Origin of the sequence: Streptomyces flavovariabilis, from assembly GCF_000725785.1 — a bacterium.
Taxonomy (GTDB): domain Bacteria; phylum Actinomycetota; class Actinomycetes; order Streptomycetales; family Streptomycetaceae; genus Streptomyces; species Streptomyces hawaiiensis.
Genome location: NZ_JNXD01000035.1, coordinates 1 through 40618, shown reverse-complemented (window position 1 = coordinate 40618; position 40618 = coordinate 1). Strand labels below are relative to the sequence as shown.

At 68.4% G+C, this 40618-nt stretch carries 30 protein-coding genes and 6 pseudogenes; 24 read left to right on the top strand and 12 right to left on the bottom strand.

Translation table 11 applies throughout. The features are described 5' to 3' along the window. Positions 1–96: 96 nt before the first annotated feature. The gene (locus IO24_RS42310) at positions 97–747 is read right to left on the bottom strand and encodes a DUF3159 domain-containing protein (protein ID WP_167551659.1); all 651 of its coding nucleotides are present in this window, start codon (positions 745–747) and stop codon (positions 97–99) included. A 303-nt stretch (positions 748–1050) separates the two neighbouring features. Here IO24_RS42310 and IO24_RS43880 point away from each other — a divergent pair, with 303 nt between their 5' ends. Beyond that, complete coding sequence (locus IO24_RS43880) at positions 1051–3222, top strand: NACHT domain-containing protein (RefSeq protein ID WP_157851331.1); 2172 nt, start codon at positions 1051–1053, stop codon at positions 3220–3222. A gap of 189 nt (positions 3223–3411) precedes the next feature. Here IO24_RS43880 and IO24_RS0137845 read toward each other — a convergent pair. Continuing rightward, positions 3412–3747 (bottom strand): annotated as a pseudogene (locus tag IO24_RS0137845) (response regulator transcription factor); the annotation flags it as partial. On the opposite strand from IO24_RS0137845, the gene IO24_RS0137840 reads away from it, so the two are divergent. Both IO24_RS0137840 and IO24_RS0137835 read left to right on the top strand, forming a co-directional pair. Next, complete coding sequence (locus tag IO24_RS0137840; RefSeq protein WP_244310231.1) at positions 3692–4435, top strand: SMP-30/gluconolactonase/LRE family protein; 744 nt, start codon at positions 3692–3694, stop codon at positions 4433–4435. The pseudogene IO24_RS0137845 and the gene IO24_RS0137840 sit on opposite strands and share 56 nt — an antisense overlap. A gap of 302 nt (positions 4436–4737) precedes the next feature. Further along, positions 4738–5106: pseudogene (locus IO24_RS0137835) on the top strand (MmyB family transcriptional regulator); the annotation flags it as partial. A gap of 53 nt (positions 5107–5159) precedes the next feature. Here the strand turns inward: IO24_RS0137835 and IO24_RS0137830 are convergent. Beyond that, on the bottom strand, positions 5160–5975 hold the full coding sequence (locus IO24_RS0137830; protein ID WP_031144048.1) for an oxidoreductase: 816 nt from the start codon (positions 5973–5975) through the stop codon (positions 5160–5162). 1044 nt (positions 5976–7019) lie between these two features. On the opposite strand from IO24_RS0137830, the gene IO24_RS0137825 reads away from it, so the two are divergent. Then, a complete protein-coding gene (locus tag IO24_RS0137825; RefSeq protein ID WP_031144046.1) occupies positions 7020–7352 on the top strand; it encodes a MerR family transcriptional regulator in 333 nt (110 codons plus the stop codon). 146 nt (positions 7353–7498) lie between these two features. On the opposite strand, the gene IO24_RS42305 is transcribed toward IO24_RS0137825, so the two are convergent. Next, the gene (locus IO24_RS42305) at positions 7499–9079 is read right to left on the bottom strand and encodes a PP2C family protein-serine/threonine phosphatase (protein ID WP_107063105.1); all 1581 of its coding nucleotides are present in this window, start codon (positions 9077–9079) and stop codon (positions 7499–7501) included. Continuing rightward, the gene (locus IO24_RS0137815) at positions 9076–9606 is read right to left on the bottom strand and encodes a methanogen output domain 1-containing protein (protein WP_031144041.1); all 531 of its coding nucleotides are present in this window, start codon (positions 9604–9606) and stop codon (positions 9076–9078) included. The genes IO24_RS42305 and IO24_RS0137815 overlap by 4 nt, the downstream gene beginning before the upstream one ends. 259 nt (positions 9607–9865) lie before the next feature. Here IO24_RS0137815 and IO24_RS42300 point away from each other — a divergent pair, with 259 nt between their 5' ends. The 5 genes and pseudogenes from IO24_RS42300 to IO24_RS43870 form a co-directional block, all read left to right on the top strand. After that, entirely contained in the window at positions 9866–10270 is a 405-nt protein-coding gene (locus tag IO24_RS42300) for an ATP-binding protein (protein WP_051906012.1), read from the top strand. A gap of 362 nt (positions 10271–10632) precedes the next feature. Beyond that, entirely contained in the window at positions 10633–10875 is a 243-nt protein-coding gene (locus IO24_RS41405; RefSeq protein ID WP_107063107.1) for an STAS domain-containing protein, read from the top strand. Then, positions 10875–11807 carry an anti-sigma factor RsbA family regulatory protein gene (locus IO24_RS0137800; RefSeq protein ID WP_031144037.1) on the top strand — a complete coding sequence of 311 codons (933 nt, stop codon included), beginning with the start codon at positions 10875–10877 and terminating at the stop codon, positions 11805–11807. The genes IO24_RS41405 and IO24_RS0137800 overlap by 1 nt, the downstream gene beginning before the upstream one ends. 236 nt (positions 11808–12043) lie before the next feature. Next, on the top strand, positions 12044–12892 hold the full coding sequence (locus tag IO24_RS0137795; RefSeq protein WP_031144035.1) for an RNA polymerase sigma factor SigF: 849 nt from the start codon (positions 12044–12046) through the stop codon (positions 12890–12892). A gap of 112 nt (positions 12893–13004) precedes the next feature. Beyond that, positions 13005–13892: pseudogene (locus IO24_RS43870) on the top strand (serine hydrolase domain-containing protein); the annotation flags it as partial. Between the two features lie 137 nt (positions 13893–14029). Here IO24_RS43870 and IO24_RS0137780 read toward each other — a convergent pair. Further along, positions 14030–15034 carry a ketopantoate reductase family protein gene (locus IO24_RS0137780; protein ID WP_031144029.1) on the bottom strand — a complete coding sequence of 335 codons (1005 nt, stop codon included), beginning with the start codon at positions 15032–15034 and terminating at the stop codon, positions 14030–14032. Between the two features lie 980 nt (positions 15035–16014). Here IO24_RS0137780 and IO24_RS0137775 point away from each other — a divergent pair. Continuing rightward, the gene (locus tag IO24_RS0137775) at positions 16015–17640 is read left to right on the top strand and encodes an MFS transporter (RefSeq protein ID WP_031144027.1); all 1626 of its coding nucleotides are present in this window, start codon (positions 16015–16017) and stop codon (positions 17638–17640) included. Positions 17641–17706: 66 nt separating this feature from the next. Here the strand turns inward: IO24_RS0137775 and IO24_RS0137770 are convergent, their stop codons facing one another. Together IO24_RS0137770 and IO24_RS0137765 are read right to left on the bottom strand one after the other, a co-directional pair. Further along, positions 17707–17976: a hypothetical protein gene (locus IO24_RS0137770; protein WP_234335369.1), complete on the bottom strand. Its 270-nt coding sequence runs from the start codon at positions 17974–17976 to the stop codon at positions 17707–17709. A gap of 223 nt (positions 17977–18199) precedes the next feature. Beyond that, positions 18200–18823, bottom strand: a complete 624-nt coding sequence (locus tag IO24_RS0137765) for a TetR/AcrR family transcriptional regulator (protein WP_031144025.1) — start codon at positions 18821–18823, stop codon at positions 18200–18202. Positions 18824–19010: 187 nt separating this feature from the next. On the opposite strand from IO24_RS0137765, the gene IO24_RS45405 reads away from it, so the two are divergent. The 5 genes from IO24_RS45405 (at position 19011) to IO24_RS0137745 (ending at position 26103) form a co-directional block, all read left to right on the top strand. Further along, a complete protein-coding gene (locus IO24_RS45405) occupies positions 19011–19472 on the top strand; it encodes a hypothetical protein (protein WP_157851329.1) in 462 nt (153 codons plus the stop codon). Between the two features lie 144 nt (positions 19473–19616). Then, positions 19617–21149 carry an MFS transporter gene (locus IO24_RS0137760; protein WP_031144023.1) on the top strand — a complete coding sequence of 511 codons (1533 nt, stop codon included), beginning with the start codon at positions 19617–19619 and terminating at the stop codon, positions 21147–21149. Between the two features lie 148 nt (positions 21150–21297). Next, entirely contained in the window at positions 21298–21699 is a 402-nt protein-coding gene (locus tag IO24_RS0137755; RefSeq protein ID WP_045297161.1) for a winged helix-turn-helix transcriptional regulator, read from the top strand. A gap of 390 nt (positions 21700–22089) precedes the next feature. Then, entirely contained in the window at positions 22090–22815 is a 726-nt protein-coding gene (locus IO24_RS0137750) for a siderophore-interacting protein (RefSeq protein ID WP_031144019.1), read from the top strand. A gap of 258 nt (positions 22816–23073) precedes the next feature. Continuing rightward, complete coding sequence (locus IO24_RS0137745) at positions 23074–26103, top strand: AfsR/SARP family transcriptional regulator (RefSeq protein ID WP_031144017.1); 3030 nt, start codon at positions 23074–23076, stop codon at positions 26101–26103. Between the two features lie 214 nt (positions 26104–26317). On the opposite strand, the gene IO24_RS0137740 is transcribed toward IO24_RS0137745, so the two are convergent. Further along, positions 26318–26530 (bottom strand): hypothetical protein, encoded by a 213-nt coding sequence (locus IO24_RS0137740; protein ID WP_234335368.1) that lies wholly within the window; start codon positions 26528–26530, stop codon positions 26318–26320. Between the two features lie 673 nt (positions 26531–27203). Between IO24_RS0137740 and IO24_RS0137735 the strand changes: the two genes are divergently transcribed. The 4 genes from IO24_RS0137735 (at position 27204) to IO24_RS0137720 (ending at position 33490) form a co-directional block, all read left to right on the top strand. Beyond that, on the top strand, positions 27204–30413 hold the full coding sequence (locus IO24_RS0137735) for an RHS repeat-associated core domain-containing protein (RefSeq protein WP_234335367.1): 3210 nt from the start codon (positions 27204–27206) through the stop codon (positions 30411–30413). Between the two features lie 621 nt (positions 30414–31034). Then, positions 31035–31475: a VOC family protein gene (locus tag IO24_RS0137730; RefSeq protein WP_031144011.1), complete on the top strand. Its 441-nt coding sequence runs from the start codon at positions 31035–31037 to the stop codon at positions 31473–31475. A gap of 97 nt (positions 31476–31572) precedes the next feature. Continuing rightward, positions 31573–32043, top strand: a complete 471-nt coding sequence (locus tag IO24_RS0137725; RefSeq protein WP_234335366.1) for a hypothetical protein — start codon at positions 31573–31575, stop codon at positions 32041–32043. Between the two features lie 280 nt (positions 32044–32323). Then, positions 32324–33490: a Cmx/CmrA family chloramphenicol efflux MFS transporter gene (locus IO24_RS0137720; RefSeq protein ID WP_031144007.1), complete on the top strand. Its 1167-nt coding sequence runs from the start codon at positions 32324–32326 to the stop codon at positions 33488–33490. 183 nt (positions 33491–33673) lie between these two features. Here the strand turns inward: IO24_RS0137720 and IO24_RS0137715 are convergent, their stop codons facing one another. Then, a complete protein-coding gene (locus IO24_RS0137715) occupies positions 33674–34717 on the bottom strand; it encodes a saccharopine dehydrogenase family protein (protein WP_031144005.1) in 1044 nt (347 codons plus the stop codon). 128 nt (positions 34718–34845) lie between these two features. On the opposite strand from IO24_RS0137715, the gene IO24_RS0137710 reads away from it, so the two are divergent. Continuing rightward, a complete protein-coding gene (locus IO24_RS0137710; protein WP_031144003.1) occupies positions 34846–35781 on the top strand; it encodes a helix-turn-helix domain-containing protein in 936 nt (311 codons plus the stop codon). A gap of 125 nt (positions 35782–35906) precedes the next feature. Here IO24_RS0137710 and IO24_RS0137705 read toward each other — a convergent pair. Beyond that, a pseudogene (locus IO24_RS0137705) lies at positions 35907–36674 on the bottom strand (LysR substrate-binding domain-containing protein); the annotation flags it as partial. Positions 36675–36676: 2 nt separating this feature from the next. On the opposite strand from IO24_RS0137705, the pseudogene IO24_RS47745 reads away from it, so the two are divergent. From IO24_RS47745 to IO24_RS45855, 3 genes and pseudogenes are all read left to right on the top strand, one after another. After that, positions 36677–36786, top strand: a pseudogene (locus IO24_RS47745) (LysR family transcriptional regulator); the annotation flags it as partial. A 16-nt stretch (positions 36787–36802) separates the two neighbouring features. After that, the gene (locus tag IO24_RS0137695) at positions 36803–37474 is read left to right on the top strand and encodes a phosphotransferase family protein (RefSeq protein WP_031143998.1); all 672 of its coding nucleotides are present in this window, start codon (positions 36803–36805) and stop codon (positions 37472–37474) included. Positions 37475–37654: 180 nt separating this feature from the next. Then, entirely contained in the window at positions 37655–38035 is a 381-nt protein-coding gene (locus tag IO24_RS45855; protein ID WP_158872527.1) for a hypothetical protein, read from the top strand. Between the two features lie 1089 nt (positions 38036–39124). Here IO24_RS45855 and IO24_RS42295 read toward each other — a convergent pair. After that, entirely contained in the window at positions 39125–39613 is a 489-nt protein-coding gene (locus IO24_RS42295; RefSeq protein WP_051906011.1) for a hypothetical protein, read from the bottom strand. Positions 39614–39784: 171 nt separating this feature from the next. Between IO24_RS42295 and IO24_RS41400 the strand changes: the two are divergent. After that, positions 39785–40466 (top strand): annotated as a pseudogene (locus tag IO24_RS41400) (transposase). The last annotated feature ends 152 nt before the right edge of the window (positions 40467–40618 follow it).

Sequence of the window (40618 nt, the reverse complement as noted above, 5' to 3'; positions counted from 1 at the left end):
CGCCGGAACAGTGTCCACAACTCGTCCGGCACCAACCGCTCCAGCAGATCCGTCATGCACGGCACAACGAGCGATCACGCCATCAGAAACGACGTCTTAAGCCCCCGCGTCCTCGGGCAGGTCGGCCTCCGCCCGATTCCGCCGGGCAGCGCCGTGTGCCAGGACGGCGAGCGTCACCGCGGCACAGGCGATCTGCAACGGCGCGCGCAGCAGGAAGCGCGCCACGATCAGGACGTCGGCGTCACCACGCAGGTACAGCACGGACATCACGACGGCTTCCACGGCGAACCGCGCCGCCCACAGCAAGGTGAGCAGCGTGTGCACCCGCTTCGAACCCGGAACCCGGAACCGCCACCGCCCGGCGGCCGCCCGCAACACCACGCCGATGAGGGGCCGTCCCAGCAGAACACTTCCCGACAGCACCACCGCATAGACCGCGTCGATCAGAATGCCCGGAAGGAAGTAGTCCTGGGCCCGGCCCGTCAGGGCCGCGAGAGCAACAGAAAGGGCCAGCAGCCCCAGTGCCACCAGCATCTTCCGCGCATGCCCCAGGGGACGGGCGATCAGCAGGGCAGCGCAGCCGACTCCCAGCGCGAGGTACGCCGCCACGGCGAGGGACACGGACGCGAAGCGCCAGGCGCCGTACCACACGAGGGTCGGCGTGCCGATCAGAGCCACCAGGCAGGCGTCACTGGCCATCACCGAACGACGCGACTGCACCGGCTCCGTCGAATCCGGGGATGTCACGGCAGAGTTACCCCTTCTCCGTCGAGTGTCGGGCGGCCCACCGAAGGGACCTGTTACCCGAAGAGAAGCATGCCGAGGATCAACACGCCCACGATTCCGGTCAGTGTGGAGGCCGCAATCGCCAACAGTCCCGATATTGGAGGCATGTTGCCCCATTCGTGACCGAAGGACGCCTGGCGCTGCGGCGGGGAGCGGCTCAGCGAGGCTTCCGTGCCGGGGCGCCGGGCGTCGCCGGCCGGGGAACGGCACGGCTCGGCCGCTGCGATGCTTGTTCCTGCCGGAGGTCGGGCATGCTTGACGACCATGGCCAAGCGACGCCGCCCACTCGCAGCGACAGTGTTGAGTTCGGTCGTGTGCCTTTCTGGGCTGTGGTGGACGGTGCGAGCACTGGGACAGCGCGGCATGGAGTCCTCGGAAGTGGCCGGGGTGCTGTCCTTCTATCCCGGCTTGGTGGGCGCCGTACTGGGCGCTTGGGGGCTGTGGGCGACGTTGCGCGGCATGCGGGAGCAACGGACGGCTGAAGCGATATCTCTCGATCTCGCGCGCACAGTGCTGCGTGAAGAGGGTGCCCAGTACCGTCAGTTACTGGGCGGCGGAGACGGAACCCCGGAGGGGCCCATCGATGTGGCCTTCACTGTTTCCGCTCCGGGTGCGGGGGAGGGGCAAGTCGCTCAGGGCACCCTGGCTGACATCGTGGCGCACTACCTGACTCCAACGAACAGACGCATGCTGATCACCGGGGAGTCCCCTGCACATGCTTCAGGGGCAGGTGATGCAGGCACCGGTAAAACGGTTCTTGCCTTGGCGCTCGTCCTGGGACTGGCCTCTGAGCGAATCAAGGGAAACCACGTTCCGGTTCCGGTCCGGTTGACCGCGGCATCCTGGCCGCACAATGAGATCGACCAGTGGCTGTGTTCTCGCCTCACCGAGGTCTACCACCTGAGCAGCAGCGACGCGGAACAAGTCGTGGACGCGGGAATGGTACTGCCGGTGATCGACGGACTCGACGAAATGGATCGTGGCCCACTCCTGGGCTACTCATCGCGTGCCGCCGCTCTGCTCCGCGCTGTGCAGCGCTCGGGAAACGGCGGCTCGCCGGGTCCCATTGTTCTTACATGTCGCGCCGCTTCTTTCCTGGACATGATCGATTCCGACACCTATCCACAGTCCATGGTTCATGTCACCATTTCTCGCGTCGATCCCCCACGAGCCAAGAAATACCTGGAGCAACAGGTGGCCGCCACACCCCGCGGACGCGTCCGCTGGCAGGCGGTTCTGGACGCATTGGAAGCTGCCACGAGCAACTCGCCCTCGATGGTCGCCTCGGCAGTCGCCCACGCCTTGGACACTCCCTGGCGACTGAACCTGGCCGTCACCGTCTACCAAGAACGAAGGCCGGACGGCACCTATCTGCGTGACCCCGCCGATCTGATCGGGCTCGCCCGCACCGGACACCTGCGGGAATTCCTTCTGGATCACTACATCAGCGCTGCACTGGCCGCTGCTCACCGCAGCACCAGGACCAGGCGTCCCGGCCGGTCACAGGGCGGAAGGCCGGCTCAAGCCGAAGCCGAGGCGACCTGGCGCGCTCTTGCCGCTCTCGCGCACTACCTGAACGGGAACAGTACTCCACAAGGCCCCAGAGTCATTGAGGGACGTCGTCTGAGCAGCACTGACATCACGCTCCATGAATTGTGGCCGTTGGCAGGCCCAAGGCGCGCTTTGAGGACAGACCGTGCGATTACGTGCGCGATCGCCTTGCCGACGATCTCCGCTCTGCTGTGCCAGCTGTATCACGCATTCGGTTTCGGTGTGTGGCAAACAGCTCTCGGCGCGACAGCGGTGCTAGCGGGTGCGACTCAATTAAGAGGACCGGTCTGGCCACATCCACAGCGATTCGGCCTCAACCGCTTACGTACCCGAACCGGCAGAAGAGACGCGATTCTGTGGCTGACCGTGGGAACCTTTCTCGGCATCCCCGGAGCGCTGGTGGGCGACATGGCCGGCCTCGCGGGGGGTGCCGTCGGCGGCGCTCTCGTCTCCCTCACCTTGGCCGTGACAAGAACGGATTCCGATCCGGTCATGAAGCCGCAAGGCCCGGTGAACGGAGACGCACTGGGAGGAGCTCTTTACGCGGCAGCTTTCGGCATCATGTCCTTTCTCGCCCTGAACGGCGCGGGAAGACTGTCCGAGATAGTCACCATCGCAGTTCTCGCCGGATTGGCAGTCGGCTCCGCGGCTCGATTCGCCAACGGATTCCTTGTCACCCCGAAAAACGAGGCAGGGCGGGCCACGCTTCGGTACTTCGCCTTTCTCCTCTGCTCGCGCAGGCAACTCCCCTGGCGGCTGGGAAGGTTCCTCGACGACTGCTATCGGCTGGGTTTGCTACGTACGGCCGGCACTGCTTGGCAGTTCAGGCACATCGAGTTACAGGAACACCTTGCCGTTCGAGCCGACCCGCCCTCGTCACCCTGATTCCTGCGAAACGCCCACCCCGCACCTACCGCTCCCCACGTGATGCGTCTGCCGGCAGCGCTGTACAGGTGGCGCCATCTCGCCCTTGCGCGGCAGCAGGCCCTGCGCGATCGCCGTCACCAGGCTTCGGCGCCCAGGGGGAACGGCCGCGGCGACGGTGAGGTGCATCTCGACCGACGTACGTTCTGGTCAGATGGTGAGACCTGCGTCGCGGGCCACGAGGGCGGCTTGGACGCGGTTGGTGACCTCCAGCGCGGCCAGGATGCGGCTCACGTGGGCCTTGACGGTGCTCTCGCGCATGGCGAGACGGGTGGCGATGTCGGCGTTGGTGTCGCCCTGGGCGAGCAGGGCGAGTACGTCGCGTTCGCGGGGAGTGAGCCGCTCCACGCGGGCCTGAGCCGCGGTGGCCTGGGGCTGGTTGGCGGCGTGGTAGCGGTCGATGAGACGGCGGGCCGCGGTGGGGTGGAGCATGGCCGAGCCGGTGGCCACGAGGTGGACGGCGCGCAGTATTTCAGCGGGGTCGGTGGACGACCAGCCGGGCGCATGGATCGCCGCCGCGGGCACCGGCATCGCTCTGCTCACCCCCGACGGCGCCCTGGAATGGCTGGAACGCCCCGAGGACCGCACCCCGGTCCCCAGCCGGATGAACGACGGCGTCGCCGACCCCGCCGGTCGCTTCTGGGCGGGCAGCATGGCCTACGACGGGACCCCTGGCGCGGGCTCGCTGTACCGAACGGACCCTGACGGCACAGTGACACGCGTCCTTGACGGACTCACCATCGCCAACGGCCCGGCGTTCACCGCCGACGGCACCACCATGTACCTGGCCGACACGGCCGTCGGCACCATCCTGCGCTGCCGGGTCGACCCCGTCTCGGGCGACCTCTGCGGTCTCCCGGAAACGTTCGCTCGACTGCGCGACGGCGAAGGCAGCCCCGACGGGATGACCGTCGACGAGGAGGGCTGCCTGTGGGTCGCGCTCTGGGGCGCGGGTACGGTCCGCTGTTACCACCCCGACGGCCGCCTCCTCCGCACCGTGACCGTCCCCGCCCCACACCCCACCTCGGTGTGCCTGCATCCGGACGGCCACCGCCTCTTCGTCACCACAGCCCGGTACGGGGTGAAGAGTCCGACCGCCGCCTCCGGCGCGGTGCTCAGCATCGCCGTCCCGGCCAGGGGAGTGGCGGCCCGCGCCTGGCGCGGACGCCCCTGACGCACCCGCTGTCGCCCTGCCCGGCCGCGCCCGGTCCTGGCTACCGGTGCCGCCCTGCCGTCGAGCCGTTCACGAGGCCTCTCGCGCAAGCGTCGGAGTACGAAGGTCATGGCCAGGGCCTGCGCTTTCCGCTTGCTTGCGTGAGCCGGTCTTCGGCGGTCCTTCCGCAAGAGGTTCCGGTCCGTGTTTCGGGCGGACAAGGGACGCGGCACCCGCAAGGCCGGGCGCACCGCAGGCCGTTGCCGCGCAGCCTCTGTCGCGGATGCCGCTCAGGGCTTGAGCAGGACCTTGATGGCGCGGCGGACTGGGACCTCATCGCCGACATGACCGTGGACGTGCTGCGCACCGAGGCCGGCCGCAACCCGCACGACAAGGACCTGCACGACCTGGTGGGGGAGCTGTCCACCCGCAGTGACGCCTTCCGTACGCGCTGGGGGTCCCGCAACGTGCGCCGTCACGGCACCGGCGTCAAACGCTTCCACCACCCGGTGGTCGGAGGCCTCACCCTCGCCTGGCACGGCTCGGCCGTGGACGACGAACCCGGCCTCACTCTCCTCATCTACACCGCCGAACCCGGCTCGCCCTCCGAAGAGGCCCTGCGCCTCCTCGCCTCCTGGGCCGCTTCCCAGGACGGTGACACCCCTGCCGACCGACTTCAGCGGGGTAGCTGATCTCTCACCGGACGGGTCGGGCACTGGGGTGGATGCGCTGGCAGCGAGCCAGGTCAGCCGGCCATGCGGTTGTTCTTGCGAATCTGCTTGTCGAACGCTCCGGCGGGGACGAGGCGGCGCGCCGTGGTGACGCGTGAGGCCAGCGGGCCGGCGGTGTAGCGCAGCTTCGGCTTCTTGTCGGTGGCCGCAGTGACGATCACCTCGGCCACTACGGCGGGGTCGTCGCCGCCCTTCATCGCATCCGCCATCACCTCGTCGAAGACGCGCCGTCGCTCCGCGTACAGAGGCAGCGGGGTGTCGGGCTGTGCGGCGTTGGTCTCGAAGCTGGTCCTGGTATAGGCGGGTTGGACGAGGATGACCCGGACGCCGTGCTCGCGGACCTCGTGGTCCAGCGACTCGGAGTAGCCCTCGACGGCGTGCTTCGACGCGACGTAGACGGCCATGAAGGGCTGGGGAGCGACCCCGAGGACGGACGAGATGTTGATGACGCGCCCGCCACCCTGAGCGCGCATGTGCGGCAGGACGGCCTTCGTCATACGGATGACACCGAGGACGTTGACGTTCAGGACACTCTGGGCCCGGGCGACGGAGTTCTCCTCGACGGCGCCCGCCGAGCCGACGCCCGCGTTGTTGACCAGGACGTCGATGCGTCCGAACCGGTCGATCACCTCTGCGACCGCGGCGGTGGCCGAGTCGTCACTGGCCACGTCGAGATCGAGGTACGTCACACCGGCGGGCGGGGTGAGGCCGGAGGTGTTGCGGCTGGTTCCTACCACCTCGAAACCAGCCGCGACGAAAGCGCGGGCCGTCTCCTTGCCGATCCCTGACGAGGCGCCTGTCACGAGCACCACCGGCCGAGTTGCCGTCATCATGAACTCCCTTTCACGATTATGATCGTATGCCTTACGTTCGTACGACCATATGGGGGTAACCCGATCGATGGCAAGTGCTCGCGTCCGGCGGCCCGAGGAGACCTGTGGGTGTTCGGCTGTCGACGCCTCCATCGTCGCTACGAGCGCAAGCCGGACTGGTCATTGGGGATCAAAAGCACGCCGGCAATCTGCTCAGGGTGCTCGATGGCGAGCCAGTCGTCGCCCGTGAGGTCACCGTCCCGGCCCGAACGCCTCGGGCGGCACTCGCGTCACGTGTGCGCCCCTCTCCTGAGGGGCCCTCTCTGGCGCGGCCCCTCCATCGCCGCTTGAGATGCACCACACCGCCCGCAGGCGAAAATCTACTCTGGCGAGAGTAGACATTGCCGAGTGGTGTGGTTATGGTTTCTCTCGTAGCCCAGAAAGAGAGCAGGGCCTGGCAGACACGAACTGCCGGGCAGCAGTGCAGTATTTGCAGTCCGCAGGGCGGTGCGGTGGTGGAGTTTCGGAGCCAGGGTTGTTGCAGGACGGCGACGGGGCTGACGGCCGCACCAGGTGGCCCGCAGTGATCAGGGGCCACCGCGAGCAGTACCCGCAGTGAGAGCCAGTGAGCAGTACCTCGGTGAAGGCGTCGGCTGCGGGCGCGCGCACCGGGAGGTTCGGCAGTGGGGTTCCAAGCCAGAGCAGACGCATGACGGGCGACGGGGCTGGCTGCCGAAGAGTGGCGCTGTGACAGGCCATTGAGCAGTTCGCATCACCAGCAGTACGAAGTAGAGCAGTACCAGCAGTGAGGGAAGAACGGAGGAATGGGACGCCATCAGGATCGCCCGGGCGGCTTTTCGAGCCCGGGTACCGCAGGACATCGATAGTGAGGTGGTCTCCGGTCAAGCAACCCCGATCCCCGTATCCCCGGCAGTATCTCCATCGGGTATGCGGAGACAGAAGGCCGGCGCAGTAGCAGGGCCGGCAGATGGTGTAACAGTTCCTCCGGGCCCTGGCGCCGTACGGCGCCAGGGCCCTCAACGCGTTCCGCAAAGAGGTGAGATGACAGCAGACACTTCGTACGACCGTCTGGACGACGAAAACTATCCCGCCTACACCATGGGCCGGGCCGCCGAGATGCTCGGCACCACGCAGGGTTTCCTCCGCGCCATCGGAGAAGCCCGCCTCATCACCCCGCTCCGCTCTGCAGGCGGACACCGCCGCTACTCTCGCTACCAGCTGCGGATCGCCGCCCGCGCCCGCGAACTGGTAGACCGTGGCACCCCCGTTGAGGCCGCCTGCCGCATCATCATCCTCGAAGACCAGCTCGAGGAAGCTCAGCGGATCAACGCCGAATACCGCCGCACCGCATCCCTGCACACGCCCGGCACTTGAGTCGGGGTCCGCGGCGGTGCGGCAAGCCGCAATTGTCTTGTCGATTCCAGAGCTGTGTTCGCCCTGGCGCTGGTCGCCGGCATCCTCCTCTCGGCCTCGTCGACCAGGGCGACCGCGTAGTCCTCAAAGCTGAGGCCGTCTTCCGGTCAGACCGACGAGGGGAAGCGGACGGCGAGCAGGGCCCGGTCGTCGGGGAACGCCGCCTCAGGCTGGTGGTGCAGGAACCGGCCGCACAACTGGGCGATGTCCAGGCCCCTGGTGGTGCGGGCGAACTCGGTCAGTCGCCGCATCCCGATGGCGAGGTCTTCGCGACGGCGCTCGATCAACCCGTCGGTGTACAGCAGCAGCGTGTCGTTCTCGGCCACAGTGATGTCGGCCTGTCGGTAGCAGACGTTCCGGACGGGGCCGAGAGGCGGAGAGGTGGCCCGGTCGAGGTAGGCGCTGCTGCCGTCGGCATGGATGAGCAGCGGCGGTGGGTGGCCGGCAGTGGCGTAGGTCAGGGTGCGGGTGCGGCGATCGAAGACCAGATAGCAGGCGGTGGCCATCCGCTCCGGGTGGTAGCGGCCCAGGAAGGAGTTGACTTCGTGAAGGACAGCGGCAGGGTCGGTCCCACAGCGCGGCACGATGTTGCGCAGGGCCGCGGTGACCTGTGACATGACGGTCGCTTCGTGCAGTCCGTGACCGGCGACGTCGCCGATGCTCATGCCGATGTGATCGGCGTCCACGTCGTAGACGTCGTACCAGTCGCCGCCGACCGAGAGCAGGTCACTGCCGGGGGCGTAACAGGTGGCCGTCTCCAGACCGGGCACGCGTGGCAGCTGTGGCAGCAGGCTGAGCTGCAGGCGTTCGGCGACCCGGTGCTCATGCTCGTGCAGCCCCGCCCGGCGCAGAGCCTGGGCGATCTGCTGGGCCACAGCTGTCACATGCGCGGAAGCTGTGGGGCTGTGCGAGCCGTACACGAGCAGCATGCCCAGCTGGATGCCGTCCGCCTCCAGCGACAGTGCGAGCGGAACCGCGTCCGCGGCCTCACCGGGAAGCGAACCGTCCTCCCAGGACGGCCGGTCCAGGTCGGTCCAGCCGCCCGCGCCGACCGGCAGGCCGTTGTCCTCCGGCTGAAGGGGCGGCACCAGCCGCGCCGAGTGCAGATAGAGCTCCGCCGCGATCGCCCCCAGGGCGGCCGGCGCCACCTCGCTGACGACACGGGAAACCTCCGCGAGGGTGATCGCACCGGCCAGGGCGGCCGTCAGGTCGTACAGGTGCTGCAACTGGGCACGGGCAGCCTGTTCAGCGGCCAGTAGCCGAGCCCGGTCCACCTCGGTGGCCCGGCGGAAGGCGACCTCCCGGTTCAGCGCCTCCACCTGCTGGCTGAGCACGACGAACCGGTCCGACGCCCCGGCCTCGACGAGATGCAGCTGCAGGACCGGCTCCGGACCGTCCCACCACGTGGCGCGCGCCCCGTGACAGCGAAACCGCCGCATGCGGCCGTCGGCGTCCTTGATGACCAGCGCGCCCGGCACGGAGCTGCCGCTGCGCAGCCATACGGCCAGCTGCTGACGCAGCCCCGAGGCGTCGTCGGGCCCCAGATCGAAAACTCTGGCGCCAGGACGCAGCCGGTCGTCACAGCGGCCGGCCGCGGGGTTGGCGGCCAGCACACGACCGTCGGCCCCGCACAGCAGCACCGGCTGGGGCAGCGGTCTTGTGATGGCCCGGAAGAGGCCAAGAGTCATAGAGCCACAGCCTGGTCGCCGAAGTACTCACGGCCACTCGCCGTCTCGACATCCACGTCGGGGACGAGGTGCACCACCACGCGGCAGCCCGCGTCGCCGCGCGCGATGGTCTCCTCCAACTCCACGCGCGCGTAGCCCAGATTGCGGGCGGCGATGGTGCCGAAGACGTTGGACGTCATCATGCACATCGACTCCCGGCCCACCACCTTCTCGGCGAACGGGCACACTCGGTTGCCCAGCACGATCTTCGACTCGTCGTGCTCGATGACGTAGAAGTCACCGTTGATGCGGCGCTTGAGGTCCACGAGTGCCTCGGCGACCTGCTCGCCTGTGAGCCGGTCGGTTCCCAGCGCCTTGAGGTACATCTCGTCGATCTGCGTGCCGACGGCCTGCCCCACCAGGCTGACGTAGCCGGAAGCCTCCTCCAGACCGATCACCGACTCCAGTGACGTCGCCAGCTCACGCACCAAAGTCCGCAGGAACACATCACGGTCCAGTGGAATCTCCACATCCGGAACCGGTTCCATGCCTGCTCCCTCGCCCTCGGGCGGCCCGGCGGCAGCGTGTCCGGCGTGGCCTCAGTGTGACGGGATGATTCTGCCAGCGCCCCCCAGCCCGCCACCACCACTCCCATCGCAGCGGCGGTCGACCCTTCACAGGATCCGCCGGTCACCCGGTAGACACAGATGGTTCACCAGGCAGGCAGGGGTAACCCGGCAGATGCCGCTGCCCGCTGTGCACAGCGCAGTGCGCGGTGGCACAGGGCCACCCTGCTGGAGGAACCTAGTGAACAGCGATCCGACCATCCCGTCCTGCGAGTCACCTTTCCCCGCAGCCACAGCGAGCATCGCGGCTGCCCGGCACTGGGTCCGCGACTGCGTGGAAGGTTTCGGCGGTCCGCTGCGCCGGAACCGGATGATCCAGACAGCCGAACTGATCGTCTCGGAACTGATCACCAACGCGATCCTCCACGGCGCCGGCCCACCCCTGATCCGACTTACCTGGAACGGCCGGCTGCTGTGCATCGCGGTCAGCGATGACAGCGACCACTGGCCGCGCCTACATGCCGCCAAGAACACCGAGCCCGGCGGCTTCGGCATGCAGCTTCTCGAACGGCTGGCCCATCGCTGGGGCGTCACCCCTCGCCACCCCGGTAAAACCGTCTGGGCCGAACTCAGCCCCGCCCCATGAACTCGCCTGTTTCAGGCGTGGGTCAGTAGTGGCGGCACTGCGGATTTACTCCGATTCGGTCCCATGACCTGCCACCGGCCGGCCTCACCGGGAGCCGTGCCGCCCCTGCCGGGTCCTGCGCCCTGGGCCTCACTGATCGAATCGAAGGCCAACCTGCGATCAGTGAGGCCCAGAGGCCTGACCGGGTATCGTGCAAGGTGATCGATATGAGCCGCTGTGCGGTCGAGCCCGGGGGCTGGGGGGCAAAAGCGTGGATGTCGCACCTGGTGTGGACGGGTCCCCCGTCGCGCCGCGTGGCGCGGTACTGCAGATCCATCCGCTGCCCGACAGTCCGGGGCTGGGGGGCGATCGGGGAGATCAGCATGAACACACGGGCCGTTTGGCAGCAGGCGCTGAAGCAACTGTTCGAGCGTCGCACAGATGTACTTTATGTGGATCTGTCCCGGGTGAGGTTCGTGGATGTGGCCGGTGTGACGGACCTGGCGGTCACCGCCCAGCGTCTTTCCGAGGGGCAGCGGATCGTGCTTCACCGACCTCCGGCGCAGCTGCCGCGCATTCTTGAGCTTTTCTGGCCCGGGCTCGCCGCAATCGAGGTGGCCGCCTGATGAGCACAGCCGCTTCGCACGAGCCGTTCGTTCACCCGGCGCTCTTCTACCACGGCACGGACCAGTACGTCGCGGGAACGGTCCCCTTTCTGCGGGAAGGCCTGGACGCGGGTGAGCCCGCAGCCGTTGCCGCTCCGCCGGATCGCCTGAAGCTGATCCGTGAGGGACTGGGCGAGCGAGCGGGGGAGGTGCGCTTCATCGACATGACCCAGGCCGGCCGCAACCCCGGCCGCATCATCCCCAGCGTGCTGCGCAGATTCGCCGACGCCCAGCCAAGCGCCCGTCGGGTCCGCATCATCGGCGAGCCGATCTGGCGGGGTCGTTCCGCCGTCGAATACCCGGCGTGTGTCCAGCACGAAGCGCTGATCAACGCAGCTTTCACCGGGCGCGCGGTAACCATCCTGTGCCCCTACGACGCCGGACAGCTGGACAAGCAGGCCCTCAGTGACGCCCTGGCGACCCACCCGGTCGTCCTCGACGCCGATGGCGAGACGAAGTCCACCGCCTACAGCCCCGAGCGGATCATCGCCCGCTACAACGAGCCCCTGCTCGCCCCACTCGGCGTCGCATCCTGCCATTTCGCCGCCCAGACACTGCCCGACACCCGCGACTTCGCCGTGTCCCAGGCGCGGTCGCTGGGCGTGTCCGGCGTGAGTCTGGGAGATCTGGAACTCGCGGTGGCCGAACTGACCACCAACAGCGTCGTCCACGGTGGTGGCTCGGGGACACTGCGGATCTGGGCCGAGAGCGGCCAGATCGTCTGCGAGGTTCACGACGGTGGGCAGCTGACCGATTCCCTGGCGGGCCGCCGCCCGCCGAATCCCACGCAGCCCGGTGGCCGTGGCCTCCTGCTCGTCCACCAACTCGCCGACCTCGTTCGTGTCCACACCGGCCCCGACGGCACTACCATCCGCTGCTACTTTCCCGGCTGACCACGCCCAGAAGGCGGGTGAGCGTCGGTCGCGGGGAGACCGAGGGGCCACGTGCCTCCGCCCTGCGCAGACTCGCACGGCGCCCGGTCGCGGGTTCGTCCAGCTGCCCCTCACGAATGGGTCGGGGCCGATTCGTACACGCCACGGGTATGGGTGCGGGAAGAGGGGGTAAGAGCTGCGACGTCGGCCGTTCCTGCAGGCGGTAGCGGTCGGCTCGATCTTTGGAGGGGCACAGCATGGCGCTCATGAGCATTTCGGCGGCAGCGGACACGCGGACGAGCGGGCTGCCGGAGGTTGCCGACCCCTCCCGGGTCGCGCCGAAGGACGCCCGTGAGCTGTCGCGTCTGTTCTTCGATCAGCTGGCGGTGCTGGAGGAGGGCACGCCCGAGTACAGCTACGCCCGCAGCACGCTGATCGAGATGAACATGTCCCTGGTCCGTTACGCGGCCGGCCGTTTCCGCAGCCGCGGGGCGGAGGAGATGGAGGACATCGTCCAGGTCGGCATGATCGGCCTGATCAAGGCGATCGACCGGTTCGAGCTGACGCGTGAAGTGGAGTTCACCTCCTTCGCGATCCCCTACATCGTGGGAGAGATCAAGCGGTTCTTCCGCGACACCACCTGGGCCGTGCACGTGCCGCGTCGGCTGCAGGAGGCCCGCGTCCAGCTCGCCCGTGCCACGGAGGAGCTGCGTAGCCGGCTCGGCCGCACCCCCACGGTCAGGGAACTGTCGGAGCTGATGAGCCTGCCCGAGGAAGAGGTGCGGGAGGCCCGCCTGGCCGCCAACGGCTACAACTCCTCCTCCCTCGACGCCGCGATCGGTGGCTCCGAAGAGGGCGAGAGCTCCCTGCAGGACTTCATCGGTGCCGAGGACCAGGCGCTGGGACTGGTGGAGGACTTCCACGCGCTGGCCCCGCTGATCGCCGAACTCGACGAGCGGGACCGGCAGATCATCCACATGAGGTTCGTGGAGGAGCTCACCCAGGCCCAGATCGGCGAGCACCTGGGAGTGTCCCAGATGCACGTCTCCCGCCTCCTGTCACGGACCCTGGCCCGCCTGCGGGAAGGAATGCTCACCCACCGCTGAGTCCCTGGACCTCAGCGAGCCTCACTGCCCCTAGGCCTCTAGGTCCTGTCCCTGATCTGCTTCAGGGTGGTTCCCGATGGTGTGAGAGCCGGCCACTTGGTGAGCTGTTCCCATGAGCCATCAGCCGTCGTCTCGCCGCTTACTCGTCGTGCTCGCCGCTGCCCTCGGAACACTCGTCGCCGCCGCACCGGCCGGCCCACCCAACCACCCTCCACCCGATTACACCCACAGCATCAGGCCTCACACGCGCGGACCCAGGGCCGTACTGAACGAGATCGTCGCGCGGGGAACCCCCGGTGTCATCGCCCAGGTACGCGACCGGCGGGGGGTCAGGGACGGCCAGGACGGTGTCCGGGCGCTGGGCACGGAGCGGCCGCGGGGCACGCACGAAAGATTCCGCATCGCCAGCGTGACCAAGACCTTCACCGCCACTGTGCTCCTGAAGCTCGAAGCCGAGGGGAAGCTGTCACTGGACGACAGCGTGGCCAAGTGGCTGCCCGGGGTGGTGCACGGCAAGGGGTACCGGCCCGGGCGCATCACCGTGCGGCACCTGCTCAGCCACACGAGCGGAATCTTCGACTACAACATGGACGAGGGCTTCCGCGCCCGGTACGCGGGGGACGAGTTCGACCGCAACCGCCACTTCAGGTGGTCACCGCGCGCGCTGGTGGACATCGCCCTCGACCACCCGCCGAACTTCCGGCCGGAGCAGTGCAGCAGGCCCGGGCGGCCCGGCAAGTGGGACTACTCGGACACCAACTACGTTCTCGCCGGCATGGTCATCGAGAAGGCCACCGGCCACAGTTACGCGCACGCAGTCGAGTGCCTCGTCATACGGCCCCTCGGCCTGTCCGGCACAAGCGTGCCGAGCACCTCGCCCCGGCTGCCCGCACCGCACGCGAGGCACTACTCCACATTGTTCGAGGACGGGCCGCAGGCAAGGGTGCGCGACGTCACCGAGTTCAGCCCCACGGTCGCCTTCTCCGCGGGGCAGCTGATCTCGAGCTCGGAATCGGCGGGGGCAACGAACGCCGTCGTGGTAACCCGCAACCAGGGCGTCTTCCACGAGGCGTACTTGCCCCGCACCGATCAACCGCAGCACCCAGGAGCAGTCGGCCGGCGCGCTCGGTCACGTCCTCAGGCAGTGACGCCCTCGGCTATGCGCCTGCTCAGCTCCCAGGCCCTCAGGCCGCCCGGCTCCCGACCCTGGGACACGCTCTCCCGGGCGGCGTGCTGGAGGGCCGCGTTCACCGGGGTGGGCACGCCGAATTGCCGGCCGAGCAGCACGATCTCGCCGTTCAGGTAGTCCGTCTCGATCGATCCCGCGCCCCGCGCCAGGCTCTGCCAGGACGAGCCGCGGGTGGGCTCGCCGGCGATCGGCTGCGGGGTGACCGTCCCGCTGCGGAGCTCGGTGATCTCGGCCTCGCTCGCGTAGGCGATGCCCGCGGCGTCGAGGACCGCGGCGCCCTCGGCCTTCGCCCGGGCGACCAGGTCCTGCGCGGCGGCGTCCGAGGCGGTGCCGCACACGGCCTCGACCACGTTGGCGAGGTTGCCGAGGAGTTTTCCGTACTTCCAGCGCATGACGTCCGCCGCTACCGGAGCCAGGAAGTGGGCCTTCTCCAGGTCGTCTGCGATCCGCCGGGCGGTCTCGTCCGAGCCCGGCCCGTACCGGCCGAGGACCAGGGCGCCGGTGTACGGGCCGCAGGGCGCGACGACCTCGCCGGGGTCCAGGTAGGTGCTGGGCAGGACGACGCACATGCCGTACACCTCGTGGAAGCGGCGCAGCGCCAGGCGCTCGTTCTCCACGCCGTTCTGGGCGCACACCAGCGGCAGGCGTTCGCCCGCCGTACCGCCGCCCGCCACCGGCCGTGCTGCCCAGACGTCCAGGGCGGCCACGCTGTCCTGGGTTTTGACGGCGAGGAAGAGCACGTCGTCCTCGCGCAGTTCGATGTCCTCGGGCCGCGCCACGAGGGGCACGTCGAGGGTGAGCGTGCCGGCGGGGACGGTGAGCCGCAGCCCGTTGTCGCGCAGCGCCTCGAAGTGCGCGCCGCGGGCGACCAGGACGACGGACCGGCCGCTTTCGTGCACCCGCCCCCCGATCGAACCGCCGATGGCTCCGGACCCGATGAAGATGTAGCGCATTCCGCTCCCTCGCTCTCCGCTTCAGGCGCCGTACGGGTCGTACAGGGCTGTACGGCTCGAAGCGGGCTTCAACTGCTGTCAGTCGAGGGCCGCGGGGTCGTCTTCGCCGTGGCGTCCCGTCCCCCGCCCCCCCCGGTGGCGCACCACCGGGCGAGTTCCTGCGCCCGCCGCTCGACCTCGTGGTCGTCGGCACCGGCCAGGCCACAACTCGCCACGCACACACCGGACTTCACTCCCCGCCGGTACGCCGCCCCACCGTACCCCGCTCTGTCCGGGCGCGATGCCGCGCAGAGAGCACGTTCACACAATCGAGTCGACCAACTAAATCGGGAGACATTGTCAGGTGACCATGTCGGCTGTATGTTTGTCTCGTGCCGCAGCGACGCAGCGGACACAAAGGCAGGCCTGTGATCACGAGGCGGGCCTTCCCTCAGTGCGTTACCGGGGTCACGGCGACCCCGCGCCCCTGCTCATGGACAACCACAAACGCGAGGTCACGCCATGCCCACCATGCTCGCCGGACGCCTCCACCTGGACACTCAGACATTCGCGGTGGAGGAGGTGGCGATCCCCGTTCCGGGCCCTCAACGAGGGAGGACACGCTCGCCCCGATCCCTGCCCCGGGGCTGCGGCTGAGCGGCTCGTAGCCCCGGACCGCGCCGGACCGTTGGGGCGGGACCGGCGCGGCACAGGAGCCCGGCGGTGGCCCGGTGAGGTCAAGTGCCGCCGCCGGGCTCTTCCTTACAACTCGTCACACAGGTCGCATTCCCGTCCCGGTGCCCTCCGGCCCGCCGGGGTGTCCGGCACCGGGGCCCTGCCGACACTCCTTCGGCCGGGCGGGCACCTGACCCGGCTCGCAGCCGGGATCTCCATGCGGCGCTGTGGCGAAGCCAGGAGCGGAGGCCGCCCCTGATCGTGCGGAGCCCGGCGGGCAATCACTTCGAATCACGTTGCAAGAGACTCAAGAAGGGAAGCCGGACATGCCGTTGATCGCATCCATACCCGTCGACCGACTGGAAGGGCCCTACCGCCGCCGGTGGTGGGCACTGCTGGTGCTGTGCCTGAGTCTGCTGATCGTGGTGATGGCCAACACCTCGTTGATCGTCGCCGCCCCGGACATGACCCTCGACCTGGGGCTGGACAGCAGCCAGCTGCAGTGGGTGATCGACGGATACACCGTCCCGTACGCGGCGCTGATGCTCGTGCTCGGCGCGATCGGCGACAAATACAGCCGCCGGGGGGCGCTGATCACCGGGCTGGTGATCTTCGGTGTCGGGTCGGTCATGGGCAGCCTGGCGGACAGCGCCGACGCGGTCATCACCGCCCGGGCGATCATGGGCGTCGGCGCCGCGCTCATCATGCCCGCAACACTGTCCCTGCTGGTCGCCACCTTCCCGCGCAAGGAGCGTGTGAAGGCGATCACTGCCTGGACGGCCACCTCGGGGCTGGCCATCGCGGCCGGCCCACTGCTCGCGGGCCGGCTGCTCGAGGACCATGCCTGGAGCTCGACCTTCCTGATCAACGTACCCGTCGTCGCGATCGCGATCGTGGCCGCGCTGGCGCTCGTGCCGCCCTCCAAGGCGCATGACATGGGCAAGCTGGACCTGGTCGGCGGTGTGCTGTCCATCATCACCGTGGCGGCCCTCGTCTACGCGATCATCGAGGCCCCGCACTTCGGCCAGGACGCCACCGCCGTCGCCGCTGCGGTCGTCGCGGCGATCGGGCTGGCGGTCTTCGTCTGGTGGGAGCTGCGCCACCCCAGCCCGATGCTGGACCTGAGCAAGCTCCGGGACCGGGCGGTCGGGGGCGCCACCCTGGCGGTGCTGCTCTTCTTCCTGGCCGCTTTCGGCTCCATCTACTACGCGACCCAGTACCTGCAGTTCGTCCTCGGCGACAGCCCGTTGGAGACAGGCGTACGCCTGCTGCCGCTGGCCGGCGCGGTATTCGTCGGGTCGGCCGTCACCGGTTGGCTGACTCCCAGGCTCGGCATGAAAACCACCATCATCGTCGGCATGGTCTTGGGCACGATGGCACTCTTCCTGCTCCTCCGTATCGACAGCCAGTCCGGCTATGGCGACTTCCTGGCCACGCTGGTCCTGCTGGGTCTGGCGATCGGACTGAGCGTTTCACCGGCCACCGACACCATCATGGGCGCCTTCCCCGAGAGTGAACTGGGCGTCGGCGGGGGCACGAACGACACCGCCATGGAACTCGGAGGCTCCCTCGGTATCGCCATCCTCGGCTCCGTCCTGGCCAGCACCTACAAGGGCGGACTCGGCGACACCGTCGGCGGACAGCTCCCGGCCGCCATGCTGGAGACGGCCAAGGATTCCATCGGCGGGGCACAGGCCGTGGCCCAGCAGATCATGGCGGCCCCGGCCGGCGGCGTACCGCAGGCGCAGGCGCTCCTGAAGGCCGCGAACAGTGCCTTCGCCGACGCCGTCTCACACACCAGCCTGATCGGCGGCATCATCCTCGCGGTCGGCACCGTCGCGGTCGCTCTGCTGCTGCCAAACCGCCGCTCCGGCACCGACGTACCGCCGACTACCACTGTCGAGGCCACGGAGGCTGCCGACGGTTCCGTGCCGGTGCCCGTCGGGGACTGATCCACGGGGTGCGACCTGGAATCGCCTGTCTGGTCGACGGGTTCCGCCTGGCAAATCCGTACCGATTCAGCGTCTTTGGTTTCCTCGCCGCGCGGCGATCGCGTTGCTGATGAGGACGACGACACCGAGGGTGCCGAGGCCCACCCCGGCGTAGCCGATGAGTTCTCCACTGGCTTCGTTCTTCTTCTCCTCGTCGTAGCTGCGGGATTCGTCCCCCACCCGCGCGCACCACTGCCCGGGCCTCATGGGTCTGCCGTCGCACTCGACGGCGTCGCCGTTCATGAGGGCCTCGGCGTTGATGAAGAACGTGGCCATGCCGACGATCAACAGAGCCAAGCCCAATATCCTGAGCCATGGCTTCCCTGCGTTGCGCATTCAGGAAATCCCTTCCGTCCCGAAGCCAATGCGACACCACGTGCCCACGGATCTGAGCTCTCCGGACGCCGCCCCCGCGTGACCGGCACCCTCGCGCTCCGGGCACTTCCGTCCGGGCGACGTCCACAGCCCATCGCTCTGCTGTGCCGGAAGGGCGGCGGGGCCGGCCTGTTCCGCCCTTCCGTCAGCTCGTCGGCAGGGTCACGAGCTCCATTCGGCCGCCGGCGAGAGCGACGACAGCGGAGACCAGGGCCTGCAGACAGGTGAGCTCGGCCTCCTCGTCGGGCAGTGAGAGATGCTGCAGCGAGAGGCCGTCGAAGCCGGCCAGGAAGAACCGGGCGAGGGTCTCCGCCGGCTGGGCGAGCCGGTGACCGGCGCGCTCGGCTGCCTCGGTCACCAGCTTCGTCGTCACTGCCGTCACCTCGTGGTGGTGGCTCTCATGGGCTTCCTGCAGCCGTGGAGTCCGGAGCGCGAGCATGGACAGTTCCTGGAGCAGCTGGTGGGTGGTCGGTTGCTCTCGCAGGGTCTGCCACAGGGCGGCGGCGAGTGCCGCGACCGTCTCCTCGAAGCCGGCGTTCGCGTGCGCCGCCCGTTCGACCTGTGCGATCAGATCACGGGTCAGCTGCTCCATGACGGCCCGGTACAGATCTTCCTTGGTGCCGAAGGTGTAATGCACCGTCGCCTGGGCCACGCCCAGCTCGGCCGCGATGGCACGGGTGCTTCCGGCACCCACACCCTCCCTCGTCATGAGGTCAATGGCAGCCTTGATCAGCTGAGGGCGGCGCTCTGCCGCAGAAACATGAGCCATGCGTCCATCATATCGACTTAGTCCAGTGAATTGATCGTTCGATCAAGTCGCGATCCGCGACGTCTCTCCAGGCGGTGGCGGTCCGCCCAGGTTCCACGCCGCCGCAGCAGGTTCGGTGCCGGGCCCGCCGGCAGGAGCGGGCCCCCGGAGGGATGTTGGTTGTCTTCGCATCGCTGCGTGGCATCGCGTGGCCGATCCGGACGCTCATTCCGTCGACGCCCTCCATCCGGTCATGGAGGGCGGCGTCGTACGCGTGACGGGCATCGGGGCGCGTCGTCTTCTGGTTTCTCTTTTGCTAACGCCCCGCTGGCACGATCTGCCGATGACGGAGAAAGCAGTGCGAATCACTGGCGTCAGGGAGACGAAGACAATGGAGAAGACCGAGGCCGTGGTGGTCGGCAGTGGCCGGACCGAGCTGCTGCATACGGGCCGCGGCGTCCCGCTGACCGACCAGCCCGGCTGGAGGCGGATCGGGTGCCGGTCCCAAAGCCCGGAAAGGGAGTTTGAATTTGACAACCAGGCCAGCGTCATGTGCAACGGGGTCTCCATTCCGTCGCTTTGCTCATACGCGCGCCGGGCCGGTCTAGCTAGAAATAGTCACATCGAAAAAGGATTCCAGAGCCCGCTGCTCGTGAAATCCAGTTGTTAGGGTCGGATTTCGGTGCCGCGGCTCGGTCGTGCATCGCATCGCCCGCGGATCACTCAACTGGCACGGAACTCGGCCACGTGCCGCCCGCCCCGTGAACCCATCCCGTATTTTTCCGCGCCCTCGCTCTCCCTTTGGAGTTTTTCGTTGTCTGCCGACAGCACCACCACGATCCCCGGGCAGCCGGGTACTGAGGCGTCCGGGGCTTCCCCGGGCGGCCGACACCTCGGCCTGGCGCTCTTCGTGATCGCCGCGGCCCAGTTGATGGTGATCCTCGACGCCACGATCACCAACATCGCCCTGCCCGCCATCCAGACCGACCTGGGTGTCACCGACGCCAACCTCGCCTGGATCGTCAACTCCTACGCGCTGGCCTTCGGCGGGTTGATGCTGCTGGGTGGCAAGGCCGGTGACCTCTTCGGTCGGCGGCGCATATTCCAGGCAGGCATCGGTGTCTTCACCCTCGCCTCACTACTGGGCGGACTCGCCCCGGACGAGGGCCTGTTGATCGGCGCCCGCATCCTCCAGGGCGTCGGCGCCGCCCTCGCCGCGCCCAACGCGCTGGCCCTGATCACCACCACCTTCCCGGCCGGCAAGTACCGCAATACGGCCATGGGCGTGTACGCGGCCATGGGCGGCGTCGGCGCAACGGTCGGCCTGTTGCTGGGTGGAGTGCTGACCGACGCGCTCGACTGGCGCTGGGTGTTCTTCATCAACATCCCCATCGGCTTGGCCGTCCTCGTCGGCACCCGCACCCTCGTCGAAGCGGAAAGGCATCCCGGCCGCCTGGACGTTCCCGGCGCCATCACCGGCACCGGCGGACTCATCGCCCTCGTGTACGGCATCACGCGCGGCGGCGAGCACGGCTGGACAGGCGGCCTGACCCTGGCCTCCTTCGCGACGGCCGCCGTGCTGCTGGCGGTGTTCCTGGTCATCCAATGGCGCGCAGCGGAACCGATGATGCCGCTCAGGCTCTTCAAGGACCGCAATCGCTCCGGCAGTTACGCCACGATGCTGTTCGTCGGCTCCGGCATGTTCGCCATGTTCTACTTCCTGACGCTCTACATGCAGCTGATCCTCGGTTACAGCGCGGTCAAAACCGGCTTCGCCTTTCTTCCCTTCAGCGTCGGCATGGGTGCGGCCGCGGGCATCAGCTCCAAGCTGATCACCCATCTGCCGCCCCGGCTGATCGCCGGACCGGGACTGCTGGTCGCGGCGGGCGGCATGTTCTGGTTCGCCACGCTTGAGCCCGACTCCTCGTACGCCGGACATCTGATGCCGGCGATGCTCGTCACCGCTCTCGGACTCGGCATGAGCTTCGTCCCGATGACACTCGGCGCGGTCAGCGGCGTCGACCACCAGGACACCGGCATGGCCTCGGCACTGCTGAACACCGCCCAGCAGATCGGCGGCGCACTCGGGCTCGCGGTCCTGTCGACGATCTCCACAACCGCCGCGAACGACAAGTTCCCCGAGGCGGCCTCCGCCTTCTTCCGCGGTCTGGCGACCAAGGACTTCCCCTTGGTCGCCAAGGCGGGTGAGGCGCTGACGCACGGTTACACCCTGGCCTTCGTCGCCTCGGGCGCCATGTTCCTGGGCGGCCTTGCGGTCATGTTCCTGGCCGTCAACGCGGGCAAACAGCAGCACGCCGAGGGCACCGCGCCCCTCCACATCGGCTGACCTCGCCGAGGAGCGCAACCCCGGGGGCCGACAACCGCCAACGGCACAACCCAGAGGGCAGGGGCCGGCCCCCGACACGGCCACGACGACGTACGGCGCGAGGCGTCACACCACGACGCCTCGCGCCGCACTGGAGCGGACACACACCATGACCACCCCACACTTCTCTCAGCCGACGCCCTATCACGAACGCCCACAGCCGGCCCAGCCCGACCCGGCCCTCGCCCGGGCGTTCGCCCTTCTCGGTGAGCCATGGAACGGCCTGATCATCGCGACCCTGGCCAGGGGCCCGGCCGGCACCGCCCAGATACGTGAGCGGGTCCCCGGCATCGGCGACGACACGCTCGCCGACCGACTCCAGGACTTGACCACCGCCGACCTCGTCACCCGGATCGCCCACCCCGGACCGCCACCCCGCAGCCAGTACGCCCTGACGCCCCACGGCAACGCCCTCCTCATTCCCCTGGCCGCCCTGACCGTGTGGGCACAGGACCACCTCCCGGCGAGGGACTCGCCGGCACCGGGCAGGCCGTGCGCCCCTCACGCATGACGGCGGCGCGGGCAGACGTGGTGGCTTCGCTTTCTCCCCTTTGCGGGTCGGCCACCACACCCACCCCGAAGGAGACACCGTGAAAACACTGGTATGGCGGAGGTCGGTCGGACTGGTTCGTCTGGGAGTACTGGACTCAGGCACTGCCCGGCGTCGACGCACCGGACATCCAACGCGAGCAACTCAAGATCTACGCCGAAAAGATCATGCCGACGTTCCGCTAGTCGACCGCGCGTGACAGGACACGTCACACGCCACATGCCACACGTCGTACGGCCGCATGACCACGTTTGCGCTTCGCACGGGGTGTTCTCGGCCCCTCCTGCGCCGCTCACGGGCCGATGCCACACCGCGGCGCCGCACAGTGATCCACTCCCCAGGGAGTGACCGATGCCCAGCCTGCCCGCGCCCTTTGCCCGGATGATCGAGATCCGGGGAATGCCGTGCACGAAGACCGGGAGAGAAGATCTGTCGCCGTCGTTCCGGCGTATCCACCTCGCCGGCGAGCGCCTGAAGGGGCGTGAATGGGCACCGTGCCAGGTGACCACGTTCCTGGTCTCGCCGACGGCGTTCCGGCGCTACACGCCAGACGCGGTCGACACCGTCACGGGACGCATGTCCGTCCTGTTCTACCGGCACAGCGTCGCCGTCCCGGGCCCGCCTTCACCCGGCGACACCTGGCTGGACAAGATCGCAGTCGGCGACCGGGTCTCCGCCATGGGGCTGGAGGCGACGCGGAGCTTCCGCGCGCGTGCCGAACCGGGCACAACACTCGTGTGCGGCGATGCCACCACAGTGGGCCTGTGGTCGTCGATGATCCGCTGGCTGGGCTACCGGGCCCGGGCGCGGGGGGTTGTCGAGGTGCCTGCGCAGGACGTGCCTCTGGTGCGGGACCCGCTGACCGGTGTACAGGTCGTCGCGCAGAGCCCGCAGCCGGGGGAGGCGCTGTTGTCCTGGCTGGCCGATGCCCCACCACAACAGGTCACCCAGGCCTACCTGTCCGGGCACGGACAGACCATTCAGCACGCGCGGAATCTGGTCCGTACCCGGTATGACCTGCACCGGTCCGCCATCTACACGCCGCCGTACTGCGCGACGGGCAAGGTCGGCCTGTGACCCGCATCATGACCATGCCTACCGAACGCCGCCGCCGACCTGTCCGCCGACGACGCTGAAGGCCCGGAGCGGTGTCCCCGCACTCGGAGCCTGCCGAAAGCCGCTTCCGCGAGAGCCAAGCCTTGCCGGCTCCCTAGATACACTGCTCATGAGGGCCCTGACACAGCGGATGGAGAGCTCCGCGGGAGCCGAACTCCGGGCCACCGCTGCCGAACCGACGCGCGGATCCTCTGGCAAGCTCCCCTGGTTGAGGTGGCCATGGACGACCCCCGACAGACGGTGCCGCACGCCGTAGGTCTGATCCAACACAAGATTTCCGTTCCGGACGTCCCCGAGCGCCTGGTGCCACGGCCCAGGATCGCCACAGCTCTCGACGCACTGATCGAGCGACGTCAGGTGGTGCTCGTACTGGCGACCGCGGGCGCCGGCAAGACCACCGCCATCACCCAGGCGACAGCACACCTGCCCCACCCGGTGGCCTGGTTGTCGGTCGATGGGACCGACGCCCGTCCGGGACGTCTGCTCGCCTATCTCGAAGACGCGCTGGCACAGCACGCACCCGCCGCACACCAGGTGGCGACCCGCGCCCTGCGCGCGGGCATCCAGCACACGGAATCCGCCGGGCTCCTCGCCGAGTCCCTGCGGGGACACACCCTGGTGCTGGTACTCGACAACCTGGAACGCCTGGGGGTGGCGGGAGAAGGCTGGGAGGCGCTCGGCTCCTTCCTGCACTACCTTCCGCGAACGGTGCGCGCAGTCCTGGTCAGCCGTCGGGACATCCCGCCGACAGTGCACCGGCAACTCGACCCCACCTCGGTGGCCTCCCTTCGCGAGGAAGACCTCGCCTTCACCGTCGAGGAGGCGGCCGAGGCCCTGCGTCTCAACGACAACACCACGATCGACCCGGCGAAGGCGGTGTCGGCGACGGGTGGCTGGGTCACCGGTGTGCTGTTCGAAGCCTGGCGCTCCCAGGAGCACACCACGGTCGTCGGAGGCGAGGCCGACCCTCTGCACGGCTACATCTCATCCCGGATCCTGGCGGAACTACCCGACACGGACCGCGACTTCCTCGTAACGGCCGCAGTCCTCGACGAGGTGACGGCCGAGCGGGCACGGGCGCTCGGCCTCGCCGCGCCGGCGAGACGGATGCGGTCGCTGCGCTCGGTCCGGCTGCCCGTCGTCTGGTCCGGCGACGGGCGCACGATGCGCTTCCACCCGCGGCTGCGGGAGTTCCTGCTGGAGCAGCTCGGCCTGCGCGACGACGAGGAGCTACGCCGGATCCGCCTCGCCCACGGCCGGCTGCTGGCCGGCGAAGGCCACGACGAGGAGGCCACCGAGGTCCTGCTGCAAGCCGGAGAGGTCGCCGAGGCACGCGTCTGCGGTGCGCGGGTCATCAGGCGTGTGATCGAGCGGCTCGACCTCCCTGTCGCCGAGCGGTGGCTGGATGCGTTCGGCCCGGTCGGCCCCGAGCCCCACGAACTGACCACGGCGCGGCTCATGCTCGCCTGGGCCCGGGACAACCCCCGAGAGGGAGCGGCCATCGCTGACGCGCTCCTCGAGTCCGGTGTCCGCGACGAGGTCGTCGAGGCGTCCGAACGAGCGGCAGCGCTGATGATCTACTGCTACGCCCAGTGCGGCCGCCCTGCGGACGCGGAAGAAATCCTGCGGCTGGCCGACCCTGGTGGGGAGGTCGCCGCAGTGCGCTACGGACTGGGGACCATCTATCCCTCCTACCGCACCGACACGCCACCGGAACTGACCGGTGGACCGTTCGATGCGGCCGTGCTGGTCGCGAAGTACTGGTTCGGCCACCTGACCGACCTCGACATCTCCCTGCAGTCGCACTGGGGCACGTCGCTGGCCACGCCGTGGCAGATCGGGGCGCTCCGCGCCCAGGGCCACACCCGCCGGGCCCTGGAGCTGTACGAACGGGCCCGCGACTCGGTCTCCAACTCGCTGAGCCTGCACGCGGTGGTGCCGGAGCTTCTGCTGGACGCCGGACGCCCCGCCGAAGCGATAGCGGCCCTCGAGGAAGGCCGCAAGCTCGCTCGCGACACAGGGGCACACGCCTGGTACATCGGATTCACGGAAGGGCTGGTCAAGCTCAGAATCGTCGACCGCCGCGACGCCGCGGCGTCCATGGGGCTCCTCGACGATCTGGAGAACGACCCGCTCATCGAGCATGCGCTACAGCTCAGGGCCAAAGCGCGGGCCTGGCGAGGCTGGCTGCTGCTGCGCAGCGGTGCCGACGCCGACGCACTCGACTGCCTGCGCGAGGCCGCGTCGCTCCTGAAGGCCGGCGGTCTCTTCCTGGAACTCCCCATCGTCGGGGTGCTGTTGGCGGAGGCGGAATGGCGCTCCGGCCACGAGGACACGGCAGACCGGGCCGCCGACCTGGCCCTGGAGACATCGGCCCGCCAGGGCTCCCACCACGTACTGCTCAAGATCCTCACCGAGTTCCCCGCCGTCGCGTCGCGTCGTATCGACGCCGAGGCCGAGGCGGACACCCCGTGGCACGCGGTCGGCCGGGCGCTCGCCGCCCAGGGATCGAACATCAAGGTCACAGCGCGCATGCCGACCGTGACGGTCTCCGAGTTCGGACGCCACGCCCTGATCGTCGACGGCGTCGAGGCCCGTCTTCGCATCAGCAAGAGCCTGGAACTGCTCTCCTATCTGGGCAGCAGACCCGGCCACACCGCCGATCGCCCCCGGGTCCTGGAGGCGCTGTTCGCACGCGACGACCGATCCACCCGCGCCTACCTGCGTCAGGCCGTCCACCAGCTGAATCTGGCCCTGCCGCCACAGCTGCGCCTCACCGTCGAACGGAACCGGCTGTCCCTCGCCGACGAAGTGGCACAGGGCTGCCAGTCGCTGCTGATGGACGCCGACCTCGCTCACGCCCACCGGCTGACCGGCCAGGCGAGGCTGTCGGCAACCGAGGCGCTGCTCGCCCGCAACGAGGGGGACTACCTGCCGGACCGCACCTCGCAGTGGGTGGAGGCACGGCGCCGGGTACTGTCCCAGCAAACCGCCGACGCGCTCTCATCGGCGGCCGACCTCGCCCTGCAACTGCACCGGTACGGCGACGCCGTGCGCCTGTGCGAACAGGCGACCGCGAGCGACCCGCTCCGCGAGGTGGCCTGGCGTGTACGGATGCGTGCGGCGAACGCGCTGGGCGACGACGACGGCGTCCTCACGGCATACCAGGGCTGCGAGACAGCGCTGGCCCGAATCGATGCGACGCCCTCTCGCAGCACCCGCAAGCTGCTCGCCCAGCTACAGCGGTGAAGCAGTTGTGCGTGGCCGGGACCGGGCCAAGAACCCACGCGCGGCTTGTAGCGAGCTGAGAAGGCTGAGGACGATCAGGGCGGCTGCATCCGCGCCGGGGACGACGACGGTCTGTTCGTCGAGGGCCGTGGCCTCGTCGGCCGGGTCGTCATGGAAGCCGACGATCGTACTGCGATCGGCGCGCTCGTCACCGAGCGGTCTGGGTGCTCGCCGGTCAGGCGGCCTTCTCCAAGTGCCCGGGGAAGTCGTCGTCATCGTCGGATTGTTGAGCGGCCTTCTCGCGGGCGCGCAGGAGTGCCCAGAGTGGGACGGAGAGGCCGGTGAGGTACCAGGGTGCGGGCCAGAGCGCTTTCCACCAGGTGGCCTGGGGATCGAGAACCAGGTCGGTGGCGGCGCCGGCCATCCCGGCGGCCAGGCTCCAGCACATGAGCCGGCCTACGTATCGGACACCAAGGGCAGGCCGGTCAGAGGCGGGGCGGGTGCGGCAAGAGGGCAGCGTTCTGCCCGGTTCACTCATCGCGGGGGAGTCCTTCACAAGGCAGGGCAGCGGCGAAAGGTGCCGGAGGCGTCAGTGTGCATGGAGTGAAGCCGCGGTCCCACCAGTGCTGTGCGTCGATCGCTTGCTCTGAGACACGTTGTGCCGGTGTGGTTTCGCGTTCAATTGCTGGTAAGCGCTCACTGTGTCGAATTCTGTGGGGTCAGAACCTGGCCGAAAGGTGATCGTTGCCCGCACGAGATGTACCGATTGAGGCCTGGTCGAAGGATTTCGGTCAGTGTGACCCCGGAGAGCGATAACGGAAGGGACAATTTTCCCCTGTGGTGTTGGTGAGTTGTCCTACTCCGTGCGTATTCGCCCAGTGGAAGTGGTCGGACTGATTCCGGCCCGTATGAGGCGCATGTTGCGGGGCACGGCCCGACGATTTGTGTGCTTCTTGTGACAGCTTGTGTGGCCGAGGTGACCGTGTGGGTCACCGGTTCTGACTGTCTGTCCGACTTCCTGTGGGGGGAAGCTGATGCATTCACGTGCTGGAAGCACGCCGTTCCGGCGTGCCCGGAGAACACACAGAACCGCTCTCGTCGCGGCGATCACCACGGCCGCCGTGGTGATCGCCGCAGCACCCGGTCTGGCGGCAACACCGAAGCCGGAGCTGCCGGAGCCGGAGAGTCCGTGGACGAAACCGACCAAGGTAGAAGCTCCCGCGACGCCGGCCGGGTCGGTCAAAGCGCCGGACTCGGAGGCCGAGGCCAAACCGTCCGCCGAAGTCGCGGCCTGGCGGGCGGCGCAGAAGGCTCGTGCCACCGGCGGGAAGGCCAAGGGATCCGTGGCCCGCCCGGAGGCCTCTGCCGAGGCAACGCCCTTCACCCCGGAGGGGCAGGGAGAGGTGCCCTGGCACCGCATCATCGACACGCGCCTGAACGATGCGCTGGTTGCGCGGGTGAACGTCTCCAACGGCAACCTGATGCTCGCCGCGACGGACTTCGACATCGCCGGTGTCGGCCGAAAGCTGCAGCTCACCCGCACGTACAACTCCCTCGAGGTGCCGTGGGGGAAGGTGTCGCAGCGCTGGTGGCAGGCTTACGAGCGCTACCTCCAAGCCGGTGACGGTGAGGTGGTCGTCTACGACAGCACCGGCAACGTCCTGCGGTTCAAGGAGACAACCAGCGGCGGATACACCACGCCGACCGGCTACTCCAAGGACCTGAAGAGGAACGCAGACGGCACCTACACCCTGACCGACCGCAAGTCGGGCACCCGTGACACCTTCAACGAGCACGGCACGCTGACCAAGGTCACGGACAAGAACGACGGGACGATCACCGTCGACCAGCACGACGAGGGCAGTGAGCACAAGGGCTTCAAGCTGACCGAGACCCGCTCCGGTCGCTGGATCGACCTGGTCAAGACCTACGCCAACCAGTGGCAGGCCAAGGACCACACGGGCCGCACCGCCGTCTTCGACCTGGACGCGGCAGGCAACCTGGCGAAGGTCACCGACTCCGACGGCAAGGCCACCGTCTACGCGTACGACTCCTCACGCCGCCTGACCAAGGTGACCACCCCTGAGGGCACCGCCACCCTGTTCACCTACGACGCCCACAACCGCGTCAAGTCCATGCAACGCGCCACCGAAGTGACCGGCAGCGGCCACGTCGGTCCGACCTGGCGCTACGACTACACGGCCGCCACCCCGTCGGACGCGGGCACGACGACGGTCACCGACCCCGACGGCGACGCCACCCAGTACATCCACAACGCGGACGGGGAGGTCACCAAGGTCACCGACCCCCTCGGCCACTCCCGCCACGCCAAGTACACGAACCATCTCCTGCAGACGGCGATCGACGCGATGGGCACGGGCGCGGACGGCACCGGCGGCAACACCACCACCTACGGCTGGGACGACCGCAACAACGCCACCTCCCAACGGCTTCCGCTCGGGGCGACGGCTTCCGTGACGGCGTATCAGACGATCGCCGGCACCGACCTGCCCAACGACTTCACCACTGCGGACGGCCGCAAGGACACGTTCAAGTACGACGCCAACGGCAACACCATGTCGGTGACCACGACCGGTACCGCCGGGGCGACCCGTGAGTACACGTACAACGAGGCCACCCCGAAGTGCGGCGGCTTCGAGGGCCAGCGCTGCACTGCCAAGGACGGCAACGGCAAGGTCACCTCGTTCGAGTACGACGCCAAGGGCAACCTCAAGACCGTCACTCCGCCGGCGCCGCTGGGCAAGACGGCCTACACCTACGACGCGCTCGGCCGGGTGGAGACCGTCACCGACGGACGCGGGATCAAGACCGTCTACGTCTACGACAACCGCGACCGCGTGACGAAGGTGTCCTCCACCAACGCCACGGTCACCTACTCCTACGACGGTGACGGCAACGTCACATCCCGCACCGACGCCTCCGGCACGACGAAGTGGGACTACGACGAGCTCAACCGCGAACGTGTCCGCACCCTGCAGAACGGCGCCCAGACCGCGCTGGCCTACAGCCCTGGCGGCGAGGTCGACTACTACGTCGACCCGACCGGGAAGACCGACTACACCTGGGACAAGGCCGGCCGCCTGGACTACCTGACCGCCCCGGACGGCAAGAAGACCGACTTCGACTACAACAACAACGACAAACGCACCAAGACCGTCTACCCCGGCGGCACCACGCAGTCGGTGACGATCGACGACAACGGCCGCCCCGAGGCCATCAAGGCCACCTCGGGTACCACCACGCTGATCGACCTGGCCTACAGCTACAAGAACACCGCGGGCAAGGACACCACCAAGATCCGCACGCGCACCGACAACCTCACCAAGTACAAGACCACCTACGACTACGACTCCCAGGACCGCCTGCGCTACGCCCTGGAAGCCGACTCCGCAGGTGCCCGGAGGGCGTCGTGGCTGTACTGCTGGGACAAGGCCGGCAACCTCACCAGCCATGACGGCACCAAGAACACCTGCCCCGGCGGCACGACGTACACCTACGACGACGCCTCCGAGCTGACCGGCAAGAACGGCTCCACCACCGGCTGGTCCTACGACAAGCTCGGCAACGAAACCGCCGCAGCGAGCACCACAGCCCGCACGAACGAAACGTGGACGGACTACAGCCAGCTCTCCGGCATCACCGCGGGCGGCAAGTCCTACGACCTGGTTCACGCGGGCACGACCAACTCCGAGCGGACCAAGCTGGGTTCGACGTGGTTCCACCACACCGCGCTGGGCCTGGTGTCGACGACGACGAACGGCGTCGACACCGGATTCATCCGCGAACCGGCGGGCACCTTGAACTCCATGACGACTGGGGGGAAGTCCTACTACTACCTCACCGACGCCACCGGCAACGTACTCGGCCTCGTCGACGACGCGGGCAAGCGCACCCACAGCTACGCCTACGGCCCCACCGGCCTGCCCCGCGGCACCACCACCGAGGCCACCCCTCAGCCGTACCGCTACACCGGTGCCTACCTCGACCCGACGGGCCTGTACAAGATGGGAGCTCGCTACTACGACCCGTCGCTCGGCCGCTTCACCCAGCCCGACCCCTCCGGGCAGGAGGCGAATCCCTACCTGTACGCAGCCGGAGATTGCATCAACCGCACCGACCCGACCGGCACGATCTCGTTGGGGTGTATCGGCTCGGGCCTGCAGCTCCTCGGCGGTGCAGTCGCCCTTGGCGCGGGAATCGCCTCTGCCATCGGTTCAGGAGGCTTGTCCACGCCTGCGTCCGTGGCAGCGATCGGAGGCGGGATAGGGCTCATCGGTAACGGACTCAGCACTGTGGACGCATGCCAATGACCAAGAAATCACTTCTTGCTCTTCTCATCTGGACCGGCATCGTGTTGGGAGTGATCGGAATCGTCCTGACCATCATCGATTGACATCCGGCGACACAGAAACCTCGCCCGTCCGCCTGCTCCGTGCAGACGGACGGGCACTTCTCGCAAGGGCGCGGTGAGAAGTCCAGGCGGAGTGGGCTGCAGTGTTCCTCGGGCTGGTGGCGGTGTGGCGCTTCATCGTCCGGCTCTTCAACCTCGGCCCGCCTGCCGCATGCGGATGTGCCGCGTCGGTGTGCTGCGCCGGCGAATCCCCTGATGGAGCCACTGCAGCAATCCCCCGCGACGCCCCGCTCACGGAACGAGGACGCTGTTCTGGGTGTTCAGGCGATCTCCGTACTCGGGAAGCATGTGAAGAGCGGGAACGGCACGCTGCGGCTGATCGTCTTCATGGGAACGGCCACCTGCGCCGCACTCACCCTCGGTGGTGCGCCTGGCGCGCGGATGTGCTGTGGCGGTACCGAGACGCGATCCGGCTTTCTCAGACTTCGGCGGTCCGTGGATGTCGAGAACGTGCAATCGGCTCCGTCCCCGGGGCATCAGCGGCCACCACCGGTCGCACCAGGACGAAGGAGACACCAGCATGGCGATTCAGCGGATGGACAATGTCGGCATCGTCGTCGAGGACATGGATGCCGCCATCGCGTTCTTCGTGGAACTCGGTATGGAGCTGGAGGGCAGGGCGGAGGTCGAGGGCCCGGTCGCCGACCAGTGCACCGGACTCGACGGCGTCCGCTGTGACATCGCGATGGTCCGGACCCCGGACGGTCACAGCCGGCTCGAGCTGGCGAAGTACCGCAGCCCCGCGGTGATCAGCGCCGGACCGCGCAACCGGCCGCACAACATTCTCGGCACGCACCGCGTCATGTTCGCCGTCGACGACATCGAGGACACCGTTGCCCGCCTGCGCCCTCACGGCGCCGAACTCGTCGGCGAGATCGCCCGGTTCGAGGACAGCTACCTGCTCTGCTACCTCCGCGGCCCGGCGGGCATCATCATCGGACTGGCCGAGCAACTGCGCTGAGAGGGAGGAACCGAACCAAGGGCCGGAAGCGGCGCTCGTCGAGCGGAACGCCCGCAAGGGCGGTGGGCACCAGAGACCGCCCCGTAGGGTTGGTTCGATGTTCGACCGTTTGGAGATCAGGGTGTTGCCGCCTGGGCCCCGTTTCGCTGCCCAGGCGCGATTGTGGATCAACGGCGAGGACGTCGTCGAGGAGGTGGTCGGCGAAGGCGGCCGTGGACCGTACGCTGCCGATGTCCTGCCGGCTGGGCGCCCCAGCCCTCTCCGGACGACCGGCGAGGCGCGCCGCCTGGAGCTGGGGGAACCCGACTGCACCGGCGGGTGCTGCGGCTTCCTTACCGTGGTCGTGCAGCGGTTCGGGGAGATCGTGCAGTGGTCGGACTGGGAGGCCCCCTGGGCGGCGCACACCCCCGCGCCCCCACTCCCACCAGAGCTCCACTTCGACGCGGGCCAGTACGACACCGAAGTAGCTCGCGCCGAGGCGGACCGCTGGTGGCAGGGCACCTGTAGGCCCGATACGGCGCAACTCCGCTCGGCCGCGGACTCACACCGGCTCCACGTCCTTGAGTGACGGCAACGCCCTGGCTGTCGCGGGACACGACGTCGGTTACACAGTCCAATGCCGGTGAAACCGAGGTGCCTCGACTGACATCAGTCAGGTAGCGTGCGGGCCATGTCGAGTCCTGAGTCAGACACGGTGGGGGCTTTCGGTCACGCCGTCAGCCCCCTGAACCACTGAGCTCATAGCCCTTTCGTCGCGCCGCATCCTGTGGTGAGGCGATATGCCTTCGGGGGCTGGCCGCGGTGACGAGATGACCTTCTCGTGCTTCTCCTCACCTCGGAGCCACTCGATGCCTCTCCCGCTGTATCTGCTTGCCATGGCCGTCTTCGCCATGGGTACCTCGGAGTTCATGCTCGCCGGCCTCTTGCCGGACATCGCGTCAGATCTCGACGTCACCGTTGGGACAGCGGGTGTGCTTACCTCCGCCTTCGCTCTCGGCATGATCGTTGGCGCGCCTCTTGTGGCCGCGCTTGCCCGCAACTGGTCCAGGCGCTTCAGTCTTCTCGGGTTCATCGTCACTTTCGAGGCAGCTCACGCCGTGGGCGCCGTCACCACGAGCTTCCCGGTCCTGTTCGCCACCCGGGTCGTTGCCGCGCTGGCGAACGCAGGGTTCCTTGCCGTCGCTCTGACAGTTTCCGCCACGCTCGTCTCGCCCGCCAAGAAGGGACGTGCTCTGGCCGTGCTGCTGTCAGGCACGACCGTGGCCACGATCGCCGGTGTCCCTGGTGGGTCGGTGCTCGGCGCCTGGCTCGGCTGGCGGGCCACATTCTGGGCGGTTGCCGCTCTCTGCGTGCCTGCGGCTCTCGGCATTCTGAAGGGAATCCCAGCGGGGGGTGTGAAGGAAGAAGCGACCGGCGGGCCGGCCTTGCGAGGGGAGCTCGCCGAGCTCGCGAAGCCGAGGCTGATCCTGGTGATGCTGCTCGGTGCGCTGGTGAACGCGGCAACCTTCGCCGGTTTCACCTTCCTCGCCCCCGTCGTGACCGACACTGCCGGGCTGAGTGAGCTGTGGATCTCTGTCGTCCTGGTGCTCTTCGGCGTCGGTTCCTTCGCCGGGGTCACCGTCGCGGGCCGGCTGTCCGACCAGCACCCCGGTCCGGTCATCGCAGTCACCGGTCCGCTGCTGCTGATCGGCTGGCCGGCCCTGGCCGTGCTGGCCGATGAGCCGGTCGCTCTGCTCGCCCTCGTGTTCGTGCAGGGGGCGCTGTCGTTCGCGCTGGGCAGCACCCTGATTACACAGGTCCTCTACGAGGCCGCAGGGGCACCCACGATGGCCGGCTCGTACGCGACCGCGGCGCTCAACGTCGGCGCCGCCGCCGGACCCCTCATCGCCGCGACCACCCTCAGCACTGCACTCGGACATGTCGGGCCACTGTGGTCGAGCGGACTCCTTGTCGCTGTTGCGCTGCTCATTGCGTTCCCTCTCCGCACAGTGATCGTGGCTGGCCGGACCACCTAGGTGCTCCAGTCCGGGCCTGCCTGTCCAAGTGGAAGAACCGCGCTTTGTTCGCGAGTTGGGCAGCGTTGGTTCAGGACTTCGGGCAGCACTCGTGAAGGTGGAGGAATCGAACGAGGACGCCGACGCCCATGTCGGCACGGCTCGCCGATGGCGCGCGCCCGACGGCCGGGCGGATGGCTCGGGTCAGATGTTCTGCTTCTGCGGGTGCAGGTCGAGTGTGATGTGCGGGTCGAGCGCGTGCAGGAAGTCGGGCGCGTCGAAGATCTCGCCGGCGGGGACTACGCCGACGGTCTTGGTGCGGCCGGTCAGGACGCGCTCGAGGGCCTCGGTGACAAGGGGCGCGGTGACGGCGTAGATGTCCTGGCCGCTGGCTGTGGCCCGGCGTTCGGCCCCACCGGAGCGGACGATGACGTCGACGAGGAAAGTCTGGTTCGAGCGCCCGCTCTCGTCGGTGGCGGTCGGGGCCGGCGTGTGGGGTGCGGCGACGTCCCCGGCGGCCTCGGCGGTCATGTAGGTGGTCACGTCGGGGATGGAGAGGTGCTGGGGGACGGTGACGACGTCCGCCATCGTGAACTCCCCGATCACCGGCCGGGGTCCCATCGGTTCCGGGAAGGTCCACTCCAGGGTGGGCGCGGCGTCGGTGCGCTGCTCCCACTGTCCGCCGCTGTAGCGCAGGCGGTGGTTGCCGCGTCGCTCGCGGGAGACCGCGCCCGAGAGCCGGGTACCGGCGGTGGGGTGCCAGTTGCTGAGCGCGTAGGCGATGTGTGCCTCGTCGGCTTCGGTCCAGTCGCCCATCGCCGCGGTGGCCAGCAGGTCGCCGAGGCCGCCGAAGAAGGCCATGGCGGGGACGATCACCGCTCCCGCGTCCCGGGCCCGCTCGCGGTAGTGGGCGAAGGTGTCGAGGTTGGCCTCGAGTTCGGCGGCCACGTCCAGGTAAGGGATCTTCGCGCGAAGCGCGGCCTCGATCACCGGGCCGGAGGTCGATGCGAAGGGGCCGGCGCAGTTGATGACCGCCGCCGTTCCCGCCAGGGCCTGGTCCAGCGAGGCCGGGTCGTCGACCGACGCCACCCGGGCCTCCAGCCCGTGCTCGTGGGCCAGCTCCTCCAGGCTCTGCGCGTTGCGCCCGGACAGCACCGGGACGAACCCGCGCGCGGCCAGCTCCGCGACCACGAACCGCCCGGTGTGACCGTAGGCGCCGAACACCGTCACCAGCTGACCTGACCCCATGAGACCGCTCCCGTGTACTCGAACACCCGCTGCGAGGTGGACCCGCTGCGGCCTGACATCCACATCCTGTCCCTCCGGCAGCGCCCCGCGCGAGCGTCGGAAACGACATGCCACGTACAGTTTCGGACATGCCTGCTGTTGCACTGGCCGTCACCGACGGCATGCTCCACTACGAACTGTCCGTGGCCGTCGAGGTCTTCGGAGCCGACCTGACCCACGTCGTGGACCCCTGGTACGACTTCTCCCTCTGCGGGAGCGGCCCGGTGCACGTCGACCGCTTCCGCCTGGAACCCGACCACGGGCTCGACCACCTCGCGCACGCGGACACAGTGATCGTCCCCGGCTGGGCCGACACCGACCGCGACCCGCCCGCCGAGCTGATCGAGGCGGTGCGTGCGGCCCACGCGGCCGGTGCCCGCGTGGCCTCACTGTGCACGGGTGCCTTCATCCTGGGCGCGGCAGGACTGCTCGACGGCAGGCGCGCCACCACACACTGGGCCCACACGCGGGAACTGGCCCGACGCCACCCGGCGGCCGCCGTCGACCCGAACGTCCTGTACGTCGACAACGGCGATGTCCTCACCTCCGCGGGCAAGGCCGCCGCCATGGACCTGTGCCTGCACCTGGTCCGCCTCGACCACGGCTCGACCAACGCCAACAAGATCGCCCGACGCCTGGTCATCCCACCCCACCGCGACGGCGGCCAGGCCCAGTTCATCGCCACCCCCCTCCCCGCCCCGGGCAACCACCCCCTGGGCGATCTCCTGCCCTGGGCGCTGGAGCGGCTGGACCAGCCGCTGACCGTGGAGGATCTGGCCCGCCAGGCCCGCATGAGCTCACGCCACCTCGCCCGCCACTTCAAGCACCTCACCGGCACCACGCCACTGCAATGGCTGCACACCCAGCGCATCCGCCACGCCCAGGAACTGCTGGAGACCACCGACGCCACCGTGGACACCATCGCCGTGGCCGCCGGCATGGGCACCGCCACCACCCTGCGCCGCCACTTCCACCGCAGCGTCGGCGTCCCACCCGACACCTACCGCCGCACCTTCCGTGTCTGACTGAGGGAGTAGTTCCAGGGCCCCGGCGGCCAGTCGAGCAGTGCCAAGGCACGGTCCTGTCCGAAGTGGTGAACAAACGCAGCCCAGCCTCGTGAACAACGCCACCAGCTCAGCCCGGGCTCAAGAGGGGGGGACATGGCCTGGAGGGTTCGGGTGGCTGTTTCGCGCAGCCAGGCGTGGGCGGGGTGGTTGTCGTGGCGCTGGTGCCAGAGCAGGTAGAGGGGTACTTCGGGCAGGTCGAGCGGCAGCGGCAGTGTGGTGAGGCCGAGCTGGTGGCGGGCGGAGCGGGTGGCCGCGTCGGGGAGGGTGACCACGAGGTCGGTTTCGCGGGCGAGTTGCAGTGCGGTGGCTGCGGTGGGGGTGGAGGCGATGAGGGCGCGCTTGTGGCCGAGTGCGGTCAGGGCGTCGTCGATCCGGTCGTGGAGGCGCCCGCGCCGGGAGACGGTGAGGTGATCGGCCGCCGCGTACCTCTCGGCGGTCACCGGCTGTTCGGTGAGGGAGTGGCCTGGGCGGACCGCGAGGACGAGCCGGTCGCGGCCGATGAGGCGGTGGCGGATGTCGGGCAGTGACGGCGGGCCGGCACTGGAGGCGAGGTCGACCTCGCCTCGGCGCAGCTCGGGGGTGTCGTCGCCGGGCTCGGCGGTCAGACGCAGTTGCACCCCGGGGGCCTGGCGGTGCACCGCGGCGATCAGGGCGGTCCCGCAGGTGGTGGTGAGGGCGTCGTGCCAGCGGACGGTGAACACCCGCTCCAGAGTCGCCAGGTCGAGTTCCGTCTGAGCGGACAGCAGGTGGTGGGCCTGCTGCACCAGGGCGTGGACCTGGGTGCGCATGGCCAGGGCGCGGGTGGTGGGAGTCATGTGGCGTCCGGTGCGGACCAGAATCTGGTCACCAGTTCCTGGAGGAAGGAAGCGTCCAGGGTGCCGCGGCCCGCCTCCACTTCACCTCTCGGCGATGAGCCGCTCGTTGGGCCGTATCCGCAAAGCCAGTAGCCGGAGAGCCGCCGTTGTCTGATGATCAGCGGATGCGTCCGCTGAAGCACGGCTATACCAACCACACCGTCGGCGACGGTGCTGTCGTGGAGAAGACCTACGAGGGCCCCGATGCTGAACTCAGGCTCCGTCGTGAGCACGCACTGCTGACCCAACTGCAGGGCCGGTTGCCCGTGCCGCCGGTGCAGGAAACGACCGCGGCCACGCTCACTCTTGGCTTCGTGGCCGGTGCCCCCGGCCAGGAACTTCTGGACGCCGGGCAACCGGAAGCTGTCTTGGCGAGTTGTGGTGAGTTGCTGCGCCGTATCCACAGAACTCCACCGAGCGTGCTGCCGGAAGACGCGCAGAGCACAAACAAGGTGCTGGTGCACGGTGACTTCGGCCCCAACAACGTGCTGCTCGATCCCGACACATGCAAGGTCACCGCCGTGGTCGACTGGGAGTTCGCCCACCTCGGGGATCCGGTCGAGGATCTGGCCTGGTGCGAGTGGATCGTGCGCACGCACCACCCCGCGCACCGCGTTGCACTCGGTCACTTCTTCCGGGCCTACGGCGGGGAGGTACCGCCCTGGCCGGCCCGCAGGGCCGCCATGCTGACCCGGTGCGAGGAACTGCGGCAGTTCTGCGACCGGTGGGAGCCGAACGGCGCAGGCGTGCGGCTGTGGCAGGAGCGCGCCGCCGCCACAGCGGACTGGCAGGAGTAGCCCGTTGTGCATCTGCTGGGGGTACTGGACCGTCGGGCCAGTCCGGTTCGCGCAGGCGCGTCACGTGCTGGAAGGCGAGCTGCGGTGCGCCGGTGACGAGAGCTGTCTGCGTGTGGATTGCTGATCTTCCGACGGGGGGAGACACAATGGGAATGGTATGCGCGAGAAGTGGGGGAACCAGTGAGAACGTTTTTTCAAACGAAGCCGGTTTCAGTGTTATTGGCTGCCGCAACCTTGAGCCTTGTGTTTCCGAATGTCGCCAACGCCGCGTCGGCCGATGGTGCCCGTTCCCAAAAATCTCCCGCATATAGCAATTCCTGCGCTACAGGAATGGCGGTTTCTCTCTACAACGGGCTGAAGATCCGAGCCCAGCCGAAAAACAACGCCACTGTCATCGCCACCGCAGGGCTCAATGATCCCTACCCTTGCCAGTTGGACACCGTCAGACTGGGCGACCGGTACAACGGGTGTGGGGTGTACAACGCCAACGGCTGGCTCATCATCCAGATAGGCCCTGAGCGGTACGGCTACTCTGCCATGACGTGCTGGAGAGACGCCTGACTCCAGGCCAGGATCAGGATCAGGATCTACGGTTGAAGCACCGATGCTCCAACCGTGTTCCTCCGTCAGCTCTGGTCAACGGCGTCGTGTGCTGATCTACGCGGCCGATGGGTGAGGCGTTCACGAAGTTGCGAGAGAACGCCCAGCAGTACTTCTCGGGCGCGGACGCGGCGGGTGTCTATGCGCTGTCCACACGGCACCCTGGCGTTGTCAGTGGCGGCCAGTAGCCTGATCGCATCATCCGACAGCGATCAAGTCGGGTTTGCTGCACCCCGCCGACGTGGAACCCGGCGGGGTGCGCTGCTGTCAGCCTCCGGCGGGGTAGGGGGCACGCGATCAGCAGAAATGCGGAGTCCTGTACAGAACTCAGGCCTGTCCGCCACGCTGGTCACCGATTGATCTGCGGAGGTTGAACCTCGACTGAGCCCGCCCGCGATCAAGGACCTGTCGAGGATAGTGCGAAGCACCTTCAGGGAGTGGCCCGAGAGCGGGGCTGCGGGGGGTGGGTGAAGGGCTCGCCAGGCGCGGCGAGATGATGCCGATGCGCCCGATCCGTCCGCTACTCGTATCCCATGACGACCGCGCTCTCCTTGTGGTGCCGGGCATTGAGCTGCCCCACCCGCGAACAGCTGACCGTACTCGCCCACGAGCTGAACAGCCCGCGCTGCACCGCCGCCCGGATCGCTTCCTTCCTCCGTACCTGGAAACCCTGACCTCGGGCCGGGTGGTGATCGCTACCCGCAACCGCACAGGTCCGAAGGCCTCCACCTATGGGCGCCGGCTACGCGGCGACGAGTTGGAAGAGTTCCGCAACGCCTTGGCGCGGGCGTAGGGCTGGAAGCGGGGGAGCAGACCCACTGGGAGATCCACTTCGGACACCCAGGCGGTCCGGTCCGGACCGACGTCGTTGGGGTGTTTCTCCGCCGCGGTGAGAGCACGTCGCACGGCGCGTCCTTCGCTGCGGCCGCCTCGTGCGGCGAGGGTACGGGCAAGGCGTAACTGCGCGGGAGCTCCTCCCCCTGCTCGACCACACCGGACCGTTGCACCCACCCTGGCGCTGGCTCCATGCGCCCGCCGACCGGTGTGCCGTTACCGCAGGGTGTATTCGCACATGTGCTTGCCATCGGCGCCGCCCGGGTTCTCGGCGACCTTCTTGCCATCGACGGTGATTGAGCAAGGAGCAGCGGCGAACTGGCCGTTGGACAGCCTCATCGGCCCCGGCACGACGGACACGGTGATCCCGACCTTGCGTTCGGTGCTGCTCAGGGTGAGCTTGTCCGACTTCTTCCACGGCAGCGTGACGTGCTCGGAGCGGTTCGTCGTACGGATGTGACCTGCTGTGTTGCATGATCCCACCCTGCCAAGAGTGAAGCCTCCGCTCGCAGCGGCGGCCATCGACCCGGGCACCATCGACTCCATGCCCTGCGTAGAGAAGAACGACAGGACGGCTCCAGGGACAGTCACCCGGGCGAAGGGATCGCTGCCCTCGACCTCTGCGTCCAGGACCGCGGCGTAGAAGGCGGCAAGGCCCGGAACATCGTCGGTGATCAGGGAGGTGCCGGTGAAGTGTGGCTGCATCGGGGCATCGTAGATCGATGGTCGGACACCTGGCTCCTGGAAGGGCGAATCTCTGCTGGTCGCGGGTGAGATGATCTTGGCGTGGCTGGTGTGATCACGGCGTCGGAACCATGCTGGATAACCCCGTTCACGGGCCTGAGCACGCGTCAGTTCAGCAAGCTCATCACTGCGATGAGGCGTGAGGGGGCGGATCCGGTGCGCAGGGGCCGGCCGTGGAGTCTGACTCTGGAGGACCGGGTCCTGCTGGTTGCCGCGTACTGGCGGACGAACCTCACGTTGCGGCAGCTGGCGCCGCAGTTCGGTGTGTCCAAGTCGGCTGCCGATCGCATCATCAACCACCTCGGGCCGTCGCTCGCGCTCCAGCCCCGAAAGCGGTTCCGCAAGGGCACCGTGCTGATCGTGGACGGAACCCTGGTGCCGACCCGCGATCACACGGTCGCCGAGCAGTCGAAAAACTACCGGTACTCCACCAACCACCAGGTCGTCATCGACGCCGACACCCGGCTCGTCGTCGCGGTGGGCCGGCCTGTGGCCGGTAACCGCAACGACTGCAAAGGCGTGGGAACTGTCTGGCGCGAAGGATGCCGTCGGTAAGACCACGGTGATCGCGGACGGCGGCTACCGGGGCACCGGCCTGGTCATCCCGCACCGCCGCGAGCGCGGCCAGGCCGAACTCCCATCTTGGAAGGAGGAGCACAACACCTCCCACCGCAAGGTCCGCGCCCGCGTCGAGCACGCCTTCGCCCGCATGAAGAACTGGAAGATCCTGCGCGATTGCCGTCTCAAGGGGGAGGGCGTACATCACGCGATGCTCGGCATCGCGCGCCTGCACAACCTCGCCCTCGCCGGGTGACGGAAAACGAGCAGGTCACCCGCTATGCCGTAGATCATTTACGGGACAACGCTTAGAAGGCTGATGAAGATCTTGGGTTCTGGCCCTGCCGCGTCAGCGGCAGGGCCAGACTCGTCATGTGGCGATGGGTGAGTGGGTCGGCGAGATGGTCG

What these genes read in the sequence shown, in the direction of transcription:
- IO24_RS0137745 (WP_031144017.1), top strand. Translation starts at nt 23,074, where the DNA reads ATGGACGACCCCCGACAGACGGTGCCGCACGCCGTAGGTCTGATCCAA.
- IO24_RS42295 (WP_051906011.1), bottom strand. Translation starts at nt 39,613, where the DNA reads ATGCAGCCACACTTCACCGGCACCTCCCTGATCACCGACGATGTTCCG.
- IO24_RS0137795 (WP_031144035.1), top strand. Translation starts at nt 12,044, where the DNA reads ATGGCGCTCATGAGCATTTCGGCGGCAGCGGACACGCGGACGAGCGGG.
- IO24_RS0137695 (WP_031143998.1), top strand. Translation starts at nt 36,803, where the DNA reads ATGCGTCCGCTGAAGCACGGCTATACCAACCACACCGTCGGCGACGGT.
- IO24_RS0137730 (WP_031144011.1), top strand. Translation starts at nt 31,035, where the DNA reads ATGGCGATTCAGCGGATGGACAATGTCGGCATCGTCGTCGAGGACATG.
- IO24_RS0137800 (WP_031144037.1), top strand. Translation starts at nt 10,875, where the DNA reads ATGAGCACAGCCGCTTCGCACGAGCCGTTCGTTCACCCGGCGCTCTTC.
- IO24_RS0137780 (WP_031144029.1), bottom strand. Translation starts at nt 15,034, where the DNA reads ATGCGCTACATCTTCATCGGGTCCGGAGCCATCGGCGGTTCGATCGGG.
- IO24_RS0137750 (WP_031144019.1), top strand. Translation starts at nt 22,090, where the DNA reads ATGCCCAGCCTGCCCGCGCCCTTTGCCCGGATGATCGAGATCCGGGGA.
- IO24_RS0137840 (WP_244310231.1), top strand. Translation starts at nt 3,692, where the DNA reads ATGGCCGAGCCGGTGGCCACGAGGTGGACGGCGCGCAGTATTTCAGCG.
- IO24_RS41405 (WP_107063107.1), top strand. Translation starts at nt 10,633, where the DNA reads ATGAACACACGGGCCGTTTGGCAGCAGGCGCTGAAGCAACTGTTCGAG.
- IO24_RS0137755 (WP_045297161.1), top strand. Translation starts at nt 21,298, where the DNA reads ATGACCACCCCACACTTCTCTCAGCCGACGCCCTATCACGAACGCCCA.
- IO24_RS0137765 (WP_031144025.1), bottom strand. Translation starts at nt 18,823, where the DNA reads ATGGCTCATGTTTCTGCGGCAGAGCGCCGCCCTCAGCTGATCAAGGCT.
- IO24_RS0137720 (WP_031144007.1), top strand. Translation starts at nt 32,324, where the DNA reads ATGCCTCTCCCGCTGTATCTGCTTGCCATGGCCGTCTTCGCCATGGGT.
- IO24_RS43880 (WP_157851331.1), top strand. Translation starts at nt 1,051, where the DNA reads ATGGCCAAGCGACGCCGCCCACTCGCAGCGACAGTGTTGAGTTCGGTC.
- IO24_RS0137815 (WP_031144041.1), bottom strand. Translation starts at nt 9,606, where the DNA reads ATGGAACCGGTTCCGGATGTGGAGATTCCACTGGACCGTGATGTGTTC.
- IO24_RS0137725 (WP_234335366.1), top strand. Translation starts at nt 31,573, where the DNA reads ATGTTCGACCGTTTGGAGATCAGGGTGTTGCCGCCTGGGCCCCGTTTC.
- IO24_RS0137715 (WP_031144005.1), bottom strand. Translation starts at nt 34,717, where the DNA reads ATGGGGTCAGGTCAGCTGGTGACGGTGTTCGGCGCCTACGGTCACACC.
- IO24_RS0137830 (WP_031144048.1), bottom strand. Translation starts at nt 5,975, where the DNA reads ATGACGGCAACTCGGCCGGTGGTGCTCGTGACAGGCGCCTCGTCAGGG.
- IO24_RS0137825 (WP_031144046.1), top strand. Translation starts at nt 7,020, where the DNA reads ATGACAGCAGACACTTCGTACGACCGTCTGGACGACGAAAACTATCCC.
- IO24_RS0137740 (WP_234335368.1), bottom strand. Translation starts at nt 26,530, where the DNA reads ATGTGCTGGAGCCTGGCCGCCGGGATGGCCGGCGCCGCCACCGACCTG.
- IO24_RS0137775 (WP_031144027.1), top strand. Translation starts at nt 16,015, where the DNA reads ATGCCGTTGATCGCATCCATACCCGTCGACCGACTGGAAGGGCCCTAC.
- IO24_RS0137710 (WP_031144003.1), top strand. Translation starts at nt 34,846, where the DNA reads ATGCCTGCTGTTGCACTGGCCGTCACCGACGGCATGCTCCACTACGAA.
- IO24_RS42305 (WP_107063105.1), bottom strand. Translation starts at nt 9,079, where the DNA reads ATGACTCTTGGCCTCTTCCGGGCCATCACAAGACCGCTGCCCCAGCCG.